Below are 40,385 nucleotides of genomic sequence, written 5' to 3' on the forward strand. Positions count from 1 at the left end.
CCGCCAGCACGTCGACGTTCTTCTCGGCGTAGCGGGTGTCCGAGTCCGCGATCACCTCGCCCGGGTACCAGTTGTTGCGCACCTCGTGGTCGTCCCACTGGATGATCGACGGCACCTGGGCGTTGAACCGCCGCAGGTTCTCGTCGAGCAGGTTGTAGCGGAAGTTGCCGCGGAACTCGGCCAGGGTCTCGGCGACCTTGGCCTTCTCCTCGGTGGTGATGTTGCGCCAGGTGCTGCCGTCGGGCAGTGCCTGGGTCGCCGAGATGGGGCCGTCGGCGTAGATGTTGTCGCCGCTGCAGAGGAAGAAGTCCGGATCGAGCTTGGCCATCGCGTCGTAGATGCGGTAGCCGCCGAGGTCGGGGTTGATGCCCCAGCCCTGTCCCGCCAGGTCCCCGGACCACAGGAAGCGCACCCCGTGCCGGCGACCGTGCGGCACGGTGCGGAAGGTGCCGGTCACCGGCTCGCCGGTGCGGCGCGGGTCGTCCGGGTCGGCGAGCAGGACGCGGTAGTGGATCTGCTCGCCCGCGGGCAGCCCGTGCAGCCGGGTCGTGCCGGTGAAGTCGGTGTCCGGGCCCAGCAGCGGGCCGTTCCATCTGCGCGGGTTGCGGAACGACTCGGTCGCGGACGTCTCGACGATCATCCGCGCCGGACGGTCGGAGCGGACCCACACCAGCCCCGAGTCGGACGTCACGTCTCCCGTCTGCACGCCCCAGCCGGCCTGGGGGCGTCCCGACAGGGCGAACGCCGGCGCGGCGCCCAGGCCGGTGGGCACGGTCAGGGCCGCCGACGCGGCCAGCGAGCCGCGCAGCACGCTGCGGCGGCCGGGGAACGGACGGTGTGACATGGATACGCCTCCAGGAACGGGAACCGGCCGGTGTGCAGTGCCACAACTACTGGTGCGCCGCAGCGCACACGGAAACCAGAAGTGAACAACTGGCCGTCGGTTGGGAGGGCCGACGTGCGATGGTCCTGAGGAGGGGGACCGTGCGTGATGCTCCTGGGGTACGGGGACGGCGAAGGCCGTTGTTCCCGGGTGGCGGGATCGGTGCGGGATGCGCTCGCGGCACGGGGACGAGCGAGCGATGCTTTTGGGGCACGGCGACCAGCGAGCGATGCCCCGGGGGCACGGGAGTCGGCGAGCAGCGCTCCGAATCACCGGAACCGGCGCGCGACGCCTCGCCATCACACGGTGGCCGCCTCCGCCATCAGCCGTATCCCCGCGCGTATCCGCGCGGGCGGCAGATGCGCGTAGCCCAGGACGAGCCGCACGTCCTTGTCCCCATCGCTCTCTTTGCTCCCGTAGCTGTCCCTGCTCCTTTTGCTCCCGTCGCTCCCGCCGTGTCCGGCAGGCGTGTGTGTGCAGTCCGTCAGCGTGCGTATCGCGACCCCGGCCGCGGCCATGCGCGCGAGGAACCGTTCCTGGGGCCCGTACCGCTTCGGAAGCGTGGCGATGACGTGCAGGCCCGCGGCGATCCCGGACACCGACGAGCCGGGGAGGTGCTCCTCGAGAGCCGCCACGAGGGCGTCGCGCCGTTCGCGGTACGCCCGCTGGCAGCGGCGCAGTCGGCGGTCGTAGTCGCCGCCTTCGAGGAACCGGGCGAAGGCGGCCTGATCGAGCGTGGGGTGTCCGAGGTCCATGGTCCGCTTGCGCTCCACGACCTCGTCGGCCAGCGAGTCCGGCACGAGCAGCCAGCCCAGGCGCAGTGCCGGCGCGAGGGACTTGCTGACCGACCCCGCGTAGAGCACGCGTTCCGGGTCGAGCCCCTGCAGCGCGCCCACGGGAGCGCGGTCGTAACGGAAGTCGCCGTCGTAGTCGTCCTCGAGGACGAACCCGTCCACCGAGCGCGCCCAGTCGAGGAGCTCCGCGCGGCGTTGCGCGGAGTAGGCGATCCCGGTGGGGTACTGGTGGGCGGGCGTCGTCACCACGGCGCGTACACCGGACGCCTTCAGCGGGCCCACGACGAGCCCCTCGTCGTCCAGCGGCAGGGGTACGACGCCGACCCCGGCCGAGGCGTAGAGGGCGTCGTGCTGGGGGCTGCCGGGGTCCTCGACGCCGATGGCGCGCATCCCGCGCGCGTGCAGGACGAATCCGAGCAGTGTCGTCGCCTGCGCCACCCCGGACACGACCACGATCCGCTCCGGGTCGGCGACCACGCCCCGGCGCCGGGCGAGCAGTTCGGCAAGGGCGGTGCGCAGGCGGGGCAGTCCGCGCGGATCGGGGTAGCCGAGGTCCTGGTGAGGCAGCTCCGCGAGCACACCGCGCAGCGCCGCGGCCCAGGCGGAGCGTGGGAACAGCGCCAGGTCCGGGGTCCCGGGCAGGAAGTCGGCGCCGGCGCCGGGGGAGCGCGGGGCGAGATCCCGTGCGCGTGCGGGTGCGGCCCGTACGGCACGTCCCACCCAGGTTCCCGCACCCCGTCCGCTGCGCAGGTAGCCCTCGGCCGTCAACTGCTCGTACGCCTCCGTGACCAGGCCGCGCGACACTCCGAGGTCGACGGCGAGGTCCCGGCTCGACGGCAGCCGGGTGCCGGGCGCGAGACGTCCCGAGCGCACCGCCTCCCGCAGTGCCGCCTGCAACGAGCGGCCACGCGCGCGTGCCGGAGCCGAGGCGGCCGGCAGGAGGAGCTCCCAGGCGGCCGAGGCCGCGTGGCCGTCCTGATTGGTCCCCGAAGACGTCATGGAAGTGGACCTTAAACCGGACCGCTCCGATTCCTAGCGTCGTTGCCATGAACGCCACCAGCACGCGCGGAAGCCTCCTGGCCGCGCTCGCCTGTGTCCTCGTCGGCGCGTCCTTCACCGCCAACAGCGTGCTCGGAGACTTCCCGTACGCGGGCGGTCAGTGCCTGCGCTACGGCCTGGCCTGTCTGCTCCTGGTTCCGCTCGCCCGGAGGGAGGCGACCACTCGGCTGCGGGCGCTCGTTCCCCGCCAGTGGGCCCGCCTCGCGCTGCTCGCGGCCGTCGGCATGGTCGGCTTCAACCTGGCCGTCCTCGCCGCCGAACGCTCCGCGGAACCGGCGGTTCCTGGCGTCTTCGTGGGCTGCGCGCCCGTGGTCGTGGCCGTGGTCGTTCCCCTCCTGGACGGACGGCGTCCTCGACGTGCCGTCCTGTACGGGGCGTTGCTCGTCGCCGCCGGCGCGTTCACCACCCAGGGCTGGGGGCGAACGGACGTCATGGGCATCGCCTTCTCCGGGTGCGCGCTGGTCGGCGAGGTCGGCTTCGCGGTTCTCGCCGGGCCCGTGCTGCGGCCCCTGGGCCCTCGGCTGCTCTCCGCCACGGTGTGCGGCGTCGCCGCCGCGGAGTCCGCGGCGGCGGGGCTGCTGCTGGACGGTGGCGCGTGGCTGCGGCGCCCCGACGCCACCGAGGCCGTCGCGCTGCTGTGGCAGGCGGGGGTCGTCACCGTCGTCGGCTTCGTGTGCTGGTACATGGGCATGCAGCGGATCGGCGCGGAGCGCGCCACGCTGTTCTCCGGCCTCATCCCCGTCGTGGCCGCCTGGACCGCCCCGCTCGTCGGCACTGGCTCCTACGGCGCCGCCCAGGCCGCCGGCAGTGCCCTGGTCGGCGCGGGAGTCGTCCTGGGATCGCGAGCGTCGACCGCTGTCGGGTGCGGGTCAGCGGCTTCCGTCGAGGATGACGCGCGCGACCAGGGCCGGGTCGTCGTTCATGGGGCAGTGCCCGCAGCCGGGCAGCCGCACCAGCCGGGCCCGGGGGATGATCTGCTTGGCGCGCACGCCCTGACGGCGCACGAGCAGCCAGTCCTTGGAGCCCCAGGCCACGGTGACCGGGACCCCGGGGAGGTCGTCGGTGAACTGGACGGCGGCGCCGGCCCGGAGGGTCGCGTCGAAGCCCGTGGCGCGTGCCAGCGCGAGCGTCTCGGCGACCACGGCGTCGGGTGAACGGCGGCCCGGGCGGGCGTAGATCGTGCTCGTCAGCGCCGTGCGGCCGGCCGCCGTGCGCGACAGCCGCTCCACCAACGGCAGTGGCAGCCGCTGCGAGATCTGGCGCATCGCGATCAGCACGCCGAACGCGTAGCGCCGCTCGGCCTGCGACCAGAACCCGGCGGGGGACAGGGCGGTGACGGACCGTACGTGCTTCTCGCGCGCCAGATCGAGGGCCAGCAGACCCCCCAGGGAGTTGCCCGCCACATGGGGGCGATCCAGCTCCAGCGCCTCGCAGAAGGCAGCGAACACGGCGCTCGTCGTGGGCAGGTCGTAGGAGAGGCCGTCAGGCAGACCCGGGGACGCGCCGAAGCCGGGCAGGTCCACGGCGATCACGTCCCGCTCGGCGGCGAGGATGTCCACCACGGGGTCCCAGGCCTGCCGGTGGTGCCCTATGCCGTGCAGCAGGAGCAGCGGTTCGCCGCTGCCCACGCGCGCGTAGGAGACGGTCACGCTCTGCGGGCCCCGGGGGGAGGGGACCGTGAAGGAGGCAGTGGCGGACATGAGGGTGCTCCTCGTCTGGGACTCACTGACGGACGCCGTAGACAGCTTGTCAGCAATTGCTACCGACGGGTAGCCCCCAGTCGTCGCGCGTGTTGCGGCACCCCGGGCCCTCAACGAGCCCTGCGCATCACGCGTCCGAGCCGTCCACGTCATCCGCGCCGCGCTCGCCGGGCACCGGCCCACGGGATCGAGGATTGGTATTGACCAAGGGTGGAGGCCGTCCTATGGTCGCAGAGAAGTGCAACAACCTTTAATAAACAAGGGCGCTTAAACGCCGCCGGACCACGGCGATTGCGGAGGACAGGGTGGGGACCACGCAGCTGGAAACGGTGCCGGAACCGAAGTACTGGCACCTCAGGACCGTGCTCAGTGAGGCATTGGACTCGGAGTTCTCCGTGGGCGAGATCCTGCCCAACGAGCGGGACCTCGCCGCCCGCTTCGGCGTCGCCCGCGCCACGCTCCGCCAGGCCCTGGAACAGCTCGAGCTGGAAGGCCGGCTGCAGCGCCGCCGCGGCGTCGGTACGACCGTCGCCCCGCCCCGCGTGGGCGTGGCCGTCGGCACCGAGCAGCATGCCTGGCCGGGAGCGGCCGGTGATGCCTGGCAGCCCGTCGACTCCACCCTGGTGGTGCCGCCCGCGGCCGTTGCGGACGCCCTGGAGACCGGCCGGGACGAAGCCGTGCACACGGTGCGCCGCTTCCGGATGACGCACGGTCAGCCTGTCGCCGCCGAGCTGCTCCACATCCCGCAGACGTCGGTGCCCGACCTGTCCGCCATCGACACCCCGTCCGGACCGGCACGCGCGCGTGCCGTGCTGCGCGAGCTGCAGCGCCTGGAGCTGGAGGGTCAGGACAACGCCGTGGAGCTGGGCTCGGCCCGCGCCGACGACGCCAAGGAACTCGACCGGCTCCCCGGGGCCCCCGTCCTCGTCGTCACCACCCGCTTCCTCGCCGGGGGCCGCACCGCCGCGCTCTCCGTGGCGACCTACCGCGCGGACACCTGCCGGCTCACCTTCGGCGCCTCGGGTGGCGTGGAGATCCACCACGGGCCGGAGCAGCAGGCCTCCTGACCGACGTCCTGCCCGCGCCTCGGAACCACACCGGGGCGCGAGGCGTTTCACCGACAACACCGCAACCCGAGTGCGGCCCCGTCAGCGCCGCGCCGTCACGGTGCCCTCCACCGCGAACAGCTGCTCCTCCACATGGTCGAGGGCCAGCCGCAGCGCACCCGTCGCCACGGCCGCCTCGCCGAGGAGGGACAAGGTCACCTTCGGCGGCCGCAGGCAGTAGCGTGCCAGCTCGCGCCGCAGCGGCTCCAGTACCCCGTCCAGACCGGCCGCCCAGCCACCGACGACCACCAGCTCCGGGTCGAGCGCCAGAGCGAGTGCCGCGACGTCGTGGACGAGCCGCTGGATGAAGCGGTCGACGGCCGCCCTCGCCCGCTGGTCGCCCTCGCGCGCCTGCGCGAAGACCTTGGCGACCGCCTGCTCGTCCAGCGGATGCAGTGGCTCGTCCGTGGTCGACAGCAGTGTCTCCGGAGTGACCTCCCGGCCCAGCAGGTGCAGCGCGCCGATCTCGCCGGCCGCCCCGCCGTACCCCCGGTGCAGCCGCCCGCCGATCAGCGAACCGGCGCCCGGGCTCAGCCCGGCCAGCACGAACACGACGTCGTCCGACTCCGTGGCGGCGCCCTTCCAGTGCTCGGCGACGGCCGCGGCGTTCGCGTCGTTCTCGACCAGGACCGGGCACTTGAAGGAGCGGCTCAGCCGTTCGCCGAGGCGCAGCCCGGTCCACTCGGGCAGCGCGGTGCCCAGCCGCACGGTCCCGTCCGCCTCGACGATCCCGGGCGTCGCCACCCCCACCGCGCGCAGTGAGCTGCGTGGCACCCCCGCCCGGCGCAGGAGTTCGGCGACCGCCGTGCGCAGTCGTTCCAGGCGTTCGTCCGCCGAGGCCGTCTCCTCGACGTCCTTGGCCTGGGCACCGAGCAGCCGGCCGTCCAGGTCGGCGAGGAGCGCGGCGACACGGTGCGGTCCGATCTCCAGGCCGAGCAGATGACCGGCCTCGGCACGGAACCGGAACCGGCGCGCGGGCCGCCCCTGGCGCCGGGCGGCCCCCTCCTCGGCGGCCTTCTCGACGACCAGGCCGGCTTCGATGAGGTCCTCGACGACGCCCTCGACCGTCGGCCGGGACAGGCCGGTCACCCGGGTGATCTCCGTCAGCGTCGCGCAGTCCGTGGCACGCAGCGCGTGCAGCACCACCGCGGAATTGATCCGTCGCAGCAGCGAGGGATCCCCGCCGGTCAGCCGCCCCAACGTCCGTCCTCCCAGCTCGTGCGCGTGTTGGCCGGATCGTACTCGGCACGGAGGACCCCGGCGAGTTCCGGGCACCCCGGGCTGCGACCGGTGTACCCCCCTCAGCTCGGCGCCACGAACCCCGACTCGTACGCCGCGATCACCGCCTGGGTGCGGTCCCGCGCCCCCAGCTTCGCCAGTACCGCGCTGACGTGCGACTTCACCGTCTCGGTGCCGACGATCAACTGGGCGGCGATCTCCCCGTTGGACAGCCCCCGGGCCATCAGCCGCAATACCTCCGCCTCCCGCTCCGTCAGCCGGGCCCGCTCCAGCGCCGCCCGCGCCTCCTTGTTCCCGCGGATGTCGCCGTACTCGGCGGCCAGCTGCCGCACCGACGCCGGGAAGAGCAGCGACTCGCCCTCGGCGACCAGCCGCACCGCGTGCACGATCTCGGCGGGCCGGGCCCGCTTCAGCAGGAACCCGTCGGCACCCGCGCGCAGCGCGTCATACACGTACTCGTCGTTCTCGAACGTCGTCACCACCAGGATCTTCGGCGGGTCGGCGACCGTCCGCAGCACCGCGCGCGTGGCCTCGATGCCGTCCAGCAGGGGCATCCGTACGTCCATGGCGACCACGTCCGGCCGCAGCTGCCGCACCAGCGGGATCACCGCCGCACCGTCCGCCGCCTCTCCGACCACCTCGATGTCGGGCTGCGCCTCCAACACGGCCCGCAGACCTGCGCGTACGAGGGGTTCGTCGTCGACGAGGAGAACGGTGACCGGCATCCGGTCAGCGTAGATCAGCGCAGCGGCAGCTCTACATGCACCTGCCAGTCACCCTCGTCGGGACCGCTCTGCGCCCGGCCGCCGAGCAGGGCGGCCCGCTCGCGTATCCCGCGCAGGCCGCTGCCCCGGCCGGGCCCCGTCATGTCGGCGGTGAGCGGATTGCGGACCTCCAGGGCGAGAGTGCAGTCGGCGACTTCGACGCGGACCCGGACGGGCACCGCCCCCGCGTGCCGCAGCACGTTGGTCAGGGCTTCCTGGAGGATGCGGTAACCCTCGCGGGAGACCGGGCCGGACACGGTGTCGAGGGGGCCTGTCAGCTCGGCGTCGACCTTCGCTCCGGAAGCGCGCGCGGATTCCAGCAGCCGGTCGGCGTCGGTCAGTGTCGGCCGGCTGCTCACGGGCCGTTCCGATTCGCGCAGGATGCCGAGCACGCGTTCCAGATCCTCGAGGGCGGCCCGGCCGGTGTCCTCGATGGCGCCGAGCGCCCGGTCGGTGAACGCCGGGTCCCCCGCGGCGCGGGCGGCACCCGCCTGGACCACCGCCACGGTCAGGGCGTGACCTATCGAGTCGTGCAGCTCCCGCGCGATCCGGTTGCGTTCCAGGAGTTGCTCGGTGCGCTCCTCCAGGGCGGCGAGTCGCTCGGCGGGAGAGGGGCCGAGGAGGTGCCCGGCCAGCCGGGTGATCAGCGTGCCCGACGAGACGACGACCCCGGCCAGCAGCACCAGCGGCAGGGGAGCGAGGAGGCCGTACCACCAGTGATGGCCGTGGACGGGCAGCCAGCCGCCGTCGTCCGGGCTGCCGCCCCGCGCGGTCCGCAGCAGGTTCTCGGTGGTGAGGGGCAGTTGGACGGTGAGCATCGCGACCAGACCCCCCAGCGCGAGCCGGGCCTCCAGCCACAGCACGGTCCGGCCGCGGTCAGCCCAGGTCGCCGACGGAGCGACGACGATCTCCGGGACCTCGTCGGCGCGCCGGTCGACGAGCAGCAGCCGGGCCTGCAGTCCCTCGACGGTCCGCATCGCGGGAAGGAGCCCGGCCGGCGCGAGCAGGACGAAGGACAACAACCACCACTGTTCGACGAGGTACAGCAACATGGCCGGCCACACGACGGCGACGAACAGGTGCAGCCATCGTGTGTAAGTGACCGCCCGGGTGAACGGGCGCAGTAGGCGGGCCATTCCGACATCGTGCCAGCCGCCACTGACAGCGGACCTCCCCCGAGCGGGGGAGACGATCTCCACGGACGGGGGAGGAACCAACGCCCGGAAACGGCCAGGGTGTTGCCATGACCAGCATCGACGTACAGGACCTCACCAAGGAGTTCGGGTCCCGCCGCGCCGTGGACCACCTCACCTTCCGCGTGCTCCCCGGCCGCGTCACCGGCTTCCTCGGCCCGAACGGCGCGGGCAAGTCCACGACCATGCGGCTCGTGCTCGGCCTCGACCGGCCGACCTCGGGAACGGCCACGATCGGCGGCCGTGCCTACCCGACACTCACCGAACCCCTGCGCCACGTGGGTGCCCTGCTCGACGCGCAGGCCGCGCACGGTTCCCGCACCGGCCGCGACCACCTGCGTGCCCTCGCCGCGAGCAACCGCATCCCCGTCCGCCGGGTCGACCAGGTGCTGGAGGAGACGGGGCTGACGCCCGTGGCACGGCGCCGCGTGAAGACGTACTCGCTGGGCATGCGACAGCGCCTCGGCATCGCCGCCGTCCTGCTCGGCGACCCCGAAGTCGTCCTGCTGGACGAGCCGTCGAACGGCCTGGACCCCGAGGGCATCGTCTGGATCCGCGGCCTGCTGCGCCGGCTCGCCGCGGAGGGACGCACGGTCCTCGTCTCCAGCCACCTCATGAACGAGACCGCCTCCTTCGCCGACCATCTCGTCGTCCTCGGACGCGGCCGACTGCTCGCCGACACCCCGATGCAGGACTTCATCCACGCGCGCGTGCAGCCCCGCGTGCGCATCCGTACGACGGATGCGGTCGCGCTCAAGGAGGCGCTCGCCCGGCACGGCCACGACGCCGTCGAGCACGAGGACGGGCACTGGAGGGTGGACCATGCGCGCGTGGACGACATCGGCCGCCTGGCGTCCGCCGCCGGTGTACCGATTCTCGAACTGGCCGCGGAGGAAGCCACGCTGGAGCAGGCCTACTTCGATCTGACGGCGACCGAAGCCGAGTTCACCGCACAGCCTCAGGAGGCCTGATCATGTCGTTCGCGCCCGCGCTCCACTCGGAGTGGATCAAGACCCGTACGCTGCGGTCGCTGGTCGGCGGCCTGTGCGCGATCGTCCTCGCGACCACCGCTTTCTCCGCGCTCGCCGGACTCGACACCGAGGGCACCGACTTCGACCCGCTGTTCTCGGCCTTCTTCGGCGTCAGCTTCGGGCAGATCGCGGCCATCGCGGTCGGTACCACGGCCGTCTCCGGTGAGTTCCACGGCGGAGCACTGCGGCTGTCGCTGGCGGCGGTGCCGCACAGAGGCCGCTGGTTCGCGGCCAAGGCGACGGCCATCGGATTGCCCGTGCTGGCCGTCGGCCTGGTCACCGGGTTCGTGAGCCTCCTGGTGGGCCGGGCGGTCCTGGGGACGAAGGCCGACGGGCTGGGTTGGGCCGAGGGCGTGCGCGGGGCGGTCGCCTGCGGTTTCTACCTGGCGCTGATGGCGCTGTTCGCGGCGGGACTCACGGCCCTGTTGCGCAGCGGGGTCGCCACCTTGAGCATCCTCATCCCGTTCCTGCTCATCGTCTCCTTCGTCGTCGGCGACGTGTCCGGCAACGTCGCGGACTTCCTGCCCGACCGGGCGGGGCAGGTGGCGCTTCATCAGACCTGGGACGGCAGCCTGGGACCGTGGACCGGTCTCGCGGTGACCACGCTGTGGGCGGCGGCGGCACTGCTGGCGGGGGCGTGGCGGCTGGGCCGCAGGGACGCCTGACCTCACCCTGCGCCTGATGCCCCGCCAATTGTCAGTGGCCGCGGTTTTACTGGAGTCATGAACATCGCGCGGTTCCTCGCCACCATCGACCTGCTGTGCACCCGGGACTTCCCCGCGGAGCACGGCAGGACGGACGACGGCATGGGCGGACCCGGCTACCTCATAGCCGAGTTACAGACCAGCGGCGACTTCTGGGAGGACGACGGGACGGAGCGCGAGGAGACGGCAGCACAGTACGAGTTCGACCGGGACGGTCTCACCGAGCGGCTGACCGAGTGCTGGGCAGCACCGCAGATGTTCAGCCTGGCGAGCGTCCTCGACCGGGTCATGGACGACGAGGACATACCCGAGCCCTGGGCCTCGCTGAGCGGGCACGTACCGGACCTGCACCTGTGGCGGCCTCCGGGGACGGAACGCTGGCTGGCCCTCGGCGTGTCCCAGTGGGACAAGGAACTCCCGTTCCAGCTCCTCGCCGTGGTCACGGACGTGGACCCGCCGTGATCGGCAGTGCCCCGTCAGGCCTCCGCCGCCTCCCGCAGCCGCGCGAACTCCTCCGCCATGGTCGCCGCCGTCCAGTGCGCGTTCAGACCACTGGGATTCGGCAGCACCCACACGCGTGTGTCCCCGATCACCCGCTCCTGGGGCCCCACCCGCGCCTTCCGGTCGTCGAACGCGGCCCGGTACGCGGTGACGCCCACGACCGCCAGCCAGCGCGGCCGCAGCAGCGTCACCTTCCCGGCCAGCAGCCGTCCGCCCTCGCGGTACTCCTCGGCGCTCAGCTCGTCGGCCCGCGCGGTCGCCCGCGCCACGACGTTCGTGATGCCGAGCCCGTGCGACAGCAACTCCCCCTGCTCCGCCGGCTTCATGAGCCTCGGTGTGAACCCGGACAGATGCAGCACCGGCCAGAAACGGTTGCCGGGACGGGCGAAGTGGTGGCCCGTCGCCGCCGTCATCAGCCCGGGATTGATCCCGCAGAACAGCACACGGAGGCCGTCCGCGACCACATCGGGCACGAGGCGGTCGCGGGCGGCCTCCAGTTCCGCCTGGGTGAAGCGGGTCAGAGGATCGCTCCGGGGGTGTAGCCCGCGGCCTCCGGGCGCTGCTTCAGGATCTCCTCGACGCGGCCGACGACGGTGCTCACCTGGGCGGCCGCCGCGCCCGTGAAGGACAGCTTGTCCGCCATCAGCGCGTCCAGCTGCGCGCGGTCGAGGGGGATGCGCTCGTCGGCGGCCAGCTTGTCGAGGAGCTCGTTGCGCTCGGCGCCCTGCTCGCGCATCGCCAGCGCCGAAGAGACCGCGTTCTCCTTGATGGCCTCGTGCGCGACCTCACGGCCGACTCCGGCGCGCACGGCACCCATGAGCACCTTGGTGGTGGCGAGGAACGGCAGGTAGCGGTCGAGCTCACGCGCGACGACCGCCGGGAAGGCCCCGAATTCGTCCAGCACCGTCAGGAAGGTCTCCAGCAGGCCGTCCAGCGCGAAGAACGCGTCCGGCAGCGCGACCCGGCGCACCACCGAGCAGGACACGTCACCCTCGTTCCACTGGTCGCCCGCCAGCTCGCCGGTCATCGAGGCGTAGCCGCGCAGGATCACCATCAGACCGTTGACCCGCTCGCAGGAGCGCGTGTTCATCTTGTGCGGCATCGCGGACGAGCCGACCTGCCCCGGCTTGAAGCCCTCGGTCACCAGCTCGTGCCCGGCCATCAGCCGGATCGTCTTCGCCAGCGACGACGGTGCGGCCGCCAGCTGCACCAGCGCGGTGACGACCTCGTAGTCCAGCGAGCGCGGATAGACCTGCCCGACCGAGGTGAACGCCTGCGAGAAGCCGAGGTGCCGGGCGATCCGGTCCTCCAGCTCGGCGAGCTTCGTCGCGTCGCCGCCGAGCAGGTCCAGCATGTCCTGAGCGGTACCGACCGGCCCCTTGATGCCGCGCAGCGGATAGCGGCCGAGCAGCTCCTCGACCCGGCCGTACGCGACGAGCAGCTCGTCGCCGGCCGTCGCGAAGCGCTTGCCGAGGGTGGTGGCCTGGGCCGCCACGTTGTGGGAGCGCCCGGCCATGACCAGCTCGCCGTACTCGGCGGCCAGCTTGCCCAGACGGGCGAGGACGGCCACCGTGCGGTCGCGCACCAGCTCCAGCGAGAGCCGGATCTGCAGCTGTTCGACGTTCTCCGTGAGGTCGCGGGACGTCATGCCCTTGTGCACGTGCTCGTGCCCGGCAAGGTCGTTGAACTCCTCGATGCGGGCCTTCACGTCGTGCCGCGTGACCTTCTCACGCTCGGCGATGGAGGCCAGGTCGACGGTGTCGAGCACACGCTCGTAGTCGGCGATCGCCTCGTCCGGCACCTCGATCCCGAGGTCCTTCTGGGCCCGCAGCACGGCGAGCCAGAGCTGACGCTCGAGCTTCACCTTCTGCTCGGGCGACCAGAGCGTGGCGAGCTCGGCGGAGGCGTAACGTCCGGCGAGGACGTTGGGGATGCGGGGCTTGGCGGGCGCAGAAGTCACGTGTACGGAGTTTACCGGGCGTCCATACAGGCTCCGTACCGTCCATGAGGTGTAGGAACCTACAGGTCAGGGTCGTGGCGACCTTCGGCTCACGCCAGCTCTGTGAGACGAGTGTGAGACGGCGCGGCCCTGGTTAGGTCGGGCCGGTGCCCTCACCGCCGGCCTCGCGCTCCTTGCGAATGCGGGCGATGTACTCGCGAGACCAGTCGACTGAGCGGGCGATGCGGGCGTTCGACTCGCCCTCGTCGAGGTGCTTGTGGATGGCTGCCATAAGGGCATCCCGGGCCCGGTCGTATTCGTCTCGCAGCGCCCGGAGCTCAGGGATCTCATCTCGTGCCATGGCTGCCATGTTGTCACGACCTCTCTTGTGAACTCTGTGCGGAACAGAGTTGACAGTCCCATGGCGTAGGCGTAGTGTCAACATTGTTCGGAACAGAGTTGACGGCTTCGGTCGCGGCTCACCGGATACGCAAACGGCCCCCGGCTGGTGTTGGAGCACCGACCGAGGGCCTACGGAACCACCTGCAGCAACAGGGAGAACCGATGCTCAACCTTCTCATGACCCCGCATGCCGCTCGTACCGTCCGCGGCCTGTTCGGCACTGTCGCCGACGCGGTCCGCTCGGTCGTCACTCCGGCCGCCCTCGTCGAGGCGCAGCAGCTGGAGAGCATCGAGACGGAGACCGCCCCGGACCCGACGGACGTCTACGCCGCCGACGAGCTGCCCGAGATTGAGGCCATCGAGACGGCCGCCGCCGAGTACGCGGATGCCGCCGACCAGGCCCGCACCGCGGACCGCGCCAAGCGCAAGAGCCGCAAGCTCCTCGACCGCCTCCCGGCCGGCCTGTACGGCGGGTGGCTCGTCTCCCGCACCCCGAGCAGCCGTCAGACCGCCGACCTGGACTCCATCCGCGCCACCTACGAGCGGCTCGGCCTCGGCCCGGTCCCGATGAAGCAGTCCGCGCCGTCCCTCAAGGTCGAGCGCGTCGACGTCCCCGCCCTCACCGCCTGAATCCGGACCGGCAGAGCGATCGAAATGGAGACCGAAATGAACTGGACCACCGAGACGCTTCGCTCCGGGATTTCGCTGGAATCGCTGTCGGATGACCTGGGGGTGCTGGGCGTGCCGGGCACCTGGTATCGGGTCAGCGACGGGACCGAGCGGGGGCTGTTCGTTACCCGCAACCGGGGTGACGCGCTCCGCCTGTTCCAGCGCCGGGTGCGCCTGGCCTCCGGGGCTTAAGCCAAGTCCTTCACGCACGTCCGCATCACGGCCTCCGCACAAGCGGACGGCCCCGGCAGGTGCTGCGAACACCCGCCGGGGCCTGTGGCCGAACCCCTTCGAGCAGGGAGAACGACCATGCAGGACACCGTACAGACCACCCCGGCCACCGAGCAGGCGTCGGCCGTCGAGCCGCGCACGATCACGTACCCGCTGAAGACGGGCGGCAGCCTCACTTCGACCTGCCCCAGCTGGTGCACCGCGGACCACTCGGACGACGTCGCCCGCGGCATCGACCCGGCCGACCTGTCGCACCAGGGCGACGTCGTCGGCCTCGACTACACCGTCGACGGGCTCGAGCAGAGCGTCCTGCAGGGGCGGATCGTGCAGTGGCCGTTCGACGCGGACGACGGCAGGCCCTACGTCGAGCTCGTGCCCGAGGGCCGCACCGGCGCCGGCGTCATCCTGTCCAGCCCGCTGGAGCTGTCCGAGGAGATCCGTCGGGTGCGCGGTCACCTGCGGGCCCTCGAGGAGCTGGCCGACCAGCTTGGCGAGGCGCAGGCCACCGACCACGCGGCCAACACCCGCGGCGACCTGACGCCGTGGGTGTCGCTGACGCGCACCGACCTGTTGTCCATGCCGGTCGCGTACCTGCTGAAGGCGTTCGGCGTGACCGTCGTCGAGACGGAAGACACGGGCCGTCAGGCCCTGGTCGCCCTGCACGGGGACCCGGGCGCGATGGAGCTGCGGGTCAAGCCGGACGTTCCGCAGCACCTGCGGGAGGACGAGACCCGCCGCCGCTTCCTCGACTGGTACGACGCCCCGGCCCGCAGCGGTGGTCGTCGTGGCTGAGGCGAACATCCGGCAGCCCCTCTATGGGGCTGCCGCCCGCCGCGTGCGGGATGAGCTGCGCGAGCCGAGCGACCTCGAGGTCGCGATCCGCGTCGCGCAGCAGCTGCTCGACAGCGACAAGGTGCTCTCGCTCCAGGAATCCCTGCGCCTGCTGCTGCGCGCCCTCGGTGCCGAGCCGGACGCTTCCGTACCGGCGAACGAAAGCGTCGACCGCTGCCCGGCCGCTCACCCCGAGGACCCCACCCCGTGCGGTGGCCCGGTCGTCGTCACCGTCCTCGACGCCCAGAACGCCGGCGCGAACGGCTGCGAGCACCACGGCGCCCGCCTCCTCGCCTCCCTGGAAGGCGCACGCGTCTACGGCCTGCCGGACGCCCCCGCGGGTACCGCGATCCGCGTCTTCAAGGCCGCCGCCGACACCCGCCCGTTCGCCTGGGTCGACGGCCCGCGCACCCGCCCGGAGACGCTCAGTCGTGCGGAGAACCGCGGAGGTGGGGAGCTGTGAACGATCCCCGCACAGTGACGATCCGCACCCAGGATCACGGCGACGTGACGATCCCTGAGCCGTCCTGGTGCCTGGGTGACCACCCGACCGAGGGCTACCGCGAGGACATCGAGCACGCGGGCGAGCCCGTCCGCCTGGTCGTCGACACGGCCTGTCACGGCGAGATCGAAGTGCTGTCGGTGGCGCTGTTCCAGCGGCCGTTCAGCACGCATGGTCCGACGCAGCCGATGGCGGTTGCCGAGCTGGACGACTGGCACGAGTTCGACGCCGCCAAGCTGGCGGGTTTCGCCGACACGCTCACGTCGTTCGCGGCCGGTCCCCTGCACGCCGTCGTCGAGCGCCTCCGACTCCTGGAGGGCTCGCCGTGAAGAAGAAGTGGCCGGTCCCGAGGCCGACGGAGAACGCGGCCCTGCGCGCGATCGACCGCGCCCGGCGGCCCGCCCGTCGCCAAGTCCCGCACGTTCCCGCCCTGATGGCCGCTCTGGTCGACGCCGTCGCCCAGCAGGACCGCGAGGGCATCTGCCTGGCTTCGCACCGCGTGGTGCGAGCCGCCGCCCCGGAGGTGGGCCGATGAACAGCACCAGAGAACTCGCCAAGGGGCAGGTCGCCGTGCTCGCGTCCGCAGCCGTCGCGATGGCTGTCGTGGGCGGCTTCGGCGCCTGGGGTACGTACACCAACGCCGTCGCCGCATTCCACCGGCAGGCGACCGCGGCCGGCGTGGTCGCGGCGGGCGAGGGCCTCACCCTGATCCTGGCCCTGATCATGCTCGGGCGGACGATGCTCGGGCAGTCCTCCCCGGCCGTGGTGCGGGGCGGCATGTGGCTCGCTCCCATGTCGGCCAGCTGCATCGGCGTGACGATCGCCAGCGACGTTCGTGAGGCCGCGGTGTACGCGGTCACCCCGCTGGCCATGTCCGGCGCCGCCGAAGGCCTCGGGTTCATCGCCCGCAGCATCGTCGTCTACACGACCGGTGTGGACGCCGAGGTGATGCGCCGCAACGCCGACGTCGCCCGGCAGTTGGCGTTCAACCGTGCCGTCGCCGACGGACACCCGGACAAGCGCAAGAAGAAGTGGGCCGTGCGCCGGTACTGGCGGCTCGCCCGCCACGTGGGTGTCGGCGACACCGAGCTCGGCGCCGGCCTGGTCGACGTGCAGCGTGTACGCGTCCGTGAGGGGGCTGATGCGGCTCTCGCATCCATGTACGGCGCAGCGCCCGCGGCCTCCGTGGGGCAGCAGCCCACGCAGCCCCGAACGGCTTCCGCGACGGAGGTGCTCCGCGCCCGGTTCGCCGACATGGACCCGGCCGACGCGATCCGGCTTGCAGCTGATGCGCGACCTGATGCGCCCCCGGCCGAACTCGCCCACATGCTCGCCACTTACGGGGTTGCCGTGGACGCTGTCGCGGTCGCCCTGGTCCTCGGCCAGCAGCCTGCGGAGTACACCGTCGACCGCCCTGATGCGCGGGCGCATCAACAGGTCAGCGGCCGTGTCGGCGAGTTGGAGCCGGTCACGTTGGAAGCCGCGGTGGTCGAGGCCGCATCAGCTCTTGGCCCGGATGCGAAACCGCGGGACATCGTCGAGCACGTCGAGCGTCACCGCCGCCTGGTCGTGACCGAGCCCTACGTCCGCACGGCCCTCTCCCGGGCCGCGAAGAAGACCGATCCGGAGATCCCGGCCAAGCCCATGGAAGGCGGATACGCGTGATGCGCTGGCTGATCCTCGGCGCCCTGCTTGGGCTGCTGCTCCTGTACCCGTCGCTGCTCACCGTCGTGGCCGCCATCGTCGCGGCGCTGCTGTCGAAGCCCGTCGTCGTCGCGTTCGGTCTCGGCCTGGCCGTCCGGCTGCACCTGCCCCGCGTCCGGCGGTGGACGCGATGACCGAGCCCAACCTGCCTGAGGCGTACCGCAGCTACGCCGAGCCGGCCGCGCACCACCGGCCGCCGAACGTCCTCTACGACGGCCAGGGGCGGCCCGTGCACTTCACGATCGGGCAGCCCCCGCCGCCGGTCGTCGTGCAGGCCCCGGTCCAGCAGGGCATGGACCCCGCTCTGCAACGGCTGATCATCGTCACGTTCCTGATCCTGGCCGTGGTCGTCGTCTGCACGGCCGCCGTGTGCGCGGTCGTCGTCCTGGTCGGCGGCACGCTCATCGGGATCATCGGCACCGTCTCCGCGAATCTCCCGATGATCGGCGCCTCTCTGGCGGGCGTGATCCTTGCCGTCGGTTGGGCCGCATCCAAGATCCGGCCCGCTGCCAAGCCCACCAAAAAGCGTCGCTGACCTGGAAGGACTATCCGCCATGAGTGTTCGCAGCAGGGCCGCCCGTGAACGGCAGACCCGTATCGCCCGGATCGCCCGCCAGATGCGCCGGCAGCACGGCCAGGTGCGCTACGACGAGGTCACGCGCCTCGCGGTGTGCGCCGGCATGAAGACCAGTCACGACGAGGTGCGTTCGGTCATGGCCCGTCTCCGTCTGCACCGCTGACCTGCCCTTCCGTCCGACAGAGCTTCTCGAGGGAGCTCTGTCGGAGCGGTGGGGCCGGACAGCCCGGCCCGCAGGAGAGGAGCCCGTCATGGGCCTGTTCAGCCCGAAGTGCCCGAAGTCCGACACCCCCGGCGCCACCGGTACTCCCGCCCCGCGCCAGCCCCGCTCCAATCGCCAGCAGAGGCAGGCTCAGGCCGCTCGCGCCTCACTGGCCCAGGCCCGACAGGACGCCGAGCGCGCCAGCAAGGAACGCGACGCCCGCTTCTGGTCCGACTACGAGCGCCGCAACGGCAAGGGCTCCGTCGACTGGTCCGGCTGACCCGCAACACGACCAGGAGGACCCCCACATGAAGGCCCACAGCACCTACGTCGTCCCCAAGTCCCGCGGCTACGTCTACCGCTGCTCATGCGGCGCCGAGGGCTACGTGTCCTCCTCGGCGATCGCCAAGCAGGCCGGCCGCGACCACGAGAAGAAGAGGAACAAGTGATGGCCGCTACCAACCAGGACCCGCACAGCGTCGGCGAGCTCCTCCGCGTCGTCGCCCTCGGCGCCCGCATCACCCGCCGCCAGGCCAAGGGCAAGCCCACCAAGCGGCTGGAGAACCGCGTGGACGCCATCCGCGACAAGGCGCAGGCCCGCGAAGACGCCCGCACCAAGGGCCGCAGCAAGTAGGTACGCCACGGGGCGGCCGTACCCGGCACAGGTACATCCGGCCGCCCCGTGTCCCTCGTCACCCATCGAGCAACCAGGAGAGACCAGCATGACCGAGACCGCCCCGGAGCGTGTAAACGGGCACGTCAAACCGCAGGTGTCGCTGCTCAAGTTCGCCCCCGAAGCCGCCCCGGCCGCGGCCGTCGAGGAGCCGAGCAAGGAGCTTTCGGCGCCGCAGCGCAGGGTCCGCATCGACTCGCTGCGCCGAGTCGTTGTCGAGACCCGCACCAACCCGGCCTACCGGTTCACCGTCCGGCACGGCTCCTACCTGTGGGGCGGCACCCGCATCCTCGCCAAGCGGGCCTGGGACGGACGCACGGCGGCCCGCTACGAGCGGATGATGCGCATCGCCGAGGCCGGCGGGAACGAGGAACTGATCAGGGAGTGGGAGCAGCGCCGCCACGCCTACCGGCAGGACCGGCACAAGCGGCGCATGGAGCTGCTGCAGATGGCCCTCACCGCCCCCAAGGCCCTGTTCTCCGCGGCCGTCGCAGGCACAGGCCTGCTGCTTGTCCTCGGCATCATCCTGGCCTGGAACAGCCACGACGTGCACGACGTCCTCACCCCGCTCAACGCTGCTGTCCAGTTCATCGGCTGGGTGGCGTTCATCGCCTCCGTGATCTGGGACCCGCTGCTGTACTCGCTGCCCTGGCTGGCCCTGGCCGGCGTCTGGGCGGTCGGCCGCAACCAGCGCACCGCCCCCACCTGGGCGCTGCCCGTCGACGGCGACGAGCGCGACGTCGTGCCTGATGAGAACGCCATCATGCGAGCCCTCGGCAACCTGGGCATCCCGCCGCTGAACAAGGCACTCAAGGAAGGCTGGAAGGCCCGTTGGGTACAGCCGTCGACCCGCTCCGGTAACGGGTGGCACGCTCAGCTGCAGCTCCCCGAGGGCGTACCCGTTGAGATGATCGCCGACAAAAAGCAGATCCTCGCCCACAACCTGATGCGCAAGCCGATCGAGGTGTGGCCGACCGAGCCGCGCGACCAGGCCGGCGTGCTGGACCTGTGGGTCGCCGACCCCGGTGTCCTCACCAAACCGGTACCGCCGTGGCCACTGCTCACCGAGGGGACCACCGACTTCTTCCGGGGCGTGCCCGTCGCGCTCAACGCCCGAGGCGAGCAGGTCATAGGCCGCCTGATGGCCGCGAATTACCTGATCGCCGGAATCATGGGCAGCGGCAAGAGCAGCCTGGTGGTGTCCCTGCTGCTCGGCGCGATGCTCGACCCGCTGGTCGAGATCGACGTGCACGTACTCGCGTACAACAGCGACTACGACCCGATGCGGCCCCGCCTGCGGAGCCTGGTCAAGGGCGACGACGACGAGCACGTGGTTGCGGCTATGGACACACTGCGCGCCCTGGCCGGTGAGGTGTCCCGCCGGGGGCAGGAACTGGAACGCCTCGGCACGGACACCAAGGTCACTCGCGAGATGGCGGAACGCGACCCGTCCATGCGGCCGCGGATCGTCGTGTTCGACGAGGTGCACGAGCTGTTCGGGCACCCGGACCACGGCAAGGAAGCCAAGGAACTGGCGCTGAAGGTCACCAAGAAGGCCAGGAAAACGGCCATCATGCTGCTGTGGATCACCCCGGATGCAGATGCGGCGAGCCTGCCGCGCGGGATCTCCAAGACCGTGTCCCACCGGGTCGCGTTCGCGATCAACGACCACCAGGGCAACGACGCGATCCTCGGCACCGGCATGCACAAGAACGGATACTCGGCGACAACCCTCGTCGCAGGTGAAGACGTCGGCACCGCCATGGCCGCAGGCTTCGGGAAGACTCCCGGGCTGATCCGCTCCTACTACGTGCGGAAAGAGGCAGGCATCGACGAGGTGACGCCGGTCGTCGAGCGAGCCATGGGCCTGTACGACGGCACCGGGCCCGTGGACGCGCCCGCGTTCGAGGTGGCCGACCCGCTCGCCGACATCCTCACCGTCCTCGGCCAGACCGCCAGGATGCGCACGCAGGACGTCATCCACGGCCTCGCCAACCTCAACCCCGTCGAGTACGGCGGCTGGTCGTTCCGGGACCTGCGGCGCGTCCTCGACGACTGCGGGCACGGCGAGTACAAGACCGGCGGCGGCGTCATGCACGTCAGCCGGCAGCGCATCGTCGACGCCATCGCCGACCGCGAAGCGGACGCCCAGGACGACGCCGAAGACGAGTTCTGACCGGAGGGAGGCGGCGGGAACGGGGGGGGAGTTCTCCCTACCCGCCTCCCCACCCTGCCTCCCTGTACTTGACCTGCATATATGCCCAATCAGGGAGGCGAGGGAGGCAGCCTCGAGCGCGGCACCGAACCCCGGAATCAGCCGCCTTTGGGTCCCCTTCCGCGCCTCCCTCCCTGTCGTTCGAAAGGACATCGTGACCACCATCTTCGACTCGCCGGCGGAGACGCTTGGCGAGCACATCGAACGGCTCGCCGCCGTCGAGGCCGAGGCCGACACCGTGAATGTGTGGCAGCCCCTGTTCGTCCCTGGACTGCTGCAGAGCTTCGCCTACGCCGCCGCGGCCATCCACGCCACCACACCGGCCCTGCCGCTCGAGGAGGTCAGTGCGCGCGCCGAGGCGCGCCGCCACCGCATCGACCGCCTCGGCCGGCCCGGCGCCCGCAGTATCCGCGTCGTCGTCGACGAGAGCGCCCTGCATCGCCCTGTGGGCGGCTACGCGACGCTCGTCGACCAGTTGGAGCACCTGCTCGCCCTCACGGCGCTACAGCCGTCGCTGACCGTACAGGTGCTGCCACAGGGCCTTGAGGCTCACCCCGGACTGGCCGGTGCCTTCACGCTGTACCGGACGGCAGGGCAGCGGGCGGCGTTCGTCGAGGCGTTGACGTCTTCCGAGATCACCACCCGCCCCGAGGACGTTGCCGCTTACAGTTCCGCATGGGAGCGGCTGCACGGCCTGGCACTGGCGCCGCGGGAGTCGCTGGATCTCATCGACGGAGTGAGGGAGACCCTGTGTCGCAGGCTGAAGACGCCGCGCTGATCTGGAAGACGTCGACGTACACCGACAGCGGCTCCTGCGTCGAGTGGGCGCGCCCCGCCTCGGGCGCCCTGATCCGGGACACCAAGTGCCGGGAGCGCGCCCGCGTACCGGTCTCGGCGCCCGCCTGGCAGGCGTTCATCGACTGGACAGCTGAGCGGTAGATGAGCGAGGGGCCACTCGTCGTCATGGCCGTCATCGTGGATGGCGGCCGGCTGCTGATGATCCGCCGCAGCGTCGCCGAGGGAGACCTCGTCTGGGCGCTGCCCGGCGGCAAGGTCGAGGACGGCGAGCCCGTCGGGCAGACGGCCGTGCGGGAGACGCTGGAAGAGACCGGGCTGACCGTTCAGGCCGTCGAGGAACTCGGGGAGCGTGTGCATCCCGACACGGGCCGGCTCATCGCCTACGTGGCGTGCACGATCCTCGCGGGCACCGCGCACGCGGCATCGCCGCGCGAGGTCTCGGCAGTTGCCTGGGTCGCGGCCGATGAGATCCCGCAGTACGTTCCGCGCGGACTGTTCCCTCCCGTGCAGGCCTACCTCGACCGCTCCTAGCCAAGGGCTCCCTGCACGGTCACCACGGCCGAGCAGGGGGCCCTTTCGTATGTCTGGGGCCGGTAACCTCGCGCCATGGCTGACTATCTGACCGTCTCCACCGCCACCGAGACCCGCGAACAGGCCGTCGCACTCGCCCAGTCCGCCGTCCACAACCGGCTCGCCGCAGGCGCGCAGATCGTCGGACCGGTGACGTCCGTGTTCTGGCACGCCGGAGAGTTCGGCACGAGCGAGGAATACCAGCTGCTCCTCAAGACCACCGGCGCTCGGTACCCAGCACTGGAAGCCCACCTGATCGAGCATCACCCGTGGGACAACCCCGAGGTGTGCGCCACCGAAATCATCCGGGGCGCGGCTGCCTGCCTGGAATGGATCGACCGCTCGACCACCGACTAGGCCGTCCGCTCGACCAGTTCGGCCACTGCTGGCACCGTGCCGTACTCAACGGCCAGGGCGGACACCACCTGTTCGATACGCCGACGGGGCCGCGCGGAAGCCACCCCGTCGGCCAGCTCCACGGCCCGCACAGCGACTCTCGCGGCCTCCTCAACCTCCCCGGCCGTCGAGTACGCCTCGGCCAGCCACGTCGAATACAGGGCCTTGTCCCGGGCGTGCGCGTCGTCGAACTGGTCGAGGCCGCGCACCAGGAGTGGCACGGCGCGCAGGGGTCGGCGCAGCGCCGTCCAGCACCGGCCGGCCATGATGTCCAACTCCACCTGATCCACCCATGCCGACCAGTCCGGTTGAGGGTCGCCGGCGTCGTCTGCGCCGAGGGCAGCGCGCGCTTCCGTGAGGGCCTCGTCCGTGCCGGTCACGTCCTCGGCGGCGGCCCGCGCCCACGCACACCGCTCCCACAGCAGCGCGCGCACGGTGGCCGGGGTGTCCTCGGTGATCGCCTCGCACGAGTAGGACGCTATGGCTGCGGCCGCGCGTGGGTCGGCGCTCACCTCCTGGTACGCCAGATAGGCCAGCGCGTTTCGGGCGAGGTCCCCGGCGCCCGCCTCCTCGGCAGCAGACCGGCTCTCCCGGTACAGAGTCGTCGCGTCCCGTTCCCGGCCGCCGTCGAATGCCGCCCATCCGGCTTGCTGCGCCTGCTCGGCGGCCAGCGCCAGGAGTTCCCGGCCGACGCTTTCGCCGTAGGTACCGTTCCGCAGGACGCCCTTCGTCGCCTGATACTCGGACGCGTACACCCGCCATGTGTCGCCGCCGCCGAGGATGTCGTCGAGGCGCCGCAGCCGGGCCGTGCGCTCCCGCAGTTGGGCCACGGCGCGCGTTCCGACCCGTCCCGGGGCAGAGGGCGAGAGGACGCCCGGCAGGGTCGCAGCGAGGCCTACAGCGCCCGCGGTGAGGACGTCCCGGCGGCGAACGGCCACGGTGTCGACGGCCGTCTCCCACGGGCGGGGTGCCAGCCCGACCATGGAGCCTGGGATCCGGAGGGCGTCCGCGATGACGGCGATCTTGTCGTAGCTCTCGACACGGCCCCGGCCGCGGGCGAGCGCGCCGACCCGCTCCGGCTTGATGCCGCACTCGGCGGCCAGCCGCTGGTAGCTGATGCCCGTCTCTTCACGGGCGAGCCGGAAGACGGTCCCGAAGTCGTGGGCGCGCAGGGCCTCGCGCATCTGGGGAAGGTCGAGGACGGCGGGCGGCAGCGCGGTGGGCGGCTGAATCACCGTCATATCGTCCCCCATCCCCGGCGGCCGCGCCCCGTCTGTGGCCCTACCCATCATGGGGATACCCGTCGGTGGGATGGCAGCCGTGGTGCAGAAGCGAATCGTGGTCGAAAACCCCGGCGACCGTGCGACCGGCCCCGGGGCTGGCCGACACCCGAGGGAGCGCCGACATGAAGCAAGCTACCGCCCCGGCCGCGGTCGCCACAGTGGAGCTACTGACGATCCCCACTGAGGGCGTCACTGGTCGGCAGGCCCGCGGCGCGGACTGTATTTGGTGCGCCGATCCGCTCACCGCAGGCGGAGCCATCCTGCTCGGGGAGCGCATCGTGGACGGCGTGCGCCAGTTCCCTCGCGGCTGCCGCCCCTGCACCGGCCGCACCGCGTACCGCGCCCTCCTGGACCACGCCCAGGACTGCGCCACCTGCCGGACCGAAGGCGGCGGCTGCGACAAGGGCCACGCCCTCCAGCGGCTTACCAAGCAGGGCAGGGCCGCCGCATGAGCGGGCGGAAGCCCACGCTGCCAGTGGACGAGGAGAAGTCGCTCGCGGCCGGCCGGGCAGCCGGGTACTGCTGGAAGCGGAACCCTGACGGGCCGGGCCGCTGCACCCGCCCGCCGAACCACGGCGGCGAGCACGTCGACCACTACAACGGGCGTCTCCGCCGCACGGACACCTACGGCTACACGTGGTCGTGACGACTCCCGGTCCCGGCGCGACGGTGTGCCGGGGCCGGGTCTCCCGCCCGTTCCTGCACCCCCGTGATTTGTAGGGGGGCGGGCTCAGCCGGCCCGGCGCACCTCGGACCAGTCGATGGACTCCGGCCGCGCCTCCTCGACCAGGGCCAGGAATCCGGCGCCGATCCGCCGGGGGAACCGCGGCTCCGCCCACTGATGTCCGTCATCACACTTCATGAAGCTGGGCGTCTCGGTTCGGTCGTCGGAGTCGATGATCAGGATCAGGCTGTCGAACTGCCCGCACACCGGGCACGCGATGACCTCGTCGCCGTACCGCAGGACGGGCATCTCCGCTTCGGCGATCTTGTTACGCATCGGTGCCCCCATGGACGTCGCGCAGCTCGTCGAGGCTGCCGAGAAGGCCCGGCTCGATGTCGAGGATGGTGGCGAGCAACTCGGCTCCGAGACGGCGCGGGAGGCGCTCCTCAGCCCACGAGTGGCCCGCCTGGCAGCTCATGTACGAGGGGGCGTCGGTGTGGTCGTCGAGGTCCATACCGAGCGCCAACGCCTCGCCGGCACCACACGTTGGGCAGGCGATGAGCTGGCCGTCGATGCCGAGGACGCGGCCCGGCATCGGCCAGCGCAGGACAGGCGGGGTACTCATCGGGCGCGCTCCTTGTTCCACTTACGCAGGGCCTCGTTCATGTAGCCCGGCATCGCGTTCGCCAGCTTCTTCATCGCCTGCTGGTTGCTGAGGTCCATGGTCCCGTTGACGTTCACCTCGAAGTGCTCGATGGTCACACTGCCCGCACTGCCACCGCCCGAGCGCACCAGCTGCTCGAACGTCGCCGTCTGGTCGGCGGACAACACGCGCTCCGGGCGGCCGGTCGCGTTCACCGCCATTGTCGCGCCGGGCTGGAGCAGGCCGCCGCTGTCGTACTTCGCGGCGGGCGCGAAGCCCCAGCGGCTGGTGAACAGGCTGTCCTTGTAGGAGCGGGCGCCCTTGCCGACGATGACGCCATCCCCGCCGCGGGACTCGACGTTGACGCCGGCGAGGGTGCCCGCGGTGTGGCCCACGCCAGAGTTTGTGACACCGATCATGAACGGGGAGTTCAGGTTCCGCACCCAGCCGGCCGGACCCGAGTTCCCCACGAACGAGCCGGTCGCCCACCTACGGTGCGGGTTCTCGCCGCGAATCACGGACTCAATTGCGGACATCAGCCCGCTGCAGTCCCAGGAAGGGTTCCCGTTTCCGCCCCATTGATACGCTTTGCCGTTTTGGGTCTTCACCCACGACAGTGCCTTCTGTACGGCCGGGCCGCCGTTGGCCTTCTTGTCCTCCGCGCCGAGGAAGCCGAGGATCCCGTCGAGCGCCTTGTTCGACAGGCCCTTCATCAGGGAGCCGACGCCGCCGCCCGGGATGCTGTTGATGAGCGGCTTGACGAGCGAGTTGATGGCCTTCCTGGCTGCGGCTTTCAGTCCGCCGACGACTATGTCCTTCGCCCAGTTGGAGACGCCGGAGACGGCGCTGCCGAGAGCCCCGGTGACCGTACCGACGATGCCGCCGTCGGCGTAGCCGGGCACGGCCTGGTGCTGGCGGCGTTCCTGCTGCGGGGTCGGGTTCCCGCCCGTCTTGGTCGGCCGGTCAGTGCCGAGCATCGCGTCGATGCCCTTGTGGCCGCCGAGCTTCGCCACCTGCCGTGTGGACAGGATCCGCTCGCCCGGTGTCAGCATCGCGGGCACCGTGTCCCGGTTGCCCGTCCCCGGGACGACACCACCGGAGTTGAAGCCCAGCGAGATCGTGGGCAGCGTCAGCTTGCTGCTGATCTTCCCGGCGATGGTGTTCCACATCTTGCGGATGCCCTGGTTATAGACGTGATCCACAACCCACTTGATCGGGGCGGACACCTTCGACTTGATGCCGTCCCAGACCGTGCCGATGCCGCTCTTGAGTGCGCTGAACGCGTTCTGCATGGACGTCTTGAAACTGGAGATCTTCCCGCTGATCGTGGTGAAGATCGCCGAGACCTTGTCGCGCACGCCGTTCCACAACGAGGACCAGGTGTTGGTGATCGCCGTCTTCACGCCGCTGACGCTGTTCCGGATCCACGACCACGCCCCGGTCACCGCGTTCCGCAGCCCCGTGTAGAAGGTGTCCCACTTCGCGCGGACCGTGTTCCAGATGCTGTTCCAGACCGAGACGACCCAGTCCTTCAGAGCGCCGAAGATCTCCTTCGTCTTCGTCCACAAGCTGGTGAACCAGCCTGCGATCGCGTTGACCAGGTCCGGGATGATCGAGTGGCCGACCAGCACGTCGTACAGGTACTGGAACGGCTGGATGACCCACTTGTCGATCCAGTCCATGGTCGCGGCGAAGACGTCCTGGATCCCCTGCCAGACACCCTTCACGATGTCCCGGAACGTCTCCGACTCCTGCCACGCATACGTGAACGCAGCCGCAAGACCGATCACCGCCAGCGCAATCCACGTAAACGGGCTCGCCGCCATCACGGTCGAAAGGATCGCCTGAGCCGTCGCGACAGCAGCCGTACCGAGCGCCCACAGCTTCATGCCCGCAGCGATGCCGAGGACCGCGGTGGCGAGCGACCCGAAGATGACGTGATGGTCGGCAACGAACTGGAAGAACCCGGTAAGAGGCCCCTTCAAGACGTCAGCGATGCCACCGACCGCCTCGACCAGCGGGGCAATCATCGGGACCAGCCCCGACAACGCAGCACCCACCACGCTCGTCACCAGCGACGCGATGGACTGGAAGCCGCCGAAGATCCGCGACAGGGCGTCCTGCATCTCCGGCAGGCCCGTCACCCGGCGCAGCTCGGCGAACGCGTCACCGAGGACCGTGAGGGCATCCCCGCCGCCCGTAGCCGCGGCGCCGAGGATGTTCTTCAGAGAGACAAACGCGTCCGCAACGACTCGGCCGAACCGCTTCGCCAGGTCCACGGCGTGGTCGATGGCGCCCTGAAGGCGGCCGTCCTCGAACGCGGCGGTGAGCTTTGCGGTGATGCTGTCCGCAGACGACGCCATCGCCTCGGTGATCCGCTGAAACGCCGGCGACGCCGCGATCGACAGCTGCACGAAGGCTTGCCCGAGCTGGCCGGGGATCTTCTGCAACGGCGCGAAACCCTCGTTGAAGCCCTGGAACATCCGCGTCAGCAGGCCCTGGTCGGCGAGCCTCGTGAACGTGTCCATCAGGCCGCGGCCCATCCCGTTGAGGATGTCCGCCATACCGCCCAGCCCGACCTTCAACGCGGGCAGGGCAGCGGTGCCGAGCTTCGTGACCGAGTCGCCGAGCCCGGCGAACAGCCGATCCTGCACGTCCATCTTCAGCGCCGAGAAGGCCGGCCCCATGGCGCGGATGGAGGTGACGAAGTCCCTCGCGTTCGGGGACAGCTTGGCCATCGCGGCCGCGTACTTGTCGGTCTGCGCCGCACCCTGCGCCTGCGCGTCGTTCACGGACCGCTGCGCATCCGCGAGAGACTCCTGAGCCGCACGCACCTGCCGGGACGCCGCGACCTGCGCGTCGGCCACGCCCTGCTGCGCCTCAGCGAGTTTCTCCTGCGCGTCCGCGACCGACTCGGCGCCGTCCTTCGCCGTCTTCGCCGCATCAGCCTGCGCGTCGCGCACATCGCGGGTGCGGTCGCTCACGGTGCGCTGGGCGTCCGCGACCTTCTGCTGCGCGTTCGTGACGGTGTCGGAGCCCTCGACGCCCGCCTTGTTCGCGGCCGTCGTCTCCTCCCGCAGGCGGGCGGTCTCGGTCTGCTGCTCCTTCAGCCGCTGTGTGGCCTTGTCGTAGCCGAGCTGTGCACGCTCGATCTCCTCTGCTGTCGCGGCGGCGCCCTTCGCCTTGACCGCGGCCAGCTCTTTCTCCGCGTCGGCGACGTCGAGGACGGCTTGCCGCTGGTCGAGCTGTGCGTCAGTGAGCCTGGCGTTGAGGTCTTCGAGCTGCTGCGCCGCTTCTTTGCGGGCCTCCGTCAGGTCCTCTTGTGCGGCCTTGGCGTCCTTGACCGCGTCGGTCAGGTTGCGCTCCGCGTCCGCGACCCGGCGTAGCGCGGCCTGCCGGTCCGCTGCCGCCTTCACTTCCGCGTCACGGACGTCCTCAGCGGCGTCCTTCACCTTCTTCTGCGCGTCCACGATCTGTCGGGCCGCATCGGTCTGCGCCTCCTTGAGCGACCGCGTGGCGCGCACGACGTTGAGCTGCGCCTGAGCGACCGCACGGGCCGCGGCGGCGGCTGAGGCCCCGCTCTGTCCGCTCTTGGCGCCGGCGGCCGTGAAGGCGTCGCTGACGCCGTGCAGGCCGATACCGAGGGCGGCGACGGCCGTGACCAGACCACCGAGCGCGGGGACTGCGACAGCCGCGGCCGGCCCCATCTGGATGATGCTGCTGCCGAGGGACGCGATCGTGGGCAGTGCGCCCGCTGCGGCAGCGGCAAGGGCGACGAACCTGGAGGACAGCAGGCCAACCGAACTCCCAGCGCCGCCGAGGTTCGTGAGGATGCTGAGGGCGGACCGGTCCACGTCGACACGGACGTTGACGGTGCGGCTGCGGGTAAGAAGCGCCAGGTCGTCGGCCGCCGCGCGGGTGTCAGCGTCGGCAGTGACGCGAGCGGTGCGAGGCCGGGTAAGAAGCGCAAGGTCAGCGGCCGCCGCGCGGGTGTCGAGGTCGGCGGTGATCCGTACCGTTCGATCACGGGTCAGCGTGGCGAGCTGCTCTTCGACCAGGCGGCGGGCGAACTCCGTGATCTCCGGCATCAGCTTGACGGTGAAGTCCCGGAACCGCGCGCTCGACAAGGCGGTCTGGTCGAGGTTGACCTTCACCTTCAGCGAGCGCTCGCGGGTGAAGCGGTCGAGCTGGGTTCGTGCCTCGCGGTCGTCGAGCTTCAGCCCGATGCCGACCTCGGTGCGCCTCGACTTGAGGCGGTCCATCGCCCGGTTGTAGCCGCTCTCATCTGCAGTTACTTCAACGAAACCCTCGGCTATGCGAAATGAGCCAGCCACTACGCCACCGCCGTCTCGGCGTTGGTCAGCAGCTGGTCGAGATGGAGGTCGAGGGCGTCGGCCAGGCCGGCGGCGACGTCCACGGGCGGCCGGACCCGGCCTGTCTCGTAGCTCCACACGGCCCACTCAGTGCGGCCGACGGTGGCGGCGAGTTGAGCGGCGGGGATTCCGGCGAGGCGGCGTGCGTCGCGCAGCGCTGCCCCGTTGAAGGCGCGGGGGGCCATGGGGTGCTCCAGGTCGAGCAGCGGATGGGGGCTGGCCCTACCTGGGCGATCTGTGAGCGTCCTGCTCTGTGCGGTGAGCGACCTGCTCGACTGCCCTGGTGCGCCCATCACGGGTGCTTGCGGCCCCATCACGGTCACCGCGGCCTACTTGATTCTAACGCCAGTGACCTACGATTCACAGGTCAGAGTGACCTGTGACCTTTGAATCATTCCTCAATGGAGGTTCTCGCCATGGCAGTGCGTCAGCGTCGAACTCCGCCCCCGGAACTTCCTGCCACGCTGCGGGCGGCCCGCGGTCGCGCCGGCCTCACCCTCAAGGCGCTCGGCGAGCTGGCGCGGGTCACGCCGTCCTACCTCTGCCACCTGGAGAGCGGGGAGCGCTGCCCGTCGCGGACGGTGGCCGGGCGGCTTGCCGATGCCCTCGGCCTGGTCGGCGAGGAGCGGGCGGCACTACTTGATGGTGCGGTCGACGATGCGGGCCTGAACCATCCGTGGCGGCGCTCGTTCTCGACCAACAGCCCTCTGTTCGAGGGTCGCCGGTCGGTGTCCTAGGGCAATTGCGTACACCAATGGGTCCCTTGGTGTACGTTCGGGGTGTGGATAACTCCGTGGACGCCCCAAAGCGCCGCCGTCGTCGCACAGTTGAGCGACCGTCGGACACCGTCGTTGCCTACTGCCGTGTGTCCACTGAGGAGCAGGCGTCATCCGGCGCCGGCCTCGGTGCGCAACGCGCCGCCATCGAGGCCTACGCGGCCAGCCGCGGGTGGACGATCGTCGAGTGGTTCCCCGACGAGGGCGTCTCGGCATCCAAGGCTCCGGAGGACCGGCCGGAGTTGGCGCGCGCCCTCGAGGTCCTTGCCTCCGGCGGCGCCGCCATCCTGCTCTGCCACCGCGTCGACCGCCTCGCCCGTAAGACCGCCGACCTGCTGCGCCTGCGCGACCGGTCCGAGCGGGAAGGCTGGGCGCTCGCATCCTCCGACGGGTCCGTCGACCTCACCACCCCGCACGGCCGCACGATGTTCACCATGCAGGGCGCATTCGCCGAACTGGAGCGCGACCTGATCCGGGCCCGCACCCGCGAGGGCATGGCAGCCAAGAGGGCGGCAGGCGTCCGGCTGGGCAGGCCTTCCGCGCTGCCACGTGAAGTGCTGGAGCGGATCCTCGCCGAGCGGGCCGACGGGCGGACGTGGCGGGCGATCGCGGACGGCCTGAACGAGGACGGCGTGCCGACCGCGCAGGGCGGCAAGCGGTGGTGGGCGTCGAGCGTGAGCAAGGCGGCAGCTGGGCAGGACGCGGCCGTTGTCAGTGCCGGCGAGTAGCGTTCCTTGCATCCCGTTCAACGTCTGCTGGCTGCACTCGCTGAACGCTCGATGCCCCGCCCGATGGACAGCTCCAAGGGCGGGGCATCGCTGCGCCCGGCCGCCGCGTGGACGGCCGGGCGCAATTCGTCAGGCGGTGAATATCAGGCGGCGTCCCCACCGCCTAGGGAGCGCGTTGCGTACCAGTCGAACGTTTGCGTGCCCTTCGGCTTCGCCGACTTCCGCGGCGCCGTGAGCCGCTCGGCGTGCTGCACGGCCGACGGGGTCACGTCCTCCTCGACCTCCTCCGGCTCCGGCAGGCCCAGCGCGCGGGCCGCGTGCCGCTCGGCGGGCGTCGGCCGCCTGGTCGTCGTCTTCCGCTCCACGGTTCCCCCTCTCAGCCCAGCTCGGGCGCGGCCGGCAGGTTGGCGATGGTCTCCGAGATGAGCCTCAGCTGCATGACCGCAGGCGAGTTGCTCCGCACGTCCAGCGGGAAGCCCACCCCGACAGGGTTCGCGTACATCTGCGCATGGTCGGCCATCAGCTGCAGCGCGGCCTGCGCCTCCTCGAGCGCCCGGGCCAGCTTCGCCGCCCCGTAGGTGTACTGCTCCCGGTGCGTCTCACGGTCCGCCCGACTCGTCGCCGCCGCACGGTCGTACACGTCGTCGACCGCGGCCCGCAGGGCGTCCGACGCCTCCTGCTTGGCGGTCTGCGTCTTGGCCTTCGCTCCGGCGTCGAGCGCCTCCTGTACGGCGTGCAGCGCCTCCTGCGTCTTGGCCGGAACGCGGGACCGGTCGCGCGGCAGACGGAAGTCGTGGACGCGGTCACCCGCCACGCTCGCGCTGAACGGCGTGCCGTTGAAGTCGATGGTCATGGTTCCTCCTAGTAGTTGATGTCGATGTCGCGGCCGGCCGCGAGCGCGGTTTCGATCTGGTCGTTACGAGCCCGTGCCGCGGCGAGCAGCTCCTCGAGCTCCTGCTTCTCGCGGGCCAGTTCCTCGGGCGGCACCTGCTCGTGCCGGTCGGTCGCCCACAGGTCCCGCGGATGCACGAGCGGCTCCTTGCCGACGTGCCGCCGGGCCTCGGCCACCAGGTCGAGCAGGTCGTCCTCGGGGCGCCCCGGGTAGGGCAGCGGCCAGTTGATGCCGAGTCGGCAGTGCGTGCCGTGGAAGCGGCACACGGGCGCATCGCGCGCCGGCTCGCCGAGCGCTTTCGCCAGGCGGTCGAGGCGGGCGCGGATGGTGCGGGAGCTCACGCGATCAGCCTCGATTCCTCGAGGGCCGCCTCGAGCGTGGCCAGCCGTTCCTCGAGCTCGAACTGCTCGGTGATGGCAGGCAGCGCCGACAGCAGCACCGCGGCCGCACGGATACGGAGCGCGGTGCTCGGATCCTTGAGGGCTTCGTGCAGCGCGGTGATGGCGTCCCGGGCGGCGCCCCCGAGCGCGGCGCGGGCCTCGGCCAGCAGCTCCTTCTGAGCCGCCCGCACTTCGGCCTCGAAGTCGGGGTCTTCGCGCCACCTTCGGATGGTTCGCCCCGATACGCCCACGGCTTCACCCGCCTTGTCGGTGGTGGCGCCGCGGGCCAGTAGGAGGACGGCCTGGCTCTTGGCGTCCAGGTCAGAAACGGTCATGGGCGGTCACTCCTCACAGGGCGCCGGAGGCGGCGAGGGACGTGTTGTTGAAGGTCGTGGGCGGGGCCAGCTCGAGGCCGCGCTGCGCGAGGTTGTACAGCCGCCGGGCGTTGCGCTTCGCCAGGCCGGCCGCCCGGCGGCGCGCCTGTTCCTCGCGCTCGAGGCGCTTGCGTTCTTCCTCGGCGCGGACACGGGCGATGCGCTCTGCTATCGCCCGCTCGACATGCGAGGTCATCGCGGCCCCTTCGCTTCGAGGGCTGCCTTCCTGCGGCTGATCTCCGCGGCCACCTCTTCCTTGGTGGGCTCGCTTTGACCGGGGCCGAGGATGAACCAGAACGAGGTGTCGGTGGCGTCGATGGCCTCGATGCCGTAGTCCTCGACGCGGGCTGCGATGACGTCGCGGTACCCAGTGCTGCGCGCGGAGTCATCGCTGTTGGGGCTGTCGTATTCGAACTCTTCGCGCACCAGCCAGCCCGGCATGGGGAGGACATCAAGGCCGTCCGCAGTGATCCAGGCGGTGCGCCATCCTTCGGGAGCGGGGCGGAAGTCGACGGTGCGGAATCGGTAGTCGAGGGCCATGGGGTGGCGTTCTCCTTCGTGGTGTGATGGGGGTGGCCGGCCCCGGTACGAGCGGGGCCGGCCCTCAGACGGCGATGAACAGCTGCGGAAGCTGTGCAAGGGCCGCACGTGCGTCACGGTGGCGTTGCCGACGCTCGGCCTCGCCCTGGGCCGCGTCGGTGAGGGCGCTCGAGAGGGCTTTGTGTGTGCCCCACTCGGCGACCTCCTTGTCGAGGGCATCGCGAGCAGCCGAGAATTCCTGTTCCATCTTCTCGAGGGCCACCTGCTTGTCCGTGACCGCGCGTTCCCTCCACTCCTGCGTGGTGTACGGCGTCAGCGGCTTGGACAGCTCTTCCTGCGCTTCGGCGAGGGAATGGGCGGAGCGTTCCACGTTGCTCTTTCCAGCAATGGCTGCCAGTGCGGCCTCAGATGCATAGCCCCTGACGTTGAATCCCAGCTGGCTCCCCATCGTGACTGCATCGCTGAGCTTCTCGCCCATGAAGGTGGGGGACTTGATGGGCTGATTTTCGACGCGGCCGTGAATCCACTCTCGCACCAGGCTGGTCACGTACCGGCTGGCGACCTCGCATTCGAATGTCTCGGGAACCGAACGGGTCAGCGGCGCGGGGTCGAAGTCTGGAGTCTTCACGACTGTGGCCCGCAGGAGTTCAGAGCCTTGCTGCCAGACGATGTGCCAGTGGTTGGCGTGCCCTTCGCACTTGGCCGGGTGGTAGTTGACCCTTCCCCACGGTTCGCCATTCAGGGTTCCGTCGTCGCTGATGAGGGGTTCCTCCGGCAGCTGTCGGAAGACGGCGAGGGTGACCTGCTTCTTTCCGATGGTGAGGGTCTGGATCTGGATGGTGGCGGTGGTGATCGTCGCGTTCTGGGTCGTAAGTCGCTCTGTCACGCGCTCTCCTGGGTGTTTTGGGTGGTCTGGTGTGGTGACGGTACGACCGTGGCGGTTCGCCCGTCTGGCGGTTGGATCAGTCGGTGACGCCGGCGCTGGCGAGGAACTCGGCGCGCTTGACGGGGTCCTGCATCTCGCGGGCGCTGGCGACCCACGCTTCGTGCATCCGGGCGGCATCGCCGCGGTGGTCGGCGCAGAGCGTGATGCGGAGGGTGCTGTTCTCGGCGGGACGCTGCTGGTCGACGGTGTTACGGACGGCGATCACGCCGGGCTTGCCGCAGCTACCGTGCCCGTGGGCGCACTCGCCGGTGCTGACCTCGATGGTCTGCACGATGTGCTTGGTGTCGCGGTCGTCGCCCAAAGCGATGACGGTCTCGGTGGTCACTGGTCCTCCTAGATCGTGGTGAGGGTGTTGCGGTGGGCTGCGCTAGGTCCGGCCGCGGGTGCGTGCAGCAGGTACAGCAGGGCCCTGATCTCGTCGTGCCGCTGCTCAAGCTGCTCTGGGTCCGCGGTGTCGCGGGCCTGTCGAAGGTCGTTGCGGATTGCGGTGAGCGCGCCCTTGATGTTGAGCAGGTCCCAGGTGACCGCCGGCTGCTGCGCCTGAGCGAAGCCGAGCAGGGCTCGGCGATCGCGGACGATGACAAGTTCCGGGATGCGCTCCACCCAGCCCTGCCTTTCGAAGTCCTGGAGGGCATGCCCGAACGCCACCGACGTCTTGTTCTTGCCGAGGCCGTTCCGGTCGCTGAGGTGCCAGCGTTCCCGGGCTATCGGGCCGCGCAGCTTCGTCTCACCCTTCGGTAGCAGCGCCCGGAGTGTGCTGCGCCGCACGGCTTCCATGCCGAGCGAGCCCAGGGCGAACGCGGCCGTCCGCCGCAGTCCTGGCGCCTGGCCTGGCGCTGTCTCGTCTTCGATGTGGCTGATCACGGTGCTCCTAGAGAGGCTGGTCATAGATGGAGTCGTCGACCGGATCGGATTGGCCGAGGTCGTTGTCGTAGACGGACTGGTCGGCATAGTTCTGCCAGGGCTGGTGAGGCGTGGCGATCATGGGCTTGGGAGGGGTGGGCCGAGCGTCTGCCGCAGCCTGAAGTCGGCGGCCGGTCTCGATCGCCCGGTTTACGCGCTGGTCCGTCTTGGACGGCGAGTCGCTGAGCTGGTTGGCGAGCGCCAGCCAGCCAGAGACCCGCTCGTCGGGGCCCGCGCCCCGCCAGTCGCCCGTCTGCATGCGCTGCTGGGCGCGCTCCATGGCCCGGTCCCACATGCCGCCGTCCGCGCCGTCACGGGTCGCCTGGGCGACGACGAGCTTGGGATGGCAGTCGGGGCAGCCCGCCATGTCTCCGTTGGAGTCGACCCGGTAGCGCAGGCGAGGGTTGGTGCGGGATGCCGGGTTCTCTTCGAGGCAGGCCTGGCAGGCAGGCGGGAGTGCGGGGCTCTGGCCCACAGTTGCCGGGTGGCAGCGGGGGCACGGGTCGCCGTGGAAGCTCATGGCGTCGATGCGCAGGCTGACGTCGGTTGCGGCGGCCGGGTTGTACTGCAGGCAGGTTTTGCAGGCCGGCGGCAGTACCCGGGATGCGGGATGGCAGTTGGGGCACGGAGCGCCCGTGATGGGGTTGACGCGCAACGTCGGGTCCGTCGCTGCCGCGGGGTCGATGCCGAGGCAATCCCAGCAGGCGGGCGGCAGAGCGGCATCAGGAGCAGCGGGGGGCAGTTCCTTCTCGCCGAGCCGGTGCGCGTACACAGAGGCGGCTGAGCGGACGTTGGGGTCGTCGCTGATGTCGAGGTAGCGGCGGAGCCCGTTCTCGGTCCATCCGTCCTTGAAGGCGGCAGCGACACGGATGGTCAGCTTGGCTCGCCGTGTCTGTCCTGGCTGCTTGCCTCGGTAGTCGAGGCTGTCGACGAACGACTCGGCGCGGGCGAGCGGCTTGTCTTGTTCTTGATCTTCTGAAGAAAAAGGATCCCCGCCTCCGCCTCCCTCCTCGGCAACCGTGACCGTGTCGGTCACGACTGAGGAGTCCTCGGTCACGGAGGAGGAGGGGGAGTCCTTAGAGGAGAGATCAAAAGAGGAGACAAGAGGAGTAGGGGTTAGCTGTCCGCTAACCCTCTCTGTAGCTGTCAGATAACCCAGTCCGGCGACTGCGTTAGCTGTCAGATAACCCTCAGGGTTAGCTGTCAGATAACCCTCTTCTCGATCTTCACTGACTGGGTTAGCTGAGGGATAACCCTCTTCCGTGGAGGATGGACTGTCTTCCACGGAGGTCCCGTCAGGCCCCCTGTCGTCGTTTGCCAGGTCCTCGGAGGACCCCGCAACCGGCTTGGTGCAGTGGCCCTTGTAGCCACTGTGCGGGGGCTCGGGGCACAGCTCGACGATCCGGTACACGGCGTGCTGGCCGGTGTAGCCGCGCAGTTCCTTGCCGTCCCGCAGGGCGAACTCCAGCGCCTTCTTCTTCATCAGCCGGTTGATAGAGATCCGCCAGGAGGCAGGTGTCTTGGCGGCCCGCTTCAAGATGTGCGGGGCGTGAACGGCACCCCAGGTCTCGCGGCTGGAGTCGTTGGCGTTCTCGGCCAGGACGATCAGGTCGCCGCGTTCACCGGGTGTCAGGCCGATGTCCTGCCAGTGGTCGAGGATCTCGACGATCAGGCGAACGCCCACAGGCCACCTCCCTGAACTGCTTGCCGACGACAGCTCGGCTTCGTGCTCACGTGGTGCTCCCGGTCGTGGCGTTGCGAGGCTGGATTCGGTAGAGGGCTCCGCACGGGGCCCGTCGCTGGCCTAGCCCGACGTGGCGGTGCCATCCGTCGCAGCTGGGGCAGCGCACGGCGGTCTCGATGCGGCCGCGTGTCGAGATAGGCAAGGGGCGGACGACGGGCAACTCGGCGGATCCGTGCACAAGTCCGAGCTGTACGAGCTGCTGCGCCGATACACTCGGCTTGGAGGAAGTCGGCGCTTGTGTCGTCGCGAGGGGCCCGGTAGCGCGGGCCCTTCTCCTTTTGTCGGGCACTTCGTTGTCCGATCGCGAGGCGGGGCCGGTGCGGGTGCCTCTGTGAGGAGCGGCCTCGCGAGTGGATGGGTCTGTGTTACGGCTCAGGCGGCTTCGAGGAGCCGCACGATCGAGGCGGTGACGACCCGGTGGCGGGTGCCGAAGCTCAGCACCTTGACGGGGGCCTCGTCCCGCTTGATCAGCGCGTACATCTGCGATTTCGAGATACCGATGGCGCGGGCGGCGTCGGGTACGCCGACGGCGGCGGGCCATCCGCGGATCTCGTCGAGGGTCGGCGGGGCGGCCTTCATCGGACGGCGCTCTCGGCCGGCTCGGCCATGCCGAGGTAGGTGAGGATGTCGGCGCGGCGGCAGCGGTAGGCGACGCCGTGACGGAGGACCTGGATGGGGTAGGTGCCTTCCTTGGCCCACTGGTAGCCGCGGGTGCGTCCGATGCCGAGTGCGCGGTTCGCCAGCTCGAGCGGTACGGACACGGGCAGCGCCAGAACCTCAGCCTCCGACATGCCTCGTACCGCGGTCGCAGTGCGAGTGTGGTTCACGGGGACTCCGATTCTCGATGTTCCATAATGGAACACAGATGTTCCTGTGAATCCGAGGAGTGTTCCTCGGCGGTCACAAGCATGGATGTACTGGCATGGGCTGTCAAGGTCGGTTAGTGTTCCGTTGTGGAACAACTCCCTGAGAAGGACTTCAACGCACGCATCGCCGATCGCGTCGGCAAGCAGGTGGCCAAGGCTCGCGAGGGCAAAGGGGGGCGCAAGATGTCAGCTCAGGCCCTCGCTGACCGCTGCGCCGAACTCGGCCACCCTCTGGACCGTTCCGTCATCGCGAAGCTCGAGAAGGGCATCAGGCAGACGGTCACCGTCGCCGACGTGCTCGTCCTCGCCCGGGCGCTCGACGTGCCGCCCGTGACGCTTCTGTTCCCACTGGACCAAGCGCAGGTAGAACTGCTGCCCGGCGAGTCGGGGCCGATGTGGTCGGCGGTGCAGTGGTTCGCCGCCGAGCGCCCCTTCCCTGCGGGCGAAGAGGACCCTGCCGCGGTCTCGAGGTGGGAGCCGCCCGCGGCGATCGCCCTGTACCGGCAGCACGAGGAATTTGTCCGGGAGTGCCTACGCCTGGCCGGCCGGGCAGCCGACTACCGTACTCAAGCGACCCTTGCCGCAGGCGACGCCAAGATCCGGCTGGAGACAGCCGCTGACGCTGACGCAATGCTGGCCATGTCGCTGCGTGAGGTGATCCAGGGGATGCGCAGGTCCCTTCGATCCCTCAATCACGAGCCGCCGCTGCTCCCCGAACCGTTGCGCGGCCTGGACGACGAAACCAGCTAAGGCGGCTGCGGTAGCGCCGCTCGTACAGGAGGTGGGGGATGGCAGACAACGTCAAGAAAGTGGTGCTCCAGAACGGCAAGACCCGCTACCGGACCGTGGTCGACGCCGGCCGCGACGAGAACGGCAAGCGGATCCAGCTCACCATCACGAAGGACACGAAGACCGAGGTCAAGAACGAGCGCGACCGCATCCTGCATCAGCGGTCCGCGGGAACCCTGATTGCCCCCAACAGGATCACGGTGGGGGAGTGGCTTGACCAGTGGCTGGAGTACAAGCGGCGGGACGTCGAGGAGACGACGATCCGCACGTACCGGCTCGCCCTCGTCCATGTCTATGACCGGCTTGGGCACGTCCGTCTCCAGGAGCTCACCGAGGACCACGTCCGCGACTTCATCGACGGCCTTGTCGCCAACGGACGCCGGAAGGGTGGGGAGCCCGGTACGCGGCTCGCGGTGTCGACCGTCGAGGGCATCCTGACCCGCCTGCGGGAGGCGCTGAGCCGGGCTGTCGTGCGCCGGCTCATCGCAGTGAGCCCGGCCGTCCATGTGCGGGTGTCGCTCGCAGACAAGAAGACCGACAAGCGCGAGCGTGACCGACCCAAGCCATGGACCGTCGACGAGGTTCAGACCTTCATCCGCGGCATCGAGGACGACCGGCTGTACGCGCCGTTGCTGCTGTCGCTGATGGGCCTGCGGCCGGCCGAGGTGTGCGGGCAGCGTTGGACGGACATCGACCTGCAGCGGGGCGTCCTCGAGATGACCAACACCAGGACGATGATCGGCAACGTCAAGGTGCTGGAGAAGGACGCCAAGACTGCGGCCGGCGAACGCGCCCTGCCGTTGCCTCAGTGGCCATGGGAGGCGCTGAAGAAGTTCCGGGCGCAGCAGGCCCGGGAGAAGCTGGCCGCGGGCGAGGGGTACACGGACACCGGGTACGTGGTCGTCGACGAGCTCGGCCTGCCGCTGAACACGCGGCAGCTGCGGGAGCACGCGTATCGGACCATGCGCCGGCTCGGCCTGCGTCAGGTGCGCCTGTACGACGCCCGGCACTCCTGCCTGACGTACCTCGCCGTGAACGGCGTCCCTGACGTCGTCCTCGCGGCGTGGGCGGGACACACGAACGCGAACTTCACGAAGCGGAAATACGTGCACGTTGCGCCCGAGGACATGCGGGCTGCGGCGGCTGCCTGGGACGCCTTCCACGGAGGTGATCCAAAAGCGGCCGGTGAGAAAATGTGAGAGACGATCTCTACTCGGCCGCCTTCCATACCCTCTGACCTGCACAGATGGTGTGGATGGTAGAACAGTGTACGGATTCTACTGGCGATTCGTGCAGGCCAGCGCCATGGGGGTGTTCGTAGGAACCTACAAGAGCGGCTCGGGCGGGGACGCGGTCTCCCGCCTACGCCGCCGGTCCCTCGTACGGCAGCAGCTCGGGGCGCTTCGCCGGGAGGCCGTCGCCGGACCGCAGCGTGATCAAGCCTAAGCCCCCGAAGGCAAAGAGTTGTGGAGCGGAGCGGGACGTAGAGCGGAGAAGTTTCCGCAGGACAGTGGCTGCGCGGAGGGGGGCGGTTTCAGGTTCGTCGGCTTGGGTTGTTGTGCCAGTGGTGGGTGCTCCAGACGCGGCGGAAGTGGTGACGCACGGTACGCCTTCAAACGAGCGTTGCTCGACCCCGCGCTCCGTCGCCATATAAGTCCTGACGTTGTCGCGTGACCCGGCGGGGGCGGCCGGGCGCCCCGCCCCCCCCCCCCGCGCCCAAACGGGGCCGGGCCCCGGTCCCCCCCGCAGCCCGGCCGTGTCAGCACAACCCGGCGGGAGGGGGGGGGGCCGGAGTAAACCC

At 70.6% G+C, this 40,385-nt stretch carries 55 protein-coding genes and 1 pseudogene (1 of these 56 cut by a window edge); 30 read left to right on the plus strand and 26 right to left on the minus strand.

The genetic code is table 11. From position 1 onward, the window contains the following. On the minus strand, positions 1-844 hold the 5' portion of the coding sequence (locus ACFY16_RS33000; protein ID WP_390650887.1) for an alkaline phosphatase D family protein. It extends 743 nt beyond the left edge of the window; 844 of the gene's 1,587 nt are visible here — the first part of the coding sequence; its start codon is at positions 842-844; the stop codon falls past the left edge of the window. A gap of 338 nt (positions 845-1,182) precedes the next feature. Then, on the minus strand, positions 1,183-2,676 hold the full coding sequence (locus ACFY16_RS33005; RefSeq protein ID WP_390650888.1) for a PLP-dependent aminotransferase family protein: 1,494 nt from the start codon (positions 2,674-2,676) through the stop codon (positions 1,183-1,185). A 47-nt stretch (positions 2,677-2,723) separates the two neighbouring features. On the opposite strand from ACFY16_RS33005, the pseudogene ACFY16_RS33010 reads away from it, so the two are divergent. Next, positions 2,724-3,512: pseudogene (locus ACFY16_RS33010) on the plus strand (DMT family transporter); the annotation flags it as partial. A gap of 93 nt (positions 3,513-3,605) precedes the next feature. Here ACFY16_RS33010 and ACFY16_RS33015 read toward each other — a convergent pair. After that, entirely contained in the window at positions 3,606-4,436 is an 831-nt protein-coding gene (locus ACFY16_RS33015; RefSeq protein ID WP_390650889.1) for an alpha/beta fold hydrolase, read from the minus strand. A gap of 305 nt (positions 4,437-4,741) precedes the next feature. On the opposite strand from ACFY16_RS33015, the gene ACFY16_RS33020 reads away from it, so the two are divergent. Continuing rightward, a complete protein-coding gene (locus tag ACFY16_RS33020; protein ID WP_390650890.1) occupies positions 4,742-5,503 on the plus strand; it encodes a GntR family transcriptional regulator in 762 nt (253 codons plus the stop codon). Between the two features lie 81 nt (positions 5,504-5,584). Here the strand turns inward: ACFY16_RS33020 and ACFY16_RS33025 are convergent, their stop codons facing one another. From ACFY16_RS33025 to ACFY16_RS33035, 3 genes are all read right to left on the minus strand, one after another. Beyond that, positions 5,585-6,742, minus strand: a complete 1,158-nt coding sequence (locus ACFY16_RS33025; protein ID WP_351146093.1) for an ROK family transcriptional regulator — start codon at positions 6,740-6,742, stop codon at positions 5,585-5,587. Between the two features lie 101 nt (positions 6,743-6,843). Beyond that, a complete protein-coding gene (locus ACFY16_RS33030) occupies positions 6,844-7,506 on the minus strand; it encodes a response regulator (protein ID WP_390650891.1) in 663 nt (220 codons plus the stop codon). A 14-nt stretch (positions 7,507-7,520) separates the two neighbouring features. Next, on the minus strand, positions 7,521-8,681 hold the full coding sequence (locus ACFY16_RS33035) for a sensor histidine kinase (RefSeq protein WP_390650892.1): 1,161 nt from the start codon (positions 8,679-8,681) through the stop codon (positions 7,521-7,523). Between the two features lie 107 nt (positions 8,682-8,788). Between ACFY16_RS33035 and ACFY16_RS33040 the strand changes: the two genes are divergently transcribed. The 3 genes from ACFY16_RS33040 to ACFY16_RS33050 are packed head-to-tail and all read left to right on the plus strand — an operon-like array spanning position 8,789 to position 10,935. Continuing rightward, positions 8,789-9,709, plus strand: coding sequence for an ATP-binding cassette domain-containing protein (locus ACFY16_RS33040; protein WP_390650893.1), 921 nt, complete (start codon positions 8,789-8,791; stop codon positions 9,707-9,709). Positions 9,710-9,711: 2 nt separating this feature from the next. Continuing rightward, a complete protein-coding gene (locus tag ACFY16_RS33045; protein ID WP_390650894.1) occupies positions 9,712-10,434 on the plus strand; it encodes an ABC transporter permease in 723 nt (240 codons plus the stop codon). A gap of 57 nt (positions 10,435-10,491) precedes the next feature. Then, positions 10,492-10,935, plus strand: a complete 444-nt coding sequence (locus tag ACFY16_RS33050; protein ID WP_390650895.1) for a hypothetical protein — start codon at positions 10,492-10,494, stop codon at positions 10,933-10,935. 14 nt (positions 10,936-10,949) lie between these two features. Here ACFY16_RS33050 and mug read toward each other — a convergent pair whose 3' ends face one another. From mug to ACFY16_RS33065, 3 genes are all read right to left on the minus strand, one after another. Next, positions 10,950-11,495 (minus strand): G/U mismatch-specific DNA glycosylase, encoded by a 546-nt coding sequence (gene mug / locus ACFY16_RS33055; RefSeq protein WP_390650943.1) that lies wholly within the window; start codon positions 11,493-11,495, stop codon positions 10,950-10,952. Next, entirely contained in the window at positions 11,492-12,934 is a 1,443-nt protein-coding gene (gene purB / locus ACFY16_RS33060; RefSeq protein ID WP_390650896.1) for an adenylosuccinate lyase, read from the minus strand. Before purB ends, mug begins: the two co-directional genes overlap by 4 nt. A gap of 133 nt (positions 12,935-13,067) precedes the next feature. Beyond that, positions 13,068-13,274, minus strand: a complete 207-nt coding sequence (locus ACFY16_RS33065; RefSeq protein WP_390650897.1) for a hypothetical protein — start codon at positions 13,272-13,274, stop codon at positions 13,068-13,070. 203 nt (positions 13,275-13,477) lie between these two features. Between ACFY16_RS33065 and ACFY16_RS33070 the strand changes: the two genes are divergently transcribed. From ACFY16_RS33070 to cutA, 18 genes are all read left to right on the plus strand, one after another. Further along, the gene (locus tag ACFY16_RS33070) at positions 13,478-13,945 is read left to right on the plus strand and encodes a hypothetical protein (protein WP_390650898.1); all 468 of its coding nucleotides are present in this window, start codon (positions 13,478-13,480) and stop codon (positions 13,943-13,945) included. 36 nt (positions 13,946-13,981) lie between these two features. Then, complete coding sequence (locus tag ACFY16_RS33075) at positions 13,982-14,176, plus strand: hypothetical protein (RefSeq protein WP_390650899.1); 195 nt, start codon at positions 13,982-13,984, stop codon at positions 14,174-14,176. A 117-nt stretch (positions 14,177-14,293) separates the two neighbouring features. After that, on the plus strand, positions 14,294-15,007 hold the full coding sequence (locus ACFY16_RS33080) for a DUF6907 domain-containing protein (protein ID WP_390650900.1): 714 nt from the start codon (positions 14,294-14,296) through the stop codon (positions 15,005-15,007). After that, a complete protein-coding gene (locus ACFY16_RS33085) occupies positions 15,000-15,509 on the plus strand; it encodes a hypothetical protein (RefSeq protein ID WP_390650901.1) in 510 nt (169 codons plus the stop codon). The genes ACFY16_RS33080 and ACFY16_RS33085 overlap by 8 nt, the downstream gene beginning before the upstream one ends. Beyond that, positions 15,506-15,877: a DUF6907 domain-containing protein gene (locus ACFY16_RS33090; RefSeq protein WP_390650902.1), complete on the plus strand. Its 372-nt coding sequence runs from the start codon at positions 15,506-15,508 to the stop codon at positions 15,875-15,877. The genes ACFY16_RS33085 and ACFY16_RS33090 overlap by 4 nt, the downstream gene beginning before the upstream one ends. Next, on the plus strand, positions 15,874-16,083 hold the full coding sequence (locus tag ACFY16_RS33095; RefSeq protein WP_390650903.1) for a hypothetical protein: 210 nt from the start codon (positions 15,874-15,876) through the stop codon (positions 16,081-16,083). Before ACFY16_RS33090 ends, ACFY16_RS33095 begins: the two co-directional genes overlap by 4 nt. Beyond that, complete coding sequence (locus ACFY16_RS33100) at positions 16,080-17,213, plus strand: hypothetical protein (protein ID WP_390650904.1); 1,134 nt, start codon at positions 16,080-16,082, stop codon at positions 17,211-17,213. The genes ACFY16_RS33095 and ACFY16_RS33100 overlap by 4 nt, the downstream gene beginning before the upstream one ends. After that, a complete protein-coding gene (locus ACFY16_RS33105; RefSeq protein ID WP_390650905.1) occupies positions 17,213-17,386 on the plus strand; it encodes a hypothetical protein in 174 nt (57 codons plus the stop codon). Before ACFY16_RS33100 ends, ACFY16_RS33105 begins: the two co-directional genes overlap by 1 nt. Then, positions 17,383-17,787, plus strand: coding sequence for a hypothetical protein (locus ACFY16_RS33110; protein WP_390650906.1), 405 nt, complete (start codon positions 17,383-17,385; stop codon positions 17,785-17,787). The genes ACFY16_RS33105 and ACFY16_RS33110 overlap by 4 nt, the downstream gene beginning before the upstream one ends. A gap of 19 nt (positions 17,788-17,806) precedes the next feature. Further along, a complete protein-coding gene (locus ACFY16_RS33115) occupies positions 17,807-17,992 on the plus strand; it encodes a hypothetical protein (protein ID WP_390650907.1) in 186 nt (61 codons plus the stop codon). 88 nt (positions 17,993-18,080) lie between these two features. Next, positions 18,081-18,311, plus strand: coding sequence for a hypothetical protein (locus ACFY16_RS33120; protein ID WP_390650908.1), 231 nt, complete (start codon positions 18,081-18,083; stop codon positions 18,309-18,311). A 28-nt stretch (positions 18,312-18,339) separates the two neighbouring features. Continuing rightward, a complete protein-coding gene (locus tag ACFY16_RS33125; protein ID WP_390650909.1) occupies positions 18,340-18,480 on the plus strand; it encodes a hypothetical protein in 141 nt (46 codons plus the stop codon). Continuing rightward, positions 18,480-18,665, plus strand: coding sequence for a hypothetical protein (locus ACFY16_RS33130; protein ID WP_390650910.1), 186 nt, complete (start codon positions 18,480-18,482; stop codon positions 18,663-18,665). Before ACFY16_RS33125 ends, ACFY16_RS33130 begins: the two co-directional genes overlap by 1 nt. An 88-nt stretch (positions 18,666-18,753) precedes the next feature. Further along, the gene (locus ACFY16_RS33135; RefSeq protein ID WP_390650911.1) at positions 18,754-20,880 is read left to right on the plus strand and encodes a cell division protein FtsK; all 2,127 of its coding nucleotides are present in this window, start codon (positions 18,754-18,756) and stop codon (positions 20,878-20,880) included. A 193-nt stretch (positions 20,881-21,073) separates the two neighbouring features. After that, on the plus strand, positions 21,074-21,697 hold the full coding sequence (locus ACFY16_RS33140; protein WP_390650912.1) for a DUF5753 domain-containing protein: 624 nt from the start codon (positions 21,074-21,076) through the stop codon (positions 21,695-21,697). Further along, on the plus strand, positions 21,670-21,858 hold the full coding sequence (locus ACFY16_RS33145; protein ID WP_390650913.1) for a DUF397 domain-containing protein: 189 nt from the start codon (positions 21,670-21,672) through the stop codon (positions 21,856-21,858). Before ACFY16_RS33140 ends, ACFY16_RS33145 begins: the two co-directional genes overlap by 28 nt. Beyond that, positions 21,859-22,248: an NUDIX hydrolase gene (locus ACFY16_RS33150; protein WP_390650914.1), complete on the plus strand. Its 390-nt coding sequence runs from the start codon at positions 21,859-21,861 to the stop codon at positions 22,246-22,248. A gap of 75 nt (positions 22,249-22,323) precedes the next feature. Beyond that, positions 22,324-22,644 (plus strand): divalent-cation tolerance protein CutA, encoded by a 321-nt coding sequence (gene cutA / locus ACFY16_RS33155; protein ID WP_390650915.1) that lies wholly within the window; start codon positions 22,324-22,326, stop codon positions 22,642-22,644. Here cutA and ACFY16_RS33160 read toward each other — a convergent pair. Then, positions 22,641-23,924: a helix-turn-helix domain-containing protein gene (locus tag ACFY16_RS33160; protein ID WP_390650916.1), complete on the minus strand. Its 1,284-nt coding sequence runs from the start codon at positions 23,922-23,924 to the stop codon at positions 22,641-22,643. The genes cutA and ACFY16_RS33160 overlap by 4 nt on opposite strands. Before the next feature lie 164 nt (positions 23,925-24,088). Between ACFY16_RS33160 and ACFY16_RS33165 the strand changes: the two genes are divergently transcribed. Then, positions 24,089-24,418, plus strand: coding sequence for a hypothetical protein (locus tag ACFY16_RS33165; protein WP_390650917.1), 330 nt, complete (start codon positions 24,089-24,091; stop codon positions 24,416-24,418). Continuing rightward, a complete protein-coding gene (locus ACFY16_RS33170) occupies positions 24,415-24,612 on the plus strand; it encodes a hypothetical protein (RefSeq protein WP_390650918.1) in 198 nt (65 codons plus the stop codon). The genes ACFY16_RS33165 and ACFY16_RS33170 overlap by 4 nt, the downstream gene beginning before the upstream one ends. A gap of 84 nt (positions 24,613-24,696) precedes the next feature. Here ACFY16_RS33170 and ACFY16_RS33175 read toward each other — a convergent pair whose 3' ends face one another. The 4 genes from ACFY16_RS33175 to ACFY16_RS33190 all read right to left on the minus strand — a co-directional run bounded on the left by ACFY16_RS33175 (position 24,697) and on the right by ACFY16_RS33190 (position 29,831). Next, a complete protein-coding gene (locus ACFY16_RS33175; RefSeq protein ID WP_390650919.1) occupies positions 24,697-24,966 on the minus strand; it encodes a hypothetical protein in 270 nt (89 codons plus the stop codon). After that, positions 24,959-25,255, minus strand: a complete 297-nt coding sequence (locus ACFY16_RS33180; RefSeq protein ID WP_390650920.1) for a hypothetical protein — start codon at positions 25,253-25,255, stop codon at positions 24,959-24,961. Before ACFY16_RS33180 ends, ACFY16_RS33175 begins: the two co-directional genes overlap by 8 nt. After that, complete coding sequence (locus tag ACFY16_RS33185; protein WP_390650921.1) at positions 25,252-29,535, minus strand: hypothetical protein; 4,284 nt, start codon at positions 29,533-29,535, stop codon at positions 25,252-25,254. Before ACFY16_RS33185 ends, ACFY16_RS33180 begins: the two co-directional genes overlap by 4 nt. 71 nt (positions 29,536-29,606) lie before the next feature. Next, positions 29,607-29,831 carry a helix-turn-helix domain-containing protein gene (locus ACFY16_RS33190; protein ID WP_390650922.1) on the minus strand — a complete coding sequence of 75 codons (225 nt, stop codon included), beginning with the start codon at positions 29,829-29,831 and terminating at the stop codon, positions 29,607-29,609. A 231-nt stretch (positions 29,832-30,062) separates the two neighbouring features. Here ACFY16_RS33190 and ACFY16_RS33195 point away from each other — a divergent pair, with 231 nt between their 5' ends. Both ACFY16_RS33195 and ACFY16_RS33200 read left to right on the plus strand, forming a co-directional pair. After that, complete coding sequence (locus ACFY16_RS33195) at positions 30,063-30,383, plus strand: helix-turn-helix transcriptional regulator (protein WP_390650923.1); 321 nt, start codon at positions 30,063-30,065, stop codon at positions 30,381-30,383. 17 nt (positions 30,384-30,400) lie between these two features. Then, a complete protein-coding gene (locus ACFY16_RS33200; protein WP_390650924.1) occupies positions 30,401-31,150 on the plus strand; it encodes a recombinase family protein in 750 nt (249 codons plus the stop codon). A 143-nt stretch (positions 31,151-31,293) separates the two neighbouring features. Here ACFY16_RS33200 and ACFY16_RS33205 read toward each other — a convergent pair whose 3' ends face one another. The 12 genes from ACFY16_RS33205 to ACFY16_RS33260 form a co-directional block, all read right to left on the minus strand. Beyond that, the gene (locus ACFY16_RS33205; RefSeq protein ID WP_390650925.1) at positions 31,294-31,515 is read right to left on the minus strand and encodes a hypothetical protein; all 222 of its coding nucleotides are present in this window, start codon (positions 31,513-31,515) and stop codon (positions 31,294-31,296) included. Between the two features lie 11 nt (positions 31,516-31,526). Next, a complete protein-coding gene (locus ACFY16_RS33210) occupies positions 31,527-32,003 on the minus strand; it encodes a hypothetical protein (protein ID WP_390650926.1) in 477 nt (158 codons plus the stop codon). 8 nt (positions 32,004-32,011) lie between these two features. Continuing rightward, entirely contained in the window at positions 32,012-32,383 is a 372-nt protein-coding gene (locus ACFY16_RS33215; RefSeq protein ID WP_390650927.1) for a hypothetical protein, read from the minus strand. Continuing rightward, complete coding sequence (locus ACFY16_RS33220) at positions 32,380-32,757, minus strand: helix-turn-helix domain-containing protein (protein ID WP_390650928.1); 378 nt, start codon at positions 32,755-32,757, stop codon at positions 32,380-32,382. The genes ACFY16_RS33215 and ACFY16_RS33220 overlap by 4 nt, the downstream gene beginning before the upstream one ends. A 13-nt stretch (positions 32,758-32,770) precedes the next feature. Continuing rightward, positions 32,771-32,992 carry a hypothetical protein gene (locus tag ACFY16_RS33225; protein ID WP_390650929.1) on the minus strand — a complete coding sequence of 74 codons (222 nt, stop codon included), beginning with the start codon at positions 32,990-32,992 and terminating at the stop codon, positions 32,771-32,773. Beyond that, the gene (locus ACFY16_RS33230) at positions 32,989-33,336 is read right to left on the minus strand and encodes a hypothetical protein (RefSeq protein ID WP_390650930.1); all 348 of its coding nucleotides are present in this window, start codon (positions 33,334-33,336) and stop codon (positions 32,989-32,991) included. Before ACFY16_RS33230 ends, ACFY16_RS33225 begins: the two co-directional genes overlap by 4 nt. Positions 33,337-33,400: 64 nt before the next feature. Beyond that, complete coding sequence (locus ACFY16_RS33235) at positions 33,401-34,222, minus strand: hypothetical protein (RefSeq protein ID WP_390650931.1); 822 nt, start codon at positions 34,220-34,222, stop codon at positions 33,401-33,403. 76 nt (positions 34,223-34,298) lie between these two features. Then, positions 34,299-34,607: a hypothetical protein gene (locus ACFY16_RS33240; protein ID WP_390650932.1), complete on the minus strand. Its 309-nt coding sequence runs from the start codon at positions 34,605-34,607 to the stop codon at positions 34,299-34,301. A gap of 8 nt (positions 34,608-34,615) precedes the next feature. Then, entirely contained in the window at positions 34,616-35,170 is a 555-nt protein-coding gene (locus tag ACFY16_RS33245; protein WP_390650933.1) for a hypothetical protein, read from the minus strand. Next, the gene (locus ACFY16_RS33250) at positions 35,154-36,869 is read right to left on the minus strand and encodes a hypothetical protein (RefSeq protein ID WP_390650934.1); all 1,716 of its coding nucleotides are present in this window, start codon (positions 36,867-36,869) and stop codon (positions 35,154-35,156) included. Before ACFY16_RS33250 ends, ACFY16_RS33245 begins: the two co-directional genes overlap by 17 nt. A gap of 432 nt (positions 36,870-37,301) precedes the next feature. Further along, complete coding sequence (locus ACFY16_RS33255; protein WP_390650935.1) at positions 37,302-37,508, minus strand: DNA-binding protein; 207 nt, start codon at positions 37,506-37,508, stop codon at positions 37,302-37,304. Next, on the minus strand, positions 37,505-37,720 hold the full coding sequence (locus tag ACFY16_RS33260) for a hypothetical protein (RefSeq protein WP_390650936.1): 216 nt from the start codon (positions 37,718-37,720) through the stop codon (positions 37,505-37,507). Before ACFY16_RS33260 ends, ACFY16_RS33255 begins: the two co-directional genes overlap by 4 nt. Before the next feature lie 162 nt (positions 37,721-37,882). Between ACFY16_RS33260 and ACFY16_RS33265 the strand changes: the two genes are divergently transcribed. The 3 genes from ACFY16_RS33265 to ACFY16_RS33275 all read left to right on the plus strand — a co-directional run bounded on the left by ACFY16_RS33265 (position 37,883) and on the right by ACFY16_RS33275 (position 40,030). Then, positions 37,883-38,545, plus strand: coding sequence for a helix-turn-helix domain-containing protein (locus ACFY16_RS33265; RefSeq protein ID WP_390650937.1), 663 nt, complete (start codon positions 37,883-37,885; stop codon positions 38,543-38,545). 38 nt (positions 38,546-38,583) lie between these two features. Further along, the gene (locus ACFY16_RS33270) at positions 38,584-39,783 is read left to right on the plus strand and encodes a tyrosine-type recombinase/integrase (protein ID WP_390650938.1); all 1,200 of its coding nucleotides are present in this window, start codon (positions 38,584-38,586) and stop codon (positions 39,781-39,783) included. A 67-nt stretch (positions 39,784-39,850) separates the two neighbouring features. Next, on the plus strand, positions 39,851-40,030 hold the full coding sequence (locus tag ACFY16_RS33275; protein WP_390650939.1) for a hypothetical protein: 180 nt from the start codon (positions 39,851-39,853) through the stop codon (positions 40,028-40,030). Positions 40,031-40,385 lie beyond the last annotated feature (355 nt).

Origin of the sequence: Streptomyces sp. NPDC001315, from assembly GCF_042896175.1 — a bacterium.
Taxonomy (GTDB): Bacteria; Actinomycetota; Actinomycetes; order Streptomycetales; family Streptomycetaceae; genus Streptomyces.

What these genes read in the sequence shown, in the direction of transcription:
- ACFY16_RS33230 (WP_390650930.1), bottom strand. Translation starts at nt 33,336, where the DNA reads ATGGCCCTCGACTACCGATTCCGCACCGTCGACTTCCGCCCCGCTCCC.
- ACFY16_RS33165 (WP_390650917.1), top strand. Translation starts at nt 24,089, where the DNA reads ATGAAGCAAGCTACCGCCCCGGCCGCGGTCGCCACAGTGGAGCTACTG.
- ACFY16_RS33180 (WP_390650920.1), bottom strand. Translation starts at nt 25,255, where the DNA reads ATGAGTACCCCGCCTGTCCTGCGCTGGCCGATGCCGGGCCGCGTCCTC.
- ACFY16_RS33065 (WP_390650897.1), bottom strand. Translation starts at nt 13,274, where the DNA reads ATGGCACGAGATGAGATCCCTGAGCTCCGGGCGCTGCGAGACGAATAC.
- ACFY16_RS33260 (WP_390650936.1), bottom strand. Translation starts at nt 37,720, where the DNA reads ATGTCGGAGGCTGAGGTTCTGGCGCTGCCCGTGTCCGTACCGCTCGAG.
- ACFY16_RS33245 (WP_390650933.1), bottom strand. Translation starts at nt 35,170, where the DNA reads ATGACCAGCCTCTCTAGGAGCACCGTGATCAGCCACATCGAAGACGAG.
- ACFY16_RS33015 (WP_390650889.1), bottom strand. Translation starts at nt 4,436, where the DNA reads ATGTCCGCCACTGCCTCCTTCACGGTCCCCTCCCCCCGGGGCCCGCAG.
- ACFY16_RS33175 (WP_390650919.1), bottom strand. Translation starts at nt 24,966, where the DNA reads ATGCGTAACAAGATCGCCGAAGCGGAGATGCCCGTCCTGCGGTACGGC.
- ACFY16_RS33115 (WP_390650907.1), top strand. Translation starts at nt 17,807, where the DNA reads ATGAGTGTTCGCAGCAGGGCCGCCCGTGAACGGCAGACCCGTATCGCC.
- ACFY16_RS33185 (WP_390650921.1), bottom strand. Translation starts at nt 29,535, where the DNA reads ATGGACCGCCTCAAGTCGAGGCGCACCGAGGTCGGCATCGGGCTGAAG.
- ACFY16_RS33160 (WP_390650916.1), bottom strand. Translation starts at nt 23,924, where the DNA reads ATGACGGTGATTCAGCCGCCCACCGCGCTGCCGCCCGCCGTCCTCGAC.
- ACFY16_RS33225 (WP_390650929.1), bottom strand. Translation starts at nt 32,992, where the DNA reads ATGACCTCGCATGTCGAGCGGGCGATAGCAGAGCGCATCGCCCGTGTC.
- ACFY16_RS33135 (WP_390650911.1), top strand. Translation starts at nt 18,754, where the DNA reads ATGACCGAGACCGCCCCGGAGCGTGTAAACGGGCACGTCAAACCGCAG.
- ACFY16_RS33170 (WP_390650918.1), top strand. Translation starts at nt 24,415, where the DNA reads ATGAGCGGGCGGAAGCCCACGCTGCCAGTGGACGAGGAGAAGTCGCTC.
- ACFY16_RS33220 (WP_390650928.1), bottom strand. Translation starts at nt 32,757, where the DNA reads ATGACCGTTTCTGACCTGGACGCCAAGAGCCAGGCCGTCCTCCTACTG.
- ACFY16_RS33125 (WP_390650909.1), top strand. Translation starts at nt 18,340, where the DNA reads ATGAAGGCCCACAGCACCTACGTCGTCCCCAAGTCCCGCGGCTACGTC.
- ACFY16_RS33080 (WP_390650900.1), top strand. Translation starts at nt 14,294, where the DNA reads ATGCAGGACACCGTACAGACCACCCCGGCCACCGAGCAGGCGTCGGCC.
- ACFY16_RS33130 (WP_390650910.1), top strand. Translation starts at nt 18,480, where the DNA reads ATGGCCGCTACCAACCAGGACCCGCACAGCGTCGGCGAGCTCCTCCGC.
- ACFY16_RS33045 (WP_390650894.1), top strand. Translation starts at nt 9,712, where the DNA reads ATGTCGTTCGCGCCCGCGCTCCACTCGGAGTGGATCAAGACCCGTACG.
- ACFY16_RS33270 (WP_390650938.1), top strand. Translation starts at nt 38,584, where the DNA reads ATGGCAGACAACGTCAAGAAAGTGGTGCTCCAGAACGGCAAGACCCGC.
- ACFY16_RS33120 (WP_390650908.1), top strand. Translation starts at nt 18,081, where the DNA reads ATGGGCCTGTTCAGCCCGAAGTGCCCGAAGTCCGACACCCCCGGCGCC.
- ACFY16_RS33100 (WP_390650904.1), top strand. Translation starts at nt 16,080, where the DNA reads ATGAACAGCACCAGAGAACTCGCCAAGGGGCAGGTCGCCGTGCTCGCG.
- ACFY16_RS33075 (WP_390650899.1), top strand. Translation starts at nt 13,982, where the DNA reads ATGAACTGGACCACCGAGACGCTTCGCTCCGGGATTTCGCTGGAATCG.
- ACFY16_RS33050 (WP_390650895.1), top strand. Translation starts at nt 10,492, where the DNA reads ATGAACATCGCGCGGTTCCTCGCCACCATCGACCTGCTGTGCACCCGG.
- ACFY16_RS33040 (WP_390650893.1), top strand. Translation starts at nt 8,789, where the DNA reads ATGACCAGCATCGACGTACAGGACCTCACCAAGGAGTTCGGGTCCCGC.
- ACFY16_RS33030 (WP_390650891.1), bottom strand. Translation starts at nt 7,506, where the DNA reads ATGCCGGTCACCGTTCTCCTCGTCGACGACGAACCCCTCGTACGCGCA.
- ACFY16_RS33005 (WP_390650888.1), bottom strand. Translation starts at nt 2,676, where the DNA reads ATGACGTCTTCGGGGACCAATCAGGACGGCCACGCGGCCTCGGCCGCC.
- ACFY16_RS33070 (WP_390650898.1), top strand. Translation starts at nt 13,478, where the DNA reads ATGCTCAACCTTCTCATGACCCCGCATGCCGCTCGTACCGTCCGCGGC.
- ACFY16_RS33105 (WP_390650905.1), top strand. Translation starts at nt 17,213, where the DNA reads ATGCGCTGGCTGATCCTCGGCGCCCTGCTTGGGCTGCTGCTCCTGTAC.
- ACFY16_RS33200 (WP_390650924.1), top strand. Translation starts at nt 30,401, where the DNA reads ATGGGTCCCTTGGTGTACGTTCGGGGTGTGGATAACTCCGTGGACGCC.
- cutA (WP_390650915.1), top strand. Translation starts at nt 22,324, where the DNA reads ATGGCTGACTATCTGACCGTCTCCACCGCCACCGAGACCCGCGAACAG.
- ACFY16_RS33035 (WP_390650892.1), bottom strand. Translation starts at nt 8,681, where the DNA reads ATGGCCCGCCTACTGCGCCCGTTCACCCGGGCGGTCACTTACACACGA.
- ACFY16_RS33210 (WP_390650926.1), bottom strand. Translation starts at nt 32,003, where the DNA reads ATGACCATCGACTTCAACGGCACGCCGTTCAGCGCGAGCGTGGCGGGT.
- ACFY16_RS33195 (WP_390650923.1), top strand. Translation starts at nt 30,063, where the DNA reads ATGGCAGTGCGTCAGCGTCGAACTCCGCCCCCGGAACTTCCTGCCACG.
- ACFY16_RS33110 (WP_390650906.1), top strand. Translation starts at nt 17,383, where the DNA reads ATGACCGAGCCCAACCTGCCTGAGGCGTACCGCAGCTACGCCGAGCCG.
- ACFY16_RS33150 (WP_390650914.1), top strand. Translation starts at nt 21,859, where the DNA reads ATGAGCGAGGGGCCACTCGTCGTCATGGCCGTCATCGTGGATGGCGGC.
- ACFY16_RS33255 (WP_390650935.1), bottom strand. Translation starts at nt 37,508, where the DNA reads ATGAAGGCCGCCCCGCCGACCCTCGACGAGATCCGCGGATGGCCCGCC.
- ACFY16_RS33190 (WP_390650922.1), bottom strand. Translation starts at nt 29,831, where the DNA reads ATGGCCCCCCGCGCCTTCAACGGGGCAGCGCTGCGCGACGCACGCCGC.